At 60.0% G+C, this 56936-nt stretch carries 53 protein-coding genes and 2 pseudogenes (2 of these 55 only partly in view); 14 read left to right on the plus strand and 41 right to left on the minus strand.

Annotated elements, in window-relative coordinates:
- Both NCR40_RS16900 and bcsA read right to left on the minus strand, forming a co-directional pair.
- Positions 1 to 647: the 5' portion of a cellulose biosynthesis cyclic di-GMP-binding regulatory protein BcsB gene (locus NCR40_RS16900; protein ID WP_250510041.1), read on the minus strand. The gene continues 1666 nt to the left of window position 1, outside the view; only the first 647 of its 2313 coding nucleotides appear in the window; it begins with the start codon at positions 645 to 647; its stop codon lies beyond the left edge, outside the window.
- A 13-nt stretch (positions 648 to 660) separates the two neighbouring features.
- On the minus strand, positions 661 to 3033 hold the full coding sequence (bcsA, locus tag NCR40_RS16905; protein WP_250510042.1) for a UDP-forming cellulose synthase catalytic subunit: 2373 nt from the start codon (positions 3031 to 3033) through the stop codon (positions 661 to 663).
- A 237-nt stretch (positions 3034 to 3270) separates the two neighbouring features.
- On the opposite strand from bcsA, the pseudogene NCR40_RS16910 reads away from it, so the two are divergent.
- A pseudogene (locus NCR40_RS16910) lies at positions 3271 to 3465 on the plus strand (VOC family protein); the annotation flags it as partial.
- Positions 3464 to 3685, plus strand: a pseudogene (locus NCR40_RS16915) (MFS transporter); the annotation flags it as partial. The pseudogenes NCR40_RS16910 and NCR40_RS16915, both read left to right, overlap by 2 nt.
- A gap of 103 nt (positions 3686 to 3788) precedes the next feature.
- On the opposite strand, the gene NCR40_RS16920 reads toward NCR40_RS16915, so the two are convergent.
- Positions 3789 to 4163, minus strand: a complete 375-nt coding sequence (locus NCR40_RS16920; protein WP_250510043.1) for a hypothetical protein — start codon at positions 4161 to 4163, stop codon at positions 3789 to 3791.
- A gap of 261 nt (positions 4164 to 4424) precedes the next feature.
- Between NCR40_RS16920 and NCR40_RS16925 the strand changes: the two genes are divergently transcribed.
- Positions 4425 to 6056, plus strand: coding sequence for an ABC transporter substrate-binding protein (locus tag NCR40_RS16925; RefSeq protein WP_250510044.1), 1632 nt, complete (start codon positions 4425 to 4427; stop codon positions 6054 to 6056).
- A 1-nt stretch (position 6057) separates the two neighbouring features.
- Here the strand turns inward: NCR40_RS16925 and NCR40_RS16930 are convergent, their stop codons facing one another.
- From NCR40_RS16930 to NCR40_RS16975, 10 genes are all read right to left on the minus strand, one after another.
- Positions 6058 to 6684, minus strand: a complete 627-nt coding sequence (locus tag NCR40_RS16930) for a DAK2 domain-containing protein (RefSeq protein ID WP_250510045.1) — start codon at positions 6682 to 6684, stop codon at positions 6058 to 6060.
- Positions 6685 to 6696: 12 nt separating this feature from the next.
- The gene (locus NCR40_RS16935; protein WP_250510046.1) at positions 6697 to 7707 is read right to left on the minus strand and encodes a dihydroxyacetone kinase subunit DhaK; all 1011 of its coding nucleotides are present in this window, start codon (positions 7705 to 7707) and stop codon (positions 6697 to 6699) included.
- A gap of 41 nt (positions 7708 to 7748) precedes the next feature.
- Entirely contained in the window at positions 7749 to 8750 is a 1002-nt protein-coding gene (locus NCR40_RS16940; RefSeq protein ID WP_244828172.1) for an ABC transporter permease, read from the minus strand.
- On the minus strand, positions 8747 to 10291 hold the full coding sequence (locus tag NCR40_RS16945) for a sugar ABC transporter ATP-binding protein (RefSeq protein WP_404989422.1): 1545 nt from the start codon (positions 10289 to 10291) through the stop codon (positions 8747 to 8749). Before NCR40_RS16945 ends, NCR40_RS16940 begins: the two co-directional genes overlap by 4 nt.
- Positions 10292 to 10365: 74 nt before the next feature.
- A complete protein-coding gene (locus tag NCR40_RS16950) occupies positions 10366 to 11478 on the minus strand; it encodes a sugar ABC transporter substrate-binding protein (RefSeq protein WP_250467035.1) in 1113 nt (370 codons plus the stop codon).
- A 64-nt stretch (positions 11479 to 11542) separates the two neighbouring features.
- Positions 11543 to 12214 carry an L-fuculose-phosphate aldolase gene (locus tag NCR40_RS16955; RefSeq protein ID WP_250510047.1) on the minus strand — a complete coding sequence of 224 codons (672 nt, stop codon included), beginning with the start codon at positions 12212 to 12214 and terminating at the stop codon, positions 11543 to 11545.
- The gene (mtnA, locus tag NCR40_RS16960; RefSeq protein WP_250510048.1) at positions 12211 to 13290 is read right to left on the minus strand and encodes an S-methyl-5-thioribose-1-phosphate isomerase; all 1080 of its coding nucleotides are present in this window, start codon (positions 13288 to 13290) and stop codon (positions 12211 to 12213) included. Before mtnA ends, NCR40_RS16955 begins: the two co-directional genes overlap by 4 nt.
- 16 nt (positions 13291 to 13306) lie before the next feature.
- Positions 13307 to 14575, minus strand: a complete 1269-nt coding sequence (gene mtnK, locus NCR40_RS16965; RefSeq protein WP_250510049.1) for an S-methyl-5-thioribose kinase — start codon at positions 14573 to 14575, stop codon at positions 13307 to 13309.
- Positions 14576 to 14626: 51 nt separating this feature from the next.
- Complete coding sequence (locus tag NCR40_RS16970) at positions 14627 to 15322, minus strand: GntR family transcriptional regulator (RefSeq protein ID WP_244829674.1); 696 nt, start codon at positions 15320 to 15322, stop codon at positions 14627 to 14629.
- A gap of 213 nt (positions 15323 to 15535) precedes the next feature.
- On the minus strand, positions 15536 to 17704 hold the full coding sequence (locus NCR40_RS16975) for an NHL repeat-containing protein (protein ID WP_502800992.1): 2169 nt from the start codon (positions 17702 to 17704) through the stop codon (positions 15536 to 15538).
- Between the two features lie 131 nt (positions 17705 to 17835).
- Here NCR40_RS16975 and NCR40_RS16980 point away from each other — a divergent pair, with 131 nt between their 5' ends.
- Positions 17836 to 18360 (plus strand): nucleoside deaminase, encoded by a 525-nt coding sequence (locus tag NCR40_RS16980; protein WP_350029305.1) that lies wholly within the window; start codon positions 17836 to 17838, stop codon positions 18358 to 18360.
- On the opposite strand, the gene NCR40_RS16985 is transcribed toward NCR40_RS16980, so the two are convergent.
- From NCR40_RS16985 to NCR40_RS17020, 8 genes are all read right to left on the minus strand, one after another.
- The gene (locus tag NCR40_RS16985; RefSeq protein WP_250510050.1) at positions 18348 to 20177 is read right to left on the minus strand and encodes a serine aminopeptidase domain-containing protein; all 1830 of its coding nucleotides are present in this window, start codon (positions 20175 to 20177) and stop codon (positions 18348 to 18350) included. The genes NCR40_RS16980 and NCR40_RS16985 overlap by 13 nt on opposite strands.
- A 428-nt stretch (positions 20178 to 20605) precedes the next feature.
- Positions 20606 to 21367: an IclR family transcriptional regulator gene (locus NCR40_RS16990; RefSeq protein ID WP_250510051.1), complete on the minus strand. Its 762-nt coding sequence runs from the start codon at positions 21365 to 21367 to the stop codon at positions 20606 to 20608.
- A 14-nt stretch (positions 21368 to 21381) separates the two neighbouring features.
- Entirely contained in the window at positions 21382 to 22122 is a 741-nt protein-coding gene (locus NCR40_RS16995; RefSeq protein ID WP_244829671.1) for an amino acid ABC transporter ATP-binding protein, read from the minus strand.
- Positions 22119 to 22769 (minus strand): amino acid ABC transporter permease, encoded by a 651-nt coding sequence (locus NCR40_RS17000; RefSeq protein WP_244829670.1) that lies wholly within the window; start codon positions 22767 to 22769, stop codon positions 22119 to 22121. Before NCR40_RS17000 ends, NCR40_RS16995 begins: the two co-directional genes overlap by 4 nt.
- Positions 22770 to 22783: 14 nt before the next feature.
- Positions 22784 to 23500, minus strand: a complete 717-nt coding sequence (locus tag NCR40_RS17005) for an amino acid ABC transporter permease (protein ID WP_244829669.1) — start codon at positions 23498 to 23500, stop codon at positions 22784 to 22786.
- Positions 23501 to 23546: 46 nt separating this feature from the next.
- Entirely contained in the window at positions 23547 to 24380 is an 834-nt protein-coding gene (locus NCR40_RS17010; RefSeq protein ID WP_250510052.1) for an ABC transporter substrate-binding protein, read from the minus strand.
- 200 nt (positions 24381 to 24580) lie between these two features.
- Positions 24581 to 25579: a PDR/VanB family oxidoreductase gene (locus tag NCR40_RS17015; protein ID WP_250510053.1), complete on the minus strand. Its 999-nt coding sequence runs from the start codon at positions 25577 to 25579 to the stop codon at positions 24581 to 24583.
- A gap of 78 nt (positions 25580 to 25657) precedes the next feature.
- On the minus strand, positions 25658 to 27202 hold the full coding sequence (locus NCR40_RS17020) for a Rieske 2Fe-2S domain-containing protein (protein WP_250510054.1): 1545 nt from the start codon (positions 27200 to 27202) through the stop codon (positions 25658 to 25660).
- A 234-nt stretch (positions 27203 to 27436) separates the two neighbouring features.
- Here NCR40_RS17020 and NCR40_RS17025 point away from each other — a divergent pair, with 234 nt between their 5' ends.
- Positions 27437 to 28123, plus strand: a complete 687-nt coding sequence (locus tag NCR40_RS17025) for a GntR family transcriptional regulator (protein ID WP_244829665.1) — start codon at positions 27437 to 27439, stop codon at positions 28121 to 28123.
- Between the two features lie 62 nt (positions 28124 to 28185).
- Here the strand turns inward: NCR40_RS17025 and NCR40_RS17030 are convergent, their stop codons facing one another.
- Positions 28186 to 29502 carry an MFS transporter gene (locus NCR40_RS17030; protein WP_244829664.1) on the minus strand — a complete coding sequence of 439 codons (1317 nt, stop codon included), beginning with the start codon at positions 29500 to 29502 and terminating at the stop codon, positions 28186 to 28188.
- 185 nt (positions 29503 to 29687) lie between these two features.
- On the opposite strand from NCR40_RS17030, the gene NCR40_RS17035 reads away from it, so the two are divergent.
- Positions 29688 to 30593 (plus strand): LysR substrate-binding domain-containing protein, encoded by a 906-nt coding sequence (locus tag NCR40_RS17035; RefSeq protein WP_250467058.1) that lies wholly within the window; start codon positions 29688 to 29690, stop codon positions 30591 to 30593.
- A 19-nt stretch (positions 30594 to 30612) separates the two neighbouring features.
- On the opposite strand, the gene NCR40_RS17040 is transcribed toward NCR40_RS17035, so the two are convergent.
- The 3 genes from NCR40_RS17040 to NCR40_RS17050 all read right to left on the minus strand — a co-directional run bounded on the left by NCR40_RS17040 (position 30613) and on the right by NCR40_RS17050 (position 34017).
- Positions 30613 to 30843, minus strand: a complete 231-nt coding sequence (locus NCR40_RS17040) for a hypothetical protein (protein WP_250510055.1) — start codon at positions 30841 to 30843, stop codon at positions 30613 to 30615.
- Positions 30844 to 31774: 931 nt separating this feature from the next.
- Positions 31775 to 33298: a sensor histidine kinase gene (locus NCR40_RS17045; RefSeq protein WP_250510056.1), complete on the minus strand. Its 1524-nt coding sequence runs from the start codon at positions 33296 to 33298 to the stop codon at positions 31775 to 31777.
- 5 nt (positions 33299 to 33303) lie between these two features.
- Positions 33304 to 34017: a response regulator transcription factor gene (locus NCR40_RS17050; protein WP_244829660.1), complete on the minus strand. Its 714-nt coding sequence runs from the start codon at positions 34015 to 34017 to the stop codon at positions 33304 to 33306.
- Between the two features lie 153 nt (positions 34018 to 34170).
- Here NCR40_RS17050 and msrB point away from each other — a divergent pair, with 153 nt between their 5' ends.
- The 3 genes from msrB to msrA are packed head-to-tail and all read left to right on the plus strand — an operon-like array spanning position 34171 to position 37248.
- Positions 34171 to 34668, plus strand: coding sequence for a peptide-methionine (R)-S-oxide reductase MsrB (gene msrB / locus NCR40_RS17055; RefSeq protein WP_250467066.1), 498 nt, complete (start codon positions 34171 to 34173; stop codon positions 34666 to 34668).
- 43 nt (positions 34669 to 34711) lie between these two features.
- Entirely contained in the window at positions 34712 to 36517 is a 1806-nt protein-coding gene (locus NCR40_RS17060; protein WP_250510057.1) for a cytochrome c biogenesis protein DipZ, read from the plus strand.
- A 17-nt stretch (positions 36518 to 36534) separates the two neighbouring features.
- Positions 36535 to 37248, plus strand: a complete 714-nt coding sequence (gene msrA, locus NCR40_RS17065; protein ID WP_250467070.1) for a peptide-methionine (S)-S-oxide reductase MsrA — start codon at positions 36535 to 36537, stop codon at positions 37246 to 37248.
- 5 nt (positions 37249 to 37253) lie between these two features.
- Here the strand turns inward: msrA and NCR40_RS17070 are convergent, their stop codons facing one another.
- Complete coding sequence (locus NCR40_RS17070; RefSeq protein ID WP_250510058.1) at positions 37254 to 38372, minus strand: aminotransferase class I/II-fold pyridoxal phosphate-dependent enzyme; 1119 nt, start codon at positions 38370 to 38372, stop codon at positions 37254 to 37256.
- Positions 38373 to 38468: 96 nt separating this feature from the next.
- On the opposite strand from NCR40_RS17070, the gene NCR40_RS17075 reads away from it, so the two are divergent.
- Complete coding sequence (locus NCR40_RS17075; RefSeq protein ID WP_250510059.1) at positions 38469 to 39362, plus strand: LysR family transcriptional regulator ArgP; 894 nt, start codon at positions 38469 to 38471, stop codon at positions 39360 to 39362.
- Positions 39363 to 39365: 3 nt separating this feature from the next.
- Here NCR40_RS17075 and NCR40_RS17080 read toward each other — a convergent pair whose 3' ends face one another.
- The 3 genes from NCR40_RS17080 to NCR40_RS17090 form a co-directional block, all read right to left on the minus strand.
- A complete protein-coding gene (locus NCR40_RS17080; RefSeq protein WP_250510060.1) occupies positions 39366 to 39743 on the minus strand; it encodes a DUF427 domain-containing protein in 378 nt (125 codons plus the stop codon).
- Between the two features lie 106 nt (positions 39744 to 39849).
- Positions 39850 to 40188, minus strand: a complete 339-nt coding sequence (locus tag NCR40_RS17085; protein WP_244829652.1) for a DUF4148 domain-containing protein — start codon at positions 40186 to 40188, stop codon at positions 39850 to 39852.
- An 82-nt stretch (positions 40189 to 40270) separates the two neighbouring features.
- Complete coding sequence (locus NCR40_RS17090; RefSeq protein ID WP_244829650.1) at positions 40271 to 41164, minus strand: ketopantoate reductase family protein; 894 nt, start codon at positions 41162 to 41164, stop codon at positions 40271 to 40273.
- Positions 41165 to 41638: 474 nt separating this feature from the next.
- On the opposite strand from NCR40_RS17090, the gene NCR40_RS17095 reads away from it, so the two are divergent.
- Both NCR40_RS17095 and NCR40_RS17100 read left to right on the plus strand, forming a co-directional pair.
- Complete coding sequence (locus NCR40_RS17095; RefSeq protein ID WP_250510061.1) at positions 41639 to 42337, plus strand: FadR/GntR family transcriptional regulator; 699 nt, start codon at positions 41639 to 41641, stop codon at positions 42335 to 42337.
- A 149-nt stretch (positions 42338 to 42486) separates the two neighbouring features.
- Entirely contained in the window at positions 42487 to 42960 is a 474-nt protein-coding gene (locus NCR40_RS17100) for a ferritin-like domain-containing protein (protein ID WP_244829647.1), read from the plus strand.
- 59 nt (positions 42961 to 43019) lie between these two features.
- Here the strand turns inward: NCR40_RS17100 and NCR40_RS17105 are convergent, their stop codons facing one another.
- The 9 genes from NCR40_RS17105 to NCR40_RS17145 form a co-directional block, all read right to left on the minus strand.
- Positions 43020 to 43676, minus strand: coding sequence for a peroxiredoxin (locus NCR40_RS17105; protein ID WP_244829646.1), 657 nt, complete (start codon positions 43674 to 43676; stop codon positions 43020 to 43022).
- 257 nt (positions 43677 to 43933) lie between these two features.
- The gene (locus NCR40_RS17110; RefSeq protein WP_244829644.1) at positions 43934 to 45940 is read right to left on the minus strand and encodes an acyl CoA:acetate/3-ketoacid CoA transferase; all 2007 of its coding nucleotides are present in this window, start codon (positions 45938 to 45940) and stop codon (positions 43934 to 43936) included.
- Positions 45941 to 46008: 68 nt separating this feature from the next.
- Positions 46009 to 46845 carry a shikimate dehydrogenase family protein gene (locus NCR40_RS17115; RefSeq protein WP_244829643.1) on the minus strand — a complete coding sequence of 279 codons (837 nt, stop codon included), beginning with the start codon at positions 46843 to 46845 and terminating at the stop codon, positions 46009 to 46011.
- Between the two features lie 80 nt (positions 46846 to 46925).
- A complete protein-coding gene (locus tag NCR40_RS17120; protein WP_250467084.1) occupies positions 46926 to 47660 on the minus strand; it encodes an ABC transporter ATP-binding protein in 735 nt (244 codons plus the stop codon).
- Positions 47661 to 47710: 50 nt separating this feature from the next.
- The gene (locus NCR40_RS17125) at positions 47711 to 49654 is read right to left on the minus strand and encodes a branched-chain amino acid ABC transporter ATP-binding protein/permease (protein ID WP_244829641.1); all 1944 of its coding nucleotides are present in this window, start codon (positions 49652 to 49654) and stop codon (positions 47711 to 47713) included.
- Positions 49655 to 49664: 10 nt separating this feature from the next.
- Complete coding sequence (locus tag NCR40_RS17130; protein ID WP_250467085.1) at positions 49665 to 50537, minus strand: branched-chain amino acid ABC transporter permease; 873 nt, start codon at positions 50535 to 50537, stop codon at positions 49665 to 49667.
- A gap of 90 nt (positions 50538 to 50627) precedes the next feature.
- On the minus strand, positions 50628 to 51848 hold the full coding sequence (locus NCR40_RS17135; RefSeq protein WP_404989441.1) for an ABC transporter substrate-binding protein: 1221 nt from the start codon (positions 51846 to 51848) through the stop codon (positions 50628 to 50630).
- A 345-nt stretch (positions 51849 to 52193) separates the two neighbouring features.
- Positions 52194 to 52949 (minus strand): anti-sigma factor family protein, encoded by a 756-nt coding sequence (locus tag NCR40_RS17140; protein ID WP_250467089.1) that lies wholly within the window; start codon positions 52947 to 52949, stop codon positions 52194 to 52196.
- Positions 52939 to 53592 (minus strand): RNA polymerase sigma factor, encoded by a 654-nt coding sequence (locus tag NCR40_RS17145; protein ID WP_250467091.1) that lies wholly within the window; start codon positions 53590 to 53592, stop codon positions 52939 to 52941. Before NCR40_RS17145 ends, NCR40_RS17140 begins: the two co-directional genes overlap by 11 nt.
- A gap of 298 nt (positions 53593 to 53890) precedes the next feature.
- On the opposite strand from NCR40_RS17145, the gene NCR40_RS17150 reads away from it, so the two are divergent.
- Positions 53891 to 54874, plus strand: coding sequence for a metallophosphoesterase family protein (locus NCR40_RS17150; protein ID WP_250467092.1), 984 nt, complete (start codon positions 53891 to 53893; stop codon positions 54872 to 54874).
- Positions 54871 to 55281 (plus strand): cupredoxin domain-containing protein, encoded by a 411-nt coding sequence (locus tag NCR40_RS17155; protein WP_250493426.1) that lies wholly within the window; start codon positions 54871 to 54873, stop codon positions 55279 to 55281. The genes NCR40_RS17150 and NCR40_RS17155 overlap by 4 nt, the downstream gene beginning before the upstream one ends.
- A gap of 25 nt (positions 55282 to 55306) precedes the next feature.
- On the opposite strand, the gene NCR40_RS17160 is transcribed toward NCR40_RS17155, so the two are convergent.
- From NCR40_RS17160 to NCR40_RS17170, 3 genes are all read right to left on the minus strand, one after another.
- Positions 55307 to 56401, minus strand: a complete 1095-nt coding sequence (locus NCR40_RS17160; RefSeq protein ID WP_244829631.1) for a 4-hydroxyphenylpyruvate dioxygenase family protein — start codon at positions 56399 to 56401, stop codon at positions 55307 to 55309.
- 157 nt (positions 56402 to 56558) lie between these two features.
- Complete coding sequence (locus NCR40_RS17165; protein WP_244829630.1) at positions 56559 to 56807, minus strand: hypothetical protein; 249 nt, start codon at positions 56805 to 56807, stop codon at positions 56559 to 56561.
- Positions 56808 to 56832: 25 nt separating this feature from the next.
- Positions 56833 to 56936, minus strand: the final stretch of a protein-coding gene (locus NCR40_RS17170; protein WP_250510063.1) for a lecithin retinol acyltransferase family protein. The gene runs 400 nt beyond the window's last position; 104 of the gene's 504 nt are visible here — the last part of the coding sequence; the start codon falls outside the window, past its right edge; it ends in the stop codon at positions 56833 to 56835.

The raw sequence follows: 56936 nt of genomic DNA on the forward strand, positions 1-56936 counted from the left end.
GCGTTGACGATCGCGATGGAGCGCTGCGCGTTCTGCTTCGGATCGATCAGATCGTCGAGCGTGGCAAGCTGCGGCGGCGTGCTGGTGAGCGGGCGCAATTCCGTATCGACGGCAAAGGTCGACGCGCTGGTATCGACTTCGGTCCATAGTTCCGGCGCATTCGGTTCTTCGCAGTTCTCGGTCGAATGCTGCGCGACCTGGAAGGTCAAATTGTTATAACCGGCGCGCAGCAGTTCGGCGGGCACGCGAATGTCGGCAGTCAGTTCCGGCTGACGCGGCGAAAGAGGAAACTGTGCGATTGCGCGATCTTTGACGCGCACGACGAGCTGCGAGCGTTCCCCGAGCAAGGACACCGAGTTGGACGCGACCAGATGCAGCGTCGCGCCGCGCACCGCTTCGCGCGCAGACACGGGCACGCTGACCGAACGTGAAGCGGACGCGCCAACGATACGCATCGGGCCCGACAGATTCGCGTAGGTCGCAAGCGACACGGGCGACGATGCCGCCGTCGCGTTGGCGGTGGCGTCGGCATTGGCCGCGAGCGGCGCGGATGCGGCTTTCGGCGCATGCGATGCCGCCTCTGCCGTCGCGCCGAAAATCGCGCACGCCGCCCAGCCGGCAATCATGGTTTTTCGAATGGCAAACATGGTGAAGATCCAGTCAAGACTTCGCTTGCGTGACGACGTCACGCAGATCACGCCGTCGCTGCGACAACCGTTTCGCGACATAGCGCAAGAGCGCGGTGAAAAAGGTCCGGTAGTGCGCGAGCGCGTGCACGGTGCCGAGCCGCACGACGAGGCCGAGACCTCGCCGGATGCCGATGCGTTTGTTGCGGCCGTCGCGGAAGCTGCGCCAGCGGCCGCTGTCGCCATAGACGAGCGACACGCGGTCGCTCAAGCCTTCGACGCTGCGATCGGCGAACTCGACGCCGACCGCGCACGTGCCGTCGCCGCGCTCGAACACGCCGCGCACGATTACCGGCAACTGGCTGTGGCAACCACGCGCGGCATCGAAGGCATCGAGCGTCGCGGGCGAACCGCGAGGAATGGAAGACTCGGCGTCGAATGGCACGATGAGCTTCGCGCCGCCTGCCGAGAGATCGACGATATGGCAGCCGAACGCCGGAGAAAACGAGCGGACGGGTGTTGCCGCATCCGTGTTGGCGGACTTCGGCAGCAGAAGCGTGCCGGCAATGTCGGCGGGTACACGCGGCGCGACGCGGCGCTGACGGCGTTCGTATAGCACGCCGATACACGCATTGAGCAGCACGAGATTCAGCACGCTCCATGCAACCGACGAAGCGATCACGCCGCGCTGCGTGTCGCCGTCGATCAGACGCCATACGCCGACGATGGCGGAAATCAGCACGCCGAGATACATCGCGTAGAACGGCCCGGCGAGTTCGGAAATCTGATCCGCGTCGCTTTGCTCGCCCTTGGGCGTCACGTTGAAGGTGGGCGCGCGCGGATTGAGCAGCACGGCGATCACGCCGCGCAGCGAGAACAACGACAGCAGCATTTCGTAGACTTCGGAGATGAGCGTCCAGCGATACTTGCCGAAGAGATAATCCGTCGTAAGGATCACGCCTGCCATCTGCGGCAGACCGTATGCAAAGAACTCGGGCAGCGTCGCGTTATAGAACTGCAAACCGAACAGCAGATACAGTGCGGGCGCGAGCAGAAACACGACGCGCGCATAGCAGAAGAACCAGAAGAACGCGTTTGAAAAGTAGCAGATGCGCTGCGCGAGCTTGAGCCCTTTCATGCGCAACGGATTGCGAAAGAGAAGAAGCTGGATCATGCCCTGCGCCCAGCGCACGCGCTGAACGACGAAGCTCGCGAAGGTTTCCGGCTGCAATCCGGCGATCAGCGGTTCGTTCAGATAGGCGCTCCGATAGCCGCGTGCGTGCAGCACCAGCGCCGTTTCCGCATCCTCGGTAATCGACGTGCCCGTAATGCCGCCAATCTCCATCAGACACTTGCGGCGCAGCACCGCCGCCGAACCGCAGAAGAACGATGCGTTCCAGAAGTCGAGACCGCGTTGAATCACCGAGTAGAACATCTCGTTCTCGGGCGGCATCTTGCCGAACATGCCGAGGTTCTTTTCGAGCGGATCGGGATTGCTGAAAAAGTGCGGCGTCTGCAACAGGAACAGCTCACTGTCGCGCTGAAAATGACCGACGGTCTTTTCGAGGAAATCGGCGGTCGGCACGTGATCGGCGTCGAAGATCACGATGAGTTCGCCGCTGGTTTTGGCGAGCGCCGCGTTGATGTTGCCCGCCTTAGCGTGCTCGTTGCGCTCGCGGCTCAAGTACTGTGCGCCATGCCGCGCGGCGAGCAGGGAGAGCGTCAAGGCGCGTTCCTGCGCGGCGGCAGCCTTGACCGGATCGGTCTGCGTGCGCTTTTGTTCGGTGCCGCCATCGTCGAGTAAGTAAACGTTCACGCGCTCGCGGTCATAGCGCATGTCGAGTGCGGCGCGCAGCGTGATCTCGAGCATCTCCGGCGGCTCGTTGTACGAAGGCACGTAGACGTCGACGGTCGGCAGCGGGCCGGCCGAGCGGTTCAACGGCACGCCTGGGCGCTCCAGCGCCCGGCTATTGACGAACAGACCGCCCAGCGTCAGCACGATGCCGTAGAGCTCCGCGCCGTACATCATCATCATCAGGATGAAGTCGGCGAAACCGTTATAGCCAAGTGTCGAGGTGGTGCGCCAGCAGACGTAGCGCATCGAAAGGAAAGCGGAACACAAGAGGAAGAAGAGCCGCGTATGTTCGATGAAACGCGAGCGGCGCAGCACGACCATCACGGCGAGCGTGGCGAACGCCAGGCAAAACTGCGCTTCGAGGTCGATGCGAACCATCGCCAGCACGGCGACGACCGCGAAAGCCGCGACGCATGCCACGACGATGACCCAGGTCGGCAAGCCGCCGGGCCGTCGAGGCGGCGGCGCGTGTTCGACACCGACGCTCGGCATCTCGCGCGCGGGCGGCCGCAATGCACGCGGCGTGAAATTCAACCTGGTCGTTACACTCATTAATCTCGCCCGCGTTGATTCGATTCAAGGCACGGGTCCTTAAGACCGTGCGTTGCCCCATTGGCATCGGCGCGTTCCGCCCACACGGAGAAGAACCAAGGAGAACAAGGCGCCTGATTCACTTATCGGCAGGTCGCAAGAAATCCTGAGCAAACGTTTCCTGGGAAAGAGCGGTTTCGGTTTGAAAATGATTTTTATATGAAAGAAGTACCGACATTCGCTTGTGAAAAGCGTGCGCACGGTGGGCACAACGACATCTTTCTCCTGCCATTGCCCGATGGCAAACGCAGCCTGAATCACGTCGCCTTCACCGTTCGCGACATCCACGAAGTCTTTGGCGGCGGCTTGAATATCAGCCGCCGCGGCTGGGCCACGCAGCTTGAGCCGGGACGGCATCCGGTTTCATCGGCGTACTTTTGGTATTTCAAGAATCTATCCGACCAGCATCCGCGCATTCGGCTGCGGACTTGGCGGCGCATGGCTCAAGGTGGCCGCGATCTTCGCGCCGGCGCTCGTCGGCAAGACGCTGCTCGGCGGCCAAATGGACCTCGCCTTCTATGCGCTCGGCGCGGTGCCGTTGCTGGCCGCGCTGGCGGTGCATTTCCTCGGAATCGAAACCAAGGGCCAGGTGCTGGAGCAGTTGGAGGCGTGAGGCGCTCAGGCGGCGGTCATTGGCTTGAGATTCGCCATCGAATTCCAATGCCCGCCAGTCGGTGAAACGAATCAACGGCCGCAGATGGAAGCGGCCGTTGCGTTTAATCGTCGAACCAGCAGTGCTCGTTCGGATCGACGCTCAGAAAATCGATCATATCCCTCAGGAAATCCAGTTCAAGCGCTTCGAACTCGCGCGTGCCTGCTGCGACGTCGTCGGGATTGAGCTTGCCTCGCGCCTTTCGCAGCGCGGCGACAGCTAAAGCGACGGATTGAGTATTCCCGTGCAAGGCGCTGCCGGGAGCGAATGGGAGAGAGGTTTTTGAGTTCATGTTCACGATTACGGCAGGCTCGCGTGAAACGTGAGGCCTGTTTTCTAGAAAGCGCTGATTTTTTACGGCACCCGATGCGGTAAGTCCAACTTGGTGCGCATCGTCGGCTTTACTTGCTTGCGTTCGACGCGACGGTTTCTTCGCCAAAGGTCGCATCCGCTTCAATAGATGAAGCTTCGATGGTGACACAGATAATTCACTCACGTTCTACAACGTAAAACGATAAAAATGTGATCCCTCGTCGGTCGCTATTAGACATTAGTTTTATTATGTTGGACGCTCGGCTATAAATCCGAGCAGCGACACCACTTCCCGATCAGCGCATCACGCAATTACGCTCGACGACTTAGAAGCCAATCCCTTGCTAAAGTACGCCTCATCCACTCATCTCCATCCCAGCGAGGCACAATGGTTAAAGCTCCGACTCGAAGAAGCGCACGCGCCCTGTGCGGTTTTGCCGTCTCCCTTCTCGCCGCGTTCATCGCCACGCCGCAGACCGCATCGGCTCAAAGCAAGACCCTCGTCTTCTGTTCCGAAGGCAGCCCCGCCGGATTCGATGCCGCCCAGTTCACCACCAGCACCGACTTCGACGCCAGCGCGCACGCCGTCTACGACACGTTGGTCGAATTCAAACGCGGCACGCTCGACCTGACGCCGGGCCTTGCCGAAAAGTGGGACGAGTCGCCCGATGCCAAGACCTTCACCTTCCATCTACGACGCGGCGTGAAATTCCAGTCGACATCGTGGTTCAAGCCCACGCGTGATTTCAACGCCGACGATGTGGTCTTCACGTTCAAACGCATGATCGACCCGAACGATCCGTTCCAGAAGGCGCACCCGGTGAGCTTTCCGTATTTGACCGATCTCGGCTACGACAAGAACATCGCATCGGTCGAGAAGCTCGACGACAACACCGTGCGCTTCACACTAAAGACGGCCGATGTTGTTTTCGTGCGCAACATCGCCATGGAGTTCGCGTCCATTCTTTCCGCCGAATATGCCGCGCAATTGCTCAAGGAAGGCCGGCCGGAGGACATGAATCAGAAGCCTGTCGGCACCGGCGCTTTCGTGTTCCGCGATTATCAAAAGGACGCGACCATTCGTTACGACGCGAACCCAAGCTATTGGAATCGCAAGGACGTGCATATCGACAAGCTCGTCTTCTCGATCACGCCCGATGCCGCCGTGCGCGAACAAAAGCTCGCGAGCGGCGAGTGCCAACTCACCTCGTTCGCGCGCCCTGCCGATATCGTCGAGGCGAAAAAAAATCCGAAGCTCACGGTGTTGTCGGGCGTGGGCTTCAACGTTGCCTATGTGGGCTACAACACGACGCACAAGCCGCTCGACAACGTGACGGTGCGCCGCGCGCTGGACATGGCGATCGACAAGCAGGCGATCATCAAGACCGTCTACGAAGGCGCGGCCACGCTGGCCACGAACCCGATGCCGCCCTCGCAATGGTCGTATAACAAGGCGCTGAAAGACGCACCGCACGATCCCGCGAAGGCGCGCGAGTTGTTGAAGCAAGCGGGCTTTCCCGATGGCTTCACCATTACGCTATGGGCCATGCCCGTGCAGCGCGGCTATAACCCGAACGCGCGACTGATGGCGCAACTGATCCAATCGGATTGGGCGAAGATCGGCGTAAAGGCGAATATCGTCAGCTACGAATGGGCCGAATATAACAAGCGCGCAAAGACCAATGGCGAGCACGACGCCATTCTCTACGGCTGGCTAGGCGATAACGGCGACCCCGACAACTGGCTCGGCACCACGCTGGGCTGCGATGCAGTGCATGGCAGCAACATGGCGAAATGGTGCAACAAGCAGTTCGACGATCTCTTGGCTAAGGCGCGCCTCATAACAGATCAAAGCGCGCGCACGAAACTTTATGAAGAAGCGCAAGTCGTCTTCAAGGATCAGGTGCCGTACACACCGCTTGCGCACGCCAATACGTTTCAGCCGATCTCGAAACGCGTGCACGGCTATCTGATCAGTCCGCTTGGAGGCCATCGTTTCGACGGCATCACGCTGGATTGATTCAACTGGCGACCGCTTCGCGCAAGGCCTGCAAAAAGCGCACATAAGCGGTCGCACCAGGGTCAGCGTGGCCGATGCTGCGTTCTTGCACCCACGCCGCGCGACCCTTTTGCGATTGCTTCGAGGCCGTAGCCGTTACCTGCGCTTGCGCAGTCGCGATCATGGCATCGAGCAACTCAGTCGCGCTGCCTTGCGATGCTTCGAGCGTATCGAGACTCGGCACGAGTGCATCGAGCACGGTCTTGTCGCCGACCTGACTCTTGCCACGTTCGATGATGCGCGCAGCCACCGCGCGTCCAATGCCAAGCGCCTCGTCGCGGCTCACCGTGTCCTTGCCGTTCATCGCCTTGCCTGCCGCGAGCAGGCCGCCGCCGACGAGCGCTGCAAACGTAGATGGATTCGCTGTCGAGAACGCCTTGCCCGCAGCGAACAATACGTCGGTAAGCGAGGCGTCATCGTTCAAAGCGGCAAGCGCCTTCACGATGGCAATGGACCCCGATTGGACCGTGATGCCGAGATCGCCGTCGCCCAAAGCGGCGTCGAGGTCGCGTAACTCGTCGGCATGCGCGGGCAGCGCGCTTAGCGCACGCGTCAAGATGGCGCGCAGTTCCTGTTTCGATACGCTCATCGCGCACTCCTCTTACGATGCGGTGCCGTCGCGGAAAAATGGCGAACTCGCGGGCGCTTCGAGCAGCGCTTCGAGTTCGTCGTCGAGCAGCACTACCGTGATCGATGCCCCCGCCATTTCCAGACTCGTTACGTATTCGCCGACATACGAGCGCGCTATTTTCAGGCCCTGATCGGCGATGAGTTGCGAGGAACGGCGATACAGCAAATACAGTTCTTCGAGCGGCGTCGCGCCGAGGCCGTTCACAAGTATCGCGAGCTTCGATCCCTTAGGCGCGCTCAGATCGCCGAGAATCTGACCGATAAGCCGCTCGGCGATGGCATCGGCCGTTTCGAGCTTGCCGCGATGCGTTCCCGGTTCGCCATGAATGCCGATACCGATTTCCATCTCGCCATCGGGCAATGTGAAGGTCGGCTTGCCTGCCGCGGGAAGTATCGTCGGCGAGAGGCCCACGCCCATGGTCCGGCAATGGGCATTCGCCTTGGCGCAAATGCGCGTGACCTCATCGAGCGAATCGCCGCGTTCAGCGGCGGCGCCCGCGCATTTGAACGCGAACAACATGCCCGCGACGCCGCGCCTGTCGGCCGCACGTTCCTTCGGCGCGGATGCTACATCGTCGGTCAACACCACTGTCTTGATGTCGATGCCTTCGGGTTCGGCCAAGTCGGCGGCAAGGTCGAAATTCAGGACGTCGCCGCCATAGTTGCCGTATACGTAAAGCACGCCCGCGCCGCCATCCACTGCCTTGGTCGCTTCGAATATCTGTTCCGCCGAGGGCGATGAAAACACGTTGCCCACGGCCACGCCACTGCAAAGCCCCACGCCGACGTACCCGAGAAAGCCGGGCAAATGTCCCGAGCCGCCGCCTGTCACGATTCCCACTCTGCCTTCCTTGGGCGCGTCCTTGCGCACGAGCGCGCGTTTGTCGTCCGTCGCGCTCTTGATCCACGCGGGATGAGCGATAAGCAAAGCCTCGATGATTTCATCGACGAAGACATCGGGCTGGTTAATGATTTTCTTCATGTTGTGCTCCTCCGGTTTTAGGGTGCGTTGCAAGAACACGTCTAACGCTTGCGCCGCTGACTAAGCGCGTCGAGCAAGACAGCCGCGAAAATGACCCCACCTTGAATGAATTGCGTCCAGAAGGGATTCACGCCGAGTAGCGACAAACCCACGTTGATCACGCCGATCAGCACGACGCCGATAAAGGTGCCCACGATCGAGCCACGTCCACCCGCAAGCGATGTCCCGCCAATCACGATAGCGGCGATCACCTGCAATTCGAGTCCGTTGGCCGCGGACGGCAAGGCGGAATTGAGCCGTCCGGCAAGCACGATCCCAGCGATGGCAGCAGTTACGCCGGCCAGCATGTAGGTGAAAAAAACCACGCGGCGCACGGGAATACCGGCAAGACGCGCAGCTTCCTGATTGCCGCCGACTGCAAAGACCTGATGCCCGAACGTGGTCTTGCGCAAGAGCACATGGCCTATGGCGAAGATCACGAGCATGACGATCATCGGCATGGGCAAGCCCGCGACGGTCTTCGCGCCGAAGGCCGTGAAGGCGGTGGGGAAATCGAACTTCGTGCGGCCATCGGATATGGCGAGCGTGAGGCCGCGCGCCATGGCCATCATCGCGAGCGTGACGATGAAGGGCACGAGGCGCAACCACGACACGGCAAGGCCGTTGAGCGCGCCTGCCGCGGCCCCGACCGCAATTGCGACGCATAACCCTCCAACGCCGAGACCGACGGCGCCTGGGCTCGATCCTGCCATGACCGTGGCCGCGACCATGCCGCTCAACGCAACGAGCGATCCGACCGACAGATCGATCCCCGACGTGATGATGACGAACGTGCCGCCTACCGCCGCAATGCCCACCACCGAGACCTGCACCATGATGTTGGTGAGCGTGCTGGTCGTCAGAAACTCGGGCGATGCAATCGACAAGGCGATGCAGATGATGACGAGTGCGGCAAACAATGGCCCGATGCCGCTCCTCAGTTGGCGAATCACGCGGCGCGAGAGCGCCTCCGAGTCCTCGCGGTTGGCTGCCGTGGAGGTCATGCGCCTGCTCCTGTTGTAGCCCACTGAATGACAGTTTCAGAGTCCGCTTTGTCGCGCCGTAGCTCCGTCACGATGCTGCCGCGATACATCACGAGCACGCGATCCGACATGCCGAGCAACTCCGGCAACTCGGAACTCACCATGACGACCGCTGCGCCCGCACGCGCCATCGACACCATGTGTGCGTAGATTTCGGTCTTCGCACCCACGTCGATGCCGCGTGTGGGTTCATCGAGCATGATGACCACGGGTGCTGTCGCCGTTGCGCGGCCAAGAATGACTTTCTGCTGATTGCCGCCGGAAAGCGTGCCGGTGATCTGCAACACCGAAGACGAGCGAACGCCGAAGCGCGTGCTTGCTTCCTGCGCCAGCTTGCGTTTCTTGGCGCGGCTCACGAAGCCGCCGCTCGCAAGCGCTTTAAGGCTCGACAGTGCGATGTTCTCTTCGATGTTGGCATCGAGCACGAGCCCTTCGAGCTTGCGGTCCTCCGAGGTATAAACGAGGCCGTGACGCACGCCTTGAGTGGGCGAATGATTCGTGACCTTCTTGCCCTTCACGAAAATCTCGCCACCGGTTGCGGGCAGCGCGCCAAAGATCGTCTTGAGCAATTCCGTGCGTCCTGCCCCGGCAATGCCCGCTATGCCCAGGATTTCGCCCGAGCGTACCGTAAAGCTCGCATTGCGCAGCAACGGCGCGCTAGCGAGATTGCGCACTTCGAGCACGACATCGCCATAAGGACGCGGCTCCCACGGATAGAACGATTCGAGATTGCGCGCGACCATTGCCTGCACGAGTTCGGCTTCGGTCCATTGCGACATCGGACGCGCGCCGACCGTCGCGCCATCGCGCATCACGACGGCGGAATCGGCGAGTTCGAACACCTCTTCCAGATGATGCGAAATGAAGATGATGCCCATGCCCGAGGCACGCAGCCGCCGCACCACGGCATAAAGATTGGCGATGTCCTGGCTCTGCAGCGCGGCCGTGGGTTCGTCCATGACGAGGATTCGGGCATCGCGCGCCACGGCTTTTGCTACTTCCACGAGCTGCCTCTTGTTGAGCGGCAGATCGCCGAGGCGCATCCACGGCGGCACGTTGTCGAGTCCCACGCGATCCAGCGCTTCGCGCGCAAGCTGGTTGGCCTCGCGTTGCTTGACGAAGCCGTTCCTTGCAGGCATGCGGCCAAGGAATAAATTTTCCGCGACCGTCATGTCGTTGATCAGCGAGAGCTCCTGATAAATCACGGCCACGCCTGCATCGATCGCCGCGTTGGTGCCGCGCGCAAGCGGTACGCCGTCGATCTCGATCGTGCCTTCGTCCGGCTCATACGCGCCAGACAAGGTCTTCACGAGCGACGATTTGCCCGCGCCATTCTCGCCGACGATAGCGAGCACATGGCCCGTTCGCAGTTCGAGGCTGACGCCGCGCAGCGCCTTGACGCCAGGAAAGCTCTTGACGATGCCTTGCATGCGCAATAGCGGCGCGGACGCTTCGAGCGGCGCCTGCGCTTGCGCTTCCGTTTCGACTGTCATGTCGTGCATTCCGTTAGCGGGCAACGCGCTAGAGCTCAAACGCTTGAACGCTTGAAGTCTTAAGCGTGTGCCCGCGGCTTGCCTTACTGTTTGACTTCCTCTGACCACAGCCCGTACTTCTTGGTCTCATCCGAATCGATATTCGATTTGTCGATGAGTAAAGTCGGCCAGGCATAATTCGCCGGAACGTCCTTCTTGGCGTTGTAGTCCGCGATGAACTGCAGCGACTTGGCGGCCATCTGAATGGGGTTCTGCGAGATGGTCGCGTCCTGCTTGCCCGAGCGAATGGCGGAAAGCGCCTGCGCCGTGCCATCCGCGCCGATCACGAGAATGTGCGCTTTATCGCCGAGCGGCTTATAGCGGCCCGCATTGTCGATAGCCTTTTCCGCACCCACGGTGTTGTCGTCGTTGGCGCCGAATACCGCGTCGATTTGCGGATATTTCTGCAGGATATTGGTCATCGCGTTAAGCGACTTCTCCTGATCGAATGCGCCTTCCTGACGCGCAACCACCTTGATGTCGGGATACTTCGCCATTTCGTCGCTAAAGCCTTTCTCACGGTCGGTGGCGGCGGTCGTGCCGACAAGGCCGATCAAATCCACCACATTCCCTTTAGCCGAACCGTAGCGTTTGGTCAGTTGATCGGCAATCCACTTGGCGCCGGTTTGACCGAGCGCGACGTTATCCGACGCAACGAACGAAGTTACCTTGCCGCCATCCGACCCACGATCGAGCGTGAAGACCGGAATGTTCATCGAGTTGGCTTTCTCGACAGCCGGAATGATGGCCTTGGAGTCGATAGGATTCAGCACGAGGGCAGTCACGCCTTGACTCAGCAAGTTGATGGCGTCGTTGACTTGCTGTTGCGCGTCGCCATTGGCATTGGTCTGGACGAGATCGAAGCCTTGCTCCTTGGCGCCCTTCTCCACGCCGGCCTTGAGCCCGACAAAGAACGCATTGTTAAGCGTTGCAATCGAAAAGCCTATTTTCGCCTTGCCGCCCGCGGCAGCGGCCGGCGCCGGTGCGCTTGCGGGAGCGCTCGCGGCTTCGCTCGAACTCGCGCCCGAACTGCTGGCGGTCGAACTGTTGTCGCTCTTGGAACAACCGCTAAGCGCGGCCGCCGCGCATAAAAAAACCGCGCCGGTCGATTTGCCGAACGTGCCCCATCCGTCGAATCTTGCTGAATTCCAGGCCATAGCTGTCTCCGTTGTAGGATTTATTCATTACGATGCAAACGACTATTTCCTCAAGGCAAGCGCGCTAAGAATCCTTCTTGTCGCGCTTGCCATAAGTCTTGAACTTCTCCAACACTTCATCCATCTGCTCCTCCGAAAGAAGCGGCGGAGCACCCAACTGACAGGCGAGAAGATATTGCTTGGCAAGCACTTCCACTTCATGCGCGAGCCACACGGCGCGCGCAAGATCGGTGCCGAGCGCGATCACACCATGATGCGCGAGCAGACACGCACGCCGGTTCAGAAGCGCGGCTAAAGCGTGATCGGAAAGAGTTTGCGTGCCAAAGCGCGCATAAGGCGCGCAGCGAATGGAATGTCCGCCGGCGGCCGCGACCATGTAGTGCACAGCGGGAATATCGCGTCCATGAATGGCAAGCGCCGTGGCCGCTATGGAATGCGTATGCACGACCGCGTGCATGTCTTGCCGTGCTCGAAGAATGTCGCGATGAATGCGCCATTCCGAAGACGGGCGAGCCGTGCGCAGCACGCTCGCGTCATCACCGACATTTAACGGCAGCCACACCATCATGTCTTCGTGCATTTCACGCGCAGGAACGCCGCTGGGCGTGATGAGAAAGCCGTCGTTGAAGCGCGCGCTGACGTTACCCGAGGTTCCCTGATTGATGCCGAGCCGCTCCATTTCGAGCGAGGTCTCGACAATACCCCGGCGCAGCGCGCCTTCATCCACCGCGCTCATGCGGCATTACCTTCGGCTGCGAAGAAACCACGCAACGAACGTTCGAAAGGCGCTTTCACGATACCGCGCTCCGTGATGAAGCCCGTGACGAGTTCATGCGGCGTGACATCGAATGCGGGATTGCGCGCGTTGATGGCACGCGGCGCAATAGGTTGCCCTGCAAGCGATGTCACCTCTTCTTCACGACGTTCTTCTATCTCGATCTGCGCGCCGGTCGGTGTGCGGAAGTCCAGTGTGGACGAAGGACAAGCCACGTAGAACGGTATGCCGTAGTAATTCGCTGCGATGGCCACGCTCAGTGTGCCGATCTTGTTGGCGAAGTCGCCATTTGCCGCAACCCGGTCCGTGCCGACGATCACGAGGTCCACCAGTCCATGCGACATGATCGACGCGGCCGCGCTATCCACGATCAGCGTTACATCCACGCCCGCCTGCTGCAGTTCGAACACGGTCAGGCGCGCGCCTTGCAAAAGCGGCCGTGTCTCGTCCGCGAACACCTTGAACGCAATGCCTTCGCGATGTGCGGCATAGATCGGCGCGGTGGCCGTGCCTAAGCCTGTGGTGGCAAGCGCACCTGCATTGCAATGCGTGAGCACGCCGCTGCCCGGTTCGATAAGCGGCAGACCATGCATGCCGATACCTTCGCATAGCGCCTGATCTTCCGCATGAATCTGTTTGGCCTCATCCACCAAAGCTTCGTAAAGCGCCTTCGAGTCGCTTGCGTTGCATGCGCGCGCGCATTGCAGCATGCGTCTCAATCCCCAACTCAGATTCACCGCCGTGGGGCGCGCGGTATCGAGCCAGCCCGCGCGCCGTTCAAGCTCGGCACGAAATTGCGTCAAGGGCAAGTCGCGCGCGTCCTGCATGGCGACGCACAATCCGTATGCTGCCGCGACGCCGATGGCGGGCGCACCCCGCACGCGTAATTCGTGAATGGCTCGCCAGACGGCGGCTGCATCGGCGACATGCTCCACCACGATTTTATGCGGCAGGCGCGTCTGATCGAGCAGCAGGAGATCGCCATCGCGCCATTCGATCGTCGGGGCAAGCGTGGGGAACAAGGACTGCGCAACCATGGAAGCTCCGAGTGGACTATGCGTGTGTGATTGTTTCGCGCTGAACCTCGCGCGCAAGCATGACGACCTGTTCGATACTGCCAAGCGTCGCGCGCTTGACCAGCAGGTCTTCCGCGCAACGCAGACAGCGCACTTCGATACGCGCCCTCGCCTGAGCATCTGGAATGCGCGTGATGTCCGCGACCTTCGCCATGCCGACGATGCGCCGAATCATCTTGCAGCCAGCGAAGCCGAGCGTATCCGCTAGCAGCCGACGCATGAAGTGCGTGCGATAACCTTCGACAGATCGCGCTTCTGCGTGACCGCCTATAAAGCCGCGTTCGCTACGGCTTTCGTGCTCGCGCCACAGCTTTAAAAATTGCGCGCTAAAGCCATTCCAGACCTCGGCCACTTGAACGAGCAACCATTCCTGATAGCCGGAAGGATCTCGATCGTCTATACGGCCATGCCAGTCGCGCGAAAAATACGCGAGCAGCAGGTTTGCGAGCACCGCGCCGATATCGAAGCCCATCGGTCCGTAGAACGAGAATTCCGGATCGATCACGAAGGTTTCGTCTTCGTTGACCATGATCGAGCCGGTGTGCAGATCGCCATGCAGCAAGGTCTCGGCGTGATTCATGAACGCCCATTTCATGTCGCCCGCGGCAATGCGCAACGCTTCGCTGGTCCTCAGTCGTTCAAGCGATGACGCAGGCAATGCGGCGCTGTACACGTTCGACGGATGATCTTCGAAAGGAAACGTAAAGACGAGGTCCTCGGTGATTTTGCACAGCTCGGAATTGACCGCCGCGCTCATGGCCTCTTTCTTGATGTCCGGCGCAAGAAACAGATCGGACCCGTGGAAAAGCGTTTGCGCAAGATACGTCGACAGATGCGCGGCGAGCTTCGGATAGACGACGCCATCCATCAGGCCTTGCCGCAAAATGCGATGCGAGGCAAGCCTTTGCATCACCATCAGAAAGCGCTTGCCGTCAGCGTGATACACCTTCGGCACATGCCGCGGACATAGCGCACCGAAGCGGCGTAACGCCGCTACCTCATGCTCCATGCGCTGACACGACAACGGCCACGTCTTGCCGACTAGTCTTAAAAAAGGCGGCGCCTGCTTGACGACGACGCTGCGTTCCGGCGCCTTCGTGTTCGTCACGAAGTACACATAGTTCAGGTTGCCGTCGCCGACTTCGGCCACTTCCAGATCGTGCGGCTCGCCAAGCAGCGCACGTATCTCGGGAATTGCGCCGAGATACGCGGCAAGCTCGCTTGCGGTAAAAGCCTCGAACTCCATCGGTGTCTCCTCCGATGTTGCTTCTGGTGCGCGTCTAAACGCAAGATTGTCTTAGCGACGCTTGCGCACCAGATCGAATTTGAAAATGCTCGTGTTGTAGTAGTCGTTGCTATAGCAGAGCGGTTCCCCGCTCTGATCGAAATCCACTTCGTCCAGCAGGAGAAACAAACCGAAGCCGTCTCCGAGTTCCGGCAGATCGCGCGGCGTGAGGATGGTCGGCTGTATTGACGTATGCGTATGCGACAGACGCCGGCCCGTGCGCGCAAACATGCCAAAAAGCGATTCGCCGACTTCACCGTCCGCTGCATCGAAGAGCGTCTTCGGAATGGTGTCGATGCAATAGGCGGCTACGGCGTCGTCCGCGCGGCGCACGCGTTCGATACGTACGCACGGCGCCCCAAGCTCGATGCCGAGTCTTTCTGCCAAGCTCTCCGATGCCGCAATGGTATCCATCTGTATGCGACTCGTTGAAGGCACGGCGCCGACGCTCTTGATCATGTCGGTTACGGACATCAGATCATCCAGACCACCCTGCAACTTCAGCGAAATTTGTCTGATGAAGGTGCCGCGACCTTGTACCCGAGACAGCAGACCGTGCGAGATCATCTGAGCAACGGCTTCACGCAAACTCGAACGGCCTACCCCGAGCAATTCGCAGAGTTCCAGTTCCGTAGGAATCTGATCGCCTGGCTTGAGCTTGCGCTCACGGATCATAGTCAAAAGCGATTCTTGAATCTTGTCGCTCATTGAGCGCTCTACGCTTAGACGCATGTTGCTCTCTTAGGTAGCATGCAGTCAAATATACATCAGACATCAGATGTTTTTCTTAGGACTTTCCCTTGGATATTTTGTAGGCTAAATAGCTGGCGATAACGATGAAACGGCTATGCGGTTGCAGCAAGGCCATAATCATTTGCTTGCCGCATCTGACTTGTTGGCGCGTTGCACTGCGCCAAGAATTCATGGCTTCCACTGGTACATCAGAATCTTGGCGCGTGCATCGTCTTCCAAAAGAATGTCGTATTCACCATTGGCCCTTAGCGTGGCGCTGATACCCAGTTCCACATCGACATAGCCGCTAGTCCAGCCTACGTTCGCGCCCGGCGACATGCAGCCAACGTGTGCGCCGGTGCGCGCGTCGTACACATACACCTTCTGCGTAAAGAGGCCCGCGACAAAGAGGTAATTGCCCGCTGTCGCAAGTCCCACGGGCGTGATTACGGGGTTGGTCGTCGTGTCCCAAGGGAGCGCGATGAGATAGGTCATGACGCGCGGCCCGCGAGTCCAGTTGTCGTAACGCGCGAGATATGGGCCGGCCTCTTTCCAGCGCGCGGCATCATAGGGAATGGTTTGCGTGAAGCCCGAGATATACATCGTGTCGGTCTCAGGCACGTAAAGCACTCGGCCAATGCGCGTGAAAGGCGCTGGCATCGTATAAGTCTTCGCCGATGCATAGGTGTAAAGCGGATTGCCCAAGGCATCGAAGCCCTGCAGCGGCATTTCTCGTATGCCGCTCGTCGGGGTACCGAACCATACGTTGCCAAGGGAATCGACCCAGATGAAGCTGTTGCCTATCAGACTCCCCGTCGATGGATTGCCTATGAATTCGCTCGTGTCGAGATGGCCATCGCCATTGATGTCGCGCCACATCCATTCGCCATAAGCCGGTTGATTCGCTGGAAAACCGCCTGAAATATAGGACTCGGCGAACATGACCGATGGTATTGCCGTATAACCGTGCGCGGCGTCGAAGCGATGCACATAGAGCTGATGCGAATATGGATCGAGCGTGAATAGATACGGCCGGTTGCCGTTCAGGCGCCGTACCATCGGCTGGCCACGCACCGCGCGTCCGAAGTGAATCGAAGGGTCATCAGGAAAAGTGAAGCGGTCCACGGTATGCGCCGTGTACGTCCATTGCTTGCCGGGCGCCTTGCTCCAGTCCATCGTGAAGACTTTCGAGCCGGTATAGATGGTGTTCGGCGCGCCGGGATCGAAGCTCGCGCCATCGACGAACACGAGACCGTCCAGTTCCCATGTAATAGAACGTGTGACGCCTTTGAAAGCCTGCAGCACCGCGCCCGTTCCCACCGAGGCAGAGTTCAAAGCTCGCGGGCCTTCGCCGTTTTGTCCAACGTACAAATTGCCGGCCTGATCGAAACCGATACCCGTGACCGAGTTGAAGCGCCCTGCTTCGATCGTGCCAGCGGTCGCATGATTCACGCCCTTGAGCGTGCCGACCGCAGTTAGCGCCGCGTTCTTTCGGAAAGGCAAGATCTGCTGGCCCACGCCGTTATCCGCGATATAAAGATCACCCGATGGAGTGACCGCGATATCCGCGGGTATCGTTCCTATGGGGAGTATCGGCACGCCGCCGAGTATCGCGCCTGTCGTCGAATAATGTGCAATGGCGGGGTGTCCGTTGAACGTGCCTGTAATGACCCAAAGCGTGCCGTCTATATCGAGTGCCATGCGTCCCGGTGATGTCACGTTGAACGCGCGATTACGCCTCATCGTGTTGGCATCGAACACGACGATCTGATTGCTCGACGCGTCGGAAACAAAAAGCTCGCTATCGTTAGCGGCCAGGCCGCGAATGCCCGCGTCCGTTCCGGCCGGCACAGTCGCCACAATCAGGAAACTGTTCTTGGTAGCATTCGCGCTGTTGCCGGCGCCGCCCGTAAAAGACGCGCCCTTGGCGATGTTGGCGATCGTGCGTCGCGTAATGCCGAACCACGTATAACCGTTGGGCGGATAATCCGCGCCGACGAGGCCACCGCCTTGATTGCCGATGGACATCGCCGCATAGAGGTATGTGCTGTTCGATGCAATGGCGTCGCCGCCCGCCGCGCCCCAACCATGCGTCGCGCCCGCCACCGCGATTCGGTCGCCATTGCGATACGCCGCGATCTCGGCGCCGCTTTCATCCCACGGACTATTGGTATAGACGGTTCCGTCCGGTGCAACGCGGATGGCTTGTATGTCCTGCTGCATCCACTTGCCATCGCCGAAGCCGAAAGTGTTGCCTATCCAGGACGTGGTGTAATTGAGCGGCGACGTAGCCGCGCGCGCGCCGCTGGCAAGGCTGAACACCATTAGCCATACCGCTAGGAAACATGAAACGTTCATCACTTGCACCCCGGCAAACCGCTGCAAAGCGAAATCGAGTTACGACCCTAATGATATGAAGGAAAAGGCCTGTTTTCTTCTTAACGGCGGTCGGTACGAATGCTTGAATCCGGTTTATTGAGGCGTGTTCAATGTTCAAGAAGGCGAGCAAACAACGGAGAGGTCGAATGATAGATAGCGTGGACAGGAAACATCTCGAACGATGCATCGAACTGGCTAAAGAAGCGCTCGTCCAAGGCGATGAACCCTTTGGTTCCCTACTGGTGGCGAGCGACGGTCACGTGCTCTTTGAGGATCGTAACCGCATCAGCACGGGCGACAAGACCTTGCATCCTGAGTTCGCTATTGCAAAGTGGGCAGCGGAAAATATGAGCGAGCCCGCGCGCAAGAATGCCGTGGTCTACACATCGGGTGAGCATTGTCCGATGTGTTCGGCGGCGCATGCATGGGTGGGGCTTGGGCGAATCGTCTATGCGAGTTCGACTACGCAGTTCACGCGCTGGCGTGAGGAACTCGGTGCTGGGACCGGCCCTGTTCGCGCGTTGCCCATTGAAGAGGTGATCGACGGAGCAATCGTGGATGGCCCCGTCGACGATCTTGCAGAACGCGTGCGTGCACTACATGTCGCTTATATGCAGAAGCATCAAACGCGTTGATCGGTCAGTGCGCTGCTATGGTTTCGCTGTTGCGACACGCCTGGAACTTCGGTCTGCACATTCGTCTGCGTGATGACCGACTCGCACAACGCGATCACTTGCGGAAGACTTGCGGCATTGAACAACGAATGATCGACATCGGCGTAAGTTGCGACACGCACTGAACGAAGCCGCTTGAGTCGGGCGCCCAGCTTGCCGCAATGCGCGGCGAGCAAGTCCAGGCCCGCATCGTAGGCGCCGTAGACCAGCACCGTGTTCACGCCTCTAGCGTCGAGCGCGCGAATGATCGGCATGGGTGTAGTGGCCTGCTCGGGCGGCGTTTTGCTCAGGCTGTCGAGCCTCAATACATCGACGACACGTGAACGCGCACGCGTGAGCATATAGCCGCCGATAAAGCCCATTACGCGAAGCAGATTCTTATCGCCGCGCAAAATGGCTTTCCACTTCTGCGGATCGAGCATGGAGAACGCATAACCCGCCATGGAGTTGCGTGTGGATTCGCGCAACGCTTCGGGCGTTTTGTCCTCGGGACGCTTGAACGTAGGGATATTCACCGAAATCACGCCGGTAATAACGCTCTCGCTGACTGCTGCCTTCAAAGCGTGATACGCACCTGAACAAATGCCGAACGCATAGATCGTCTTGTAGCCTTGCCGGGACAACCAACGCGCGGCGACGCCAGTGTCTTCGGTTGCGACCACGTTATAGATTCTGCCGAAGGGCGTGTCTGACTGCACATCGCCCGAAGGAAGCGGACTGTCGCCACGGCCGCGTGCATCGAACCGCAATGAAGCAATACCACGTGATGCTAGCTCGCGTGCAATCCGCACGGAAAGCCGGCTATCGCCTACGCGTGAACTCGCCGCCGTATTCGTCATGACAAACACTGGGCCACGCGCTGCACCATGACGCGGCTCGCACAGCACGCCTACGAGTCCTTGTTCGTCCATTCGCACGGGACGCTCGACAGCCTCCGGCGTTTCGATGACGAGATCCGGCCACACGTCATGTGCCGCAGCCGATGTATTAACGGGGCCTGCTTCGAGCGCGCCGTTTGCAATCCACTCAGTGGCCGTTGCCAAAGCAGCCTTGGGCAATACCGTGAATGCCGACTCTTGAATGAAGCCGAGCAAATCTTCAAAGGGTTGTGTCTGCGTATCGACGCCAAGCCCACTGAGCGTATCCAGCAGCGGGTCTTTCGAGCTCGTTCGTGCGTGCATCAGCAATACGCGATTGGCGGGCGCATCAGCCGCACTTTTCACTTGCGACGCGAGATCGATCTTTTCCAGTCGGGCTCTAAAGGCATCGTCATAAACCTGACCCAGCACGTTGAGCGGACCAGTCTTGGGTTGCGCTTCGCGAAGGGGCGGTGCGAGCTGGTCGAGCCAGGTCTTGCGCACCGCGCCGAGTTCGCGGATATAGGTGCGTCCGCTCACGACTGGCGCAAGCAAGGCGAGATCGTCGACGGGACGCTTGAGCGCCGCAGCCAAAGCGAACGCGGCACCGACCCGAAAGCCCGCTAGCGTGACGTGTTCGATACCCGTCTGTTCCTTGAGGAAATCGACGGCTGAACCGATGTCATCCACCGCCGAATCGAACAGATCTTGTCCTGCTTCTAGATCGGCTGAATCCCCCGTGCCGAGATAGTCGAAGCGCAAGACCCACAAGCCGCGGGCCGCAAGAGCGTCTGCCAGGTGACGCAGGCCGCTATAAGTCCATACATATTCGTGGCCATAGGTGTTGCAGAGAACGACGCCGCGCGTGCCGGCGCCTGCGTGCAGCCATCCGAATCTTTTGCCGAAAACCACCGGTCTCATTTGTATTTTCCTCGTCTTTGGCGGTGTTCAGACGTAAGCAAGGAGTGCCTTCGAAACCGCCAGCCTGCATGCGTCATTATTATGCTTGGACAACTGCAGGCACAAAGGGAACGGGCAGCAAGTGCTATTCCCATCGACACGGGACTCCAGCTAGTCCTAGTCGGGCGTTGCGCAAAGCTTCTCTCCGGGCTTTGCGCCGCCATGCAGCGAGGGTTACTTGTCACCAATTATATTAAGCCCGCTTAGCACTTGCGATGTGCCGACGCGAATTTTGTTCAAACGGACTATCTATTGGCGATCATTGCATGGGGTGCATGATGTCTTGTCTGGCAAATGCGCTTAACTGCAAACAATCCGCGCGGCATCGCACAGAGCTTTTTAGGGTTTGCTTATATTTTTTTGCCTTTGGCTTTTCGCAAAGCGGCGAGTCATCCCCGCCTATGAGGTTGCGATAAGGCGCGTGCCGAGCGAATGAGGTCGTCAAGCATGAGATCGCGTTTCTCTGGATCGGTGTCGCGACTCGTCATGAAGCAGAGCGCCGCGACGGCCAAACCAGAACGATCGCGAACGGGCGCGGCCATGCAATAGCGAAACGTATGCGACAAGCCTGTCGTGCAGCAGAAGCCCTGCTCCCTTGCGCGTTCCACATCGGCGAGGAAGTCTGTGAAATTTACTCGCTTGCCGTTGTCCAGAACGAAGTCTTCATCAGGAATGAGCGCGCGAATTGCGTCGCCGCTCAAATGACCTAGCAGCAGCCTGCCCGATGCCGTCCAGGGAATGGGGACCTTAACGCCAATATCCGAACTGATATTGAAAGGTCGAGAACTGTTTTCTGAAAGCACGACCGTATATTTGTCGCCTTCGAGCATGCACAGTTGCGCGGTCTCGTCGTGGCTGCGCACGAGCGCGAGAATGGACTGATGCGCGCGGCTGATCAGATCGTTGTGCACCGCGTAATCGGAGCCGTAGTAATGCATCTCCCGGCCAAAGAAGATGCTGCCGTCGGGGCCCGCTTCCAGTAGACCCGCCTCGCTTAAAATTGCGACCAGTTCGTAGATGCTCGAACGCGGCGCGCCAGTCGCTTCGATCAATTCGCGCATCGCGAGCGGCCTGCGAGCTAGATGCAATTGCTTCATGATCGCCACGACCCGATCCACCCCGCGCGCACGCGACGTTTCCACTGTCGACATCGGCCGGGCTCCGCTCAATGATCCAGCACGCGATGCAGAAACTGCCGCGTGCGTTCGTTCTGCGGATTCACGAAGATTTGCTCGGGTGCGCCCTGCTCTGCAATCACGCCCTTGTCCATGAACACCACACGATCCGCCGTCTTGCGCGCAAAACCCATTTCGTGCGTGACCACGACCATCGTCATGCCATCGCGCGCCAGTCCGCGCATGACTTCGGTCACTTCGCCGACGAGTTCCGGATCGAGCGCGGAAGTCGCCTCGTCGAAGAACATGATGCCTGGCTCAACGGCGAGTGCGCGTGCAATGGCCACGCGTTGTTGCTGGCCGCCCGACAATTGACTCGGATAATGCGTCGCACGATCGGCGAGGCCGACACGGTCGAGCGCATCCATGGCGCGCTTCTTGGCATCGGCGGGACTCATTTTGCGCGCCTTGATGAGTGCAAGCGTGACATTGCCGAGCGCGGTCTTGTGCGGGAACAGATTGAACTGCTGAAACACCATGCCCACATGTCCACGAATTTCTTTAGCGCGACGTGCATCGTGCAGCGGCACCTGGTTGACCCAAACTTCGCCCGCATCCGCGGTTTCAAGGCCGCTCATGATACGCAACACGGTGCTCTTGCCGGAGCCCGATGCGCCGATCAAGACGAGCACTTCGCCAAGCCTCACATCGAGATTGATCTCCCGCAGCACTTGCGTGGCACCGAACGACTTGCTCACGCCCGCGAGGTTGATGATCGACGCTTCACTCATGACAGCACGCTCCTTCTACGGTCGTGACGGCGCACCCACTGCGACAGCGGAAAGCACACGATGAAATACAGTATGGCGACGAGGCCATAAATCTCGACTGGCTTGCCCACGCGATCGACGATCGCCTGGCCGCCGTGCATCAACTCCGACATGCCGATCATGCTAACGATCGACGTGTCCTTGATAAGCGAGAGATATTGCCCGACCAGCGGTGGCAAAACGATCCGGCCGGTCTGCGGCAAGACTACGGAGAAGAACGCTTGCGCTTTGGAGAGACCGAGAATCTGCGAGACTTCCCACTGTCCTTTAGGGACCGCCTCGATGCCTGAGCGAAATACTTCGGCGATATACGCGCCTTGATAAACGCTCAAGCCGACGACTCCGGCGGCAAAGACATCGATGGCATAGCCGAAGTAGGACACGCCGAAATAGATGAACATCAGTGTGATGAGCACTGGCGTGCCGCGGAAGAGTTCGGTGTAGAGCCTTGCAATCTTGTCGGTGCCCCAAGGCCCGAAAGAACGAAGCACGGCGGCCAGAAGACCGATCACCGTACCGCCCACGATCGACGCGGCCGACAAGGCCAGCGTCATCAAGAGCCCTTGCAAAAGGATCGACAGGCTCGTCGTCAATAAATCGCTCGACATGTCTCGCTCTCCGATTAAGTGCGCGCGGCAGGACGGCGCAGCATGAACGATCGGCGCGAAGGCTTCCTGATGACGAGCGGCGGGTGAAAGAGCCTCAAGCCAATCTGCCCTGCAGCCCAGGAAAGCAGGTTGCTGAGCACGAGATAGGCAAGAAGCGTGACCGTGAAAGTCTGTACGTAAAGCAGCGTACGCGAATTGATGACGGTCGCCGTACCGCTCAACTCGGGCAGTGCAATCGCGGAAAGCAGCGACGTGCCGAGCAAAAGCTGGATCAGGTTGTTGACGATAGCCGGATAAACAGCGCGTGCCGCTTGCGGCAAGACCACTTGCGTGAAGATCTGCGAGCGCTCTAGTCCGAGAATCGATGCCGCTTCGAGCTGACCCTTGGGCACCGACTGGATGCCCGCCCGAAACACTTCCGCCAGATAAGCGCCTACGTTCACCCCTAGTGCGATCACGCCTGCTGTATAAGCATCGAGCGTAATGCCAAGGGACGGCAAGCCGAAGAACACGATGAATATCTGCAGCAGGACCGGCGTGTTGCGGATGACTTCGATATAAACGCTTGCGATTCCGCGCAGCACGCGGCTCTTGGACCCGCTTGCAAGCGCCGTCAAAAGACCGAGCGCCATTGCCAGAATGAACGCCAGCAGCGTGATTTGCAGCGTGAGCCATGCGGCATGCAGGAAGTCGCTGAAATAGCCAGCAAGCGTCAACCATTCATAGCCCATAATTTTTCCTCACGTTGGACGTCACGCAACCGGCGTCACGGTCAAATTAATATTGCGGGTTGAGCGGGAAACGCGGCTCTTGCCCGAACCATTTTTTATAGAGCTGCGCGTTCTGCTTGGACGCGTTGATCTGGAACAGGAACAGGTTCAGATAGTTGAGCCAGACCTGATCGCCGGCCTTGACGCCGAACGCGTTGTATTCAAGCGGCACGAGGGCTTCGTCAGTGACGGTAAGTTCCTGATCGAGCGATGCCTGGTATGCGAGAAAGTTGTTGTCTTCGATCATCGCGTCAGCCTGGCCTTGCTTGACGGCGAGAATGGCGGCTTGCGAGCTGTCGAATTCCTGAATCTTCACCTGCATGTTGAGTGAGCGCACTTCGTCGCCGTTGGTCGAGCCTTTGACGGTGGCAATCGTGCGGTTGCTCATGTCCTTGATGGATTTGATCCCGCTCGATTTCTTGACCAGCAGCGCTTCACTCGCCACCACGTACGGATTGGTAAAGGCAATTTCCTTGGCCCGTTCGAGATTGCGAGTGAAATTGCAGAACACGACATCCACCTTACTCGTCTGCAGATTTGGAATGCGGTTGGCGCTGGTGGTGTTGACCACTTCGAGCTTTACGCCCATTTGCTTAGCGAGTTCCTTAGCGAGATCGACGTCGTAGCCGTCCGGCTGGCCGTCCTTGTTATAGAAACCGAAGGGCGCAAAGCTCAAGCAATCGCCTACGCGCAAGGTGCCGCGTTGCAAAACGGTCTTAAGCATTGAGCTTGCCGCCCCATCCTGCGCTGGTGCTTCGACTTTCGAACAGGCTGCCAACGCGACAAGGCCGGCAATTGCAACCCAACGAGCAAAGCGCGCGCTTTCTCCAACAAGTTTCATGTGTGCACCTCGCAAGAGGAACATTCGTTTGAGGCCTGTCCGATATATCGGACACGTATCCGACACGGCAGATGGGAGGCAAGTCTTCCACTAAAAAAAACTTGAGGCAAGCGGGTTTACGCGCGGATGGATTAGACGCTCGCAAAGAAAAAGGGCAGACAAATTTCTTTGTCTGCCCTTCGTGGTGGTTCAAGCGCTTGCTAAAGATCCAGCACCAGCACCCTGCTCGTCGCACGCGATACACACGCCGTGAGAAATTCGGTCCTTTCGTCGTCGCCGAGAATGCAGTCGTTGTGTTCGACTTCGCCTTCGAGATAGCGCACTTTGCAGGTGCCGCATAGACCTGCGCAACAAGAGGTTTCAATCGGTACGCCTGCCAGTGCCAACGCGTCTGCAATGCTTTCGTCCTTAGATACCTCGATCTCTTGTCCCGTACTCGCAATGCGCACGGTGAAACTGTCAAGTGCATCGTTGGCGGCTTCATCGTCGAGATTGCGCTCCGGCGCCTTGAAATGCTCGAAGTGCACCGTGCCGGTGGGCCAGTGTCCGGCGGCATCGGCGCATGCCTTCATGAAGCCGCCTGGGCCGCAGTAATACACATGCTCGCCTTCGCGCGGCGCGTCGAGCAACCGGCGCAGATCGAGGCCCGTGGCCGGGTCGCCGCCATCGAAATGCAGGTGCAGCTTTCCGCTTGCGCGCATCGATTCGAACTCGTCGGCAAACGCGGCGCAGCTTGCGTCCCTGGTGCAGTAATGCATCTCGTAGTCGATGCCGGCGTCGTCCAGTTCATGCGCCATCGCCTTGAGCGGCGTGACGCCGATACCGCCTGCGATCAGTAACACGCGACGCGCGCCATCGACGAGACTAAAGTTATTGCGCGGAAGACTCACCTTCACGATGTCCTGTACGCGCAGTTGCTCGTGCAGTGCTTTCGAGCCACCGCGTCCGCGCTCATCGCGCAGAACGGCAATCACATAGCGATGCCGTTCGCGCGGCGCATTGCAGATGGAATACTGACGGATCACGCCGCCTGCAAGATGGATGTCCAGATGCGCGCCAGCCGTGAACGGCGGCAATGCATGTCCCTCAGGGTCGACGAACTCATAGGAGTTGATGCCGCGTCCTTCGAAGCGGACTTGTCGCACCATCAATTGCAGCGTCTGTGCCTGGCGGTCGGTTGATATGGGTTGTGTCGACATGGTTGCGTCTCCTCGATCGATGAGCGGCGGGATTGCGAAAGCGCTCGGCATTGGTCAAAGCGCCTTCGCCATAAGCCGCTATTGCTTCATCGATTGCTCGAGTTCCTCGAGGCTTTGCCGCACGAAGTTAGCGCGCTCATCACCCTTCATCGTCTCGCTCTGCGCGAGAATGGCGACGATCTTCTTGGTGACGGCGCGACGACGCGTGACTTCTTCTTCAACGGTCTTGCCCTCGGGAATTTCGAACACGTTGCCCGAGCAGAAGCTGTTGGGCGAGCCGGCGTTCTCGCGAAACCAATCGGCGAAATTCTGCGCAGATGCCGCCGGGTTCGAACCGCGCACCGCATCGCGCAACATCTTGCGGAAGAGGAAGAGGCCCGCATCGAACTTCGTCGGATTCTCGAGCGCGTGCACGGCAATGGGCCGCTGCGAAATGATCGCTTCGTAATCGCCCGGTGCGTATTGCGCTTCCTTATAAGTCTCGCGCTCGCGATGGTTCGGCGGAATCGGTACGATATCTTCGATCTTGTACTTGCCGAAGCGCTCTGGACGACGCATGGCGACTTGCCCTTCGAGAAAGTCGATCGACTCGTAGCCGACCATTTCCTTCTTGCCCACACCGCGTGTGTCGATGCCCGGACCCATCACGCGCCAGCCGATCATCTTGCTGTTTTGATCGTCGACAGGCACGGTCCAGCGCACGATATGGAAGCGGCTAAAGAGCTTCTTCTTCGAACCGTCCTCCGACGTATAAGCATGCAGACTCAAGTTCGGCAGCACCTGATGCTGCACACGCACGAAGAGACGATCCTTGTTCACGCGGCGCGCGCCCGCGCAAGCGAGGCTTCGGCCTTGCTGCACCGGTTGAAAATGCATATCGGGAGCGACTTCCATCGAGGCCGCGCCGACTTCATCGAACGTCGTGCCCTGGAAGTTGCCATTGACGACGTTCTTGGCCGCATGCAGCGCGGTCGGGTGATAGTTGTCGGCGGCGTTGTCCTGCACTTGCAGCCAGTTGCAATGCTGGAAGTTGCTGTAGGGAACGAGTTCATCGCCGGGCAGCACCGTGTAGTCGCCTTCCCATTCAGGGAATGGCGGCTCGTTCTCGGGCGGCCCCATATAAGCGAACACCAGGCCGTTACGTTCGACGGCTTTATAAGCGCCTTGACGAATCGAACAGGCATACTTCTCGGCCTCTTTTTCTTCGCCCTTAGGGAACGGTACGTGAAGACACGCGCCATCCACATCGAACACCATGCCGTGATAGCAGCACATGATGCCGTGTTCTTGAATGGCACCGTACTCGAGCGATGCGCCGCGATGCACGCAATGCGCGTGCAGCACACCAATCCTTCCGCTGCCGTCACGGAACGCCACGAGCTCTTCGTTGAGGATCTTCAGGTAACGCGGAGTATCGGTCAGTTCGATCGACATGCAGATGGGATGCCAAAACGCGCGCATGTACTCGCCCATCGGCGTGCCGGGACCGGTCTCGGTCAACTCCGGATCGTGGCCCGGCACCTTGCTCGTGTAGTACCCGCCGAAGGGAATCAGCTTCTTGACGGCGGGCGTGGCGCCGCCACTGCTCTTCTGCCCTTCCAGCTTGTCTGATTTGATTGTCATGGAGAGTCTCGTCCTGATGTGGGGATGGATATGGTCCGCTGCTTTTGATAGTTGAAGTCCGAACTCCGGTTACCGAACTCCGTACTCTGTATACAAAGATTAGCGACGGACCGCTGCGTTGTCTCTATGGGTAAACGCGAATGTTGACTAGCATGCGTGGCTTCGTTCGTTGACCGCCGCACTGGCGGGCTGTAACCTTGTCGTATTCTGTATCCAGAGATTGAGCTCGACATCATGCCCGCCAAACTTCTCAAGCTTCAGGCCCGCACGGACTACGTGGACGAGGTCTACAAGGTCTTGCTCGATGCCATCAGTTCCGGCTCGCTCGCGCCTGGTACGCGCATCACGCAGGAAGAGATCGCCGAGCAACTCGCCGTATCGCGTTCACCCGTGCTGCAGGCGCTGCGGCTCCTAAAAAAAGATGGGCTCGTGCAGGACGCACCCGGTCGCGGTCTGCTCGTCACCCCGCTCGATCCCGCGTGGATCAGCCATCTCTACGAGATTCGCGGTGCACTGGATTCGCTTGCCGCACGCCTCGCGGCGGAACGTGGAGCGAAGCTCGACAAGTCGCTGATCGCGAACGGCCGGCGCGCGTCGAAAAGCGACGATGTCAAGGCGATGATCGATGCGGACATGGCGTTTCATGGCGCCATCTACGAAGCCTCGGGCAATCCGCTGATCGCCGATACCGCGCAGATGCATTGGGTACATCTGCGTCGCGTGATGGGCGCGGTCTTGCAGGCATCGGGACAGCGCAAGTCGATCTGGGATGAGCACGCCGCCATTGCGGCGGCAATCGCGGAAGGCGACGCGCAACGCGCATCCGAACTCACGGATCTCCATACCGCGAACGCGCGCAAGAATCTGGTCGAGCGTCTGGGTCTTGTACTGAATGAACAGAGGCAGGCGGAAGCAACGTGAACATGAATCGGCATCGCGCGAGAAAGCCCTGCATTTGCAGGGCTTTTCGTGTTGAACTGCTTTCATCGGTCCGTGCGACGGCGGCTATTCACCAACGCAGCCGGTATCGTAAAGACCATGAGGGCGCCTATCACGCAACTTACCGCAAGACCGAGCACACCATTGCCGGTCGAACCCGAATGCGTTTGGATGATGCCAATCAGCCACGGGCTCACGACACCCGAGATGCTGCCCACCGAATTGGCAAGCGCGAGCCCTGCGGCTGCCGCACCGCCGCTGAGAATCGCAGGCGGCAAGACCCAGAACTGCGAGATGGTCGTGACCACGCCCATGGTCGCAATTGTGAGCGCGATCATGCCGAAGAAGGTCGAGTGCGCATACACCACGCTGAAATACAGACCGATTGCGCCGACAATGCCCGCGCCCGCCAGATGCCAGCGACGCTCTCCGAGCTTGTCCGAGCTATGACCGACTGCCAGCATGGCGATGGCGCCGGCCGCATATGGAATTGCCGTCAGGAGACCGATGTTGAGCGGATCGGAAACGCCGCTTGCCTTGACGAGCGTCGGCAGCCAGAAGCTCACGCCGTAGAGGCCCATCGTGAAGAAGAAGTAAGTCACGCTCAGCAGCAGCACCTTGGGATGCAAGAGGCCATCCTTCACGGAATGCAGTGCATGTGCGGGCTTCTCATCGCGAAGATTCGCTTCGAGCATGGCCTTTTGCGAGTCACTGAGCCACTTTGCATCGGCGACTTTATCGTCGAGATAAAAGAACGCGATGATGCCAAAGAGCGCGGTCGGAATGCCTTCGAGCAGAAAGAGCCATTGCCATCCCGCGATACCGTGCATGCCGCCCATATGACTCATGATCCAGCCCGACAGCGGTCCGCCAACGACGCCCGACATCGGAATGCCAGTCATGAAGAGCGCGGTCACCTTGCTGCGCCGCGAGGCCGGAAACCAGTACGTGAGGTAGAGCAGGATGGCTGGAATGAAGCCAGCTTCGGCCACACCGAGCAAAAAGCGCATGATGTAGAAGCTCGTCGGGCTGGTCACGAACATCATGCCGGCGGAGATGACGCCCCACGTCACCATGATGCGCGCAATCCAGCGTCGAGCGCCTACGCGCAAGAGGATCAGATTACTTGGTACTTCGAACAGAAGATAGCCGATAAAGAATACGCCCGCCCCGGCTCCATAGACCGCTTCGCTGAAATGCAGATCATTGAGCATCTGCAGCTTGGCAAAGCTCACGTTGATGCGATCGAGATAAGCGCAGAGATAACACACGAAAAGAAATGGCAGCAGGCGCCATGTCACCTTTGCATAGGTGGACGATTCGTCGCCCGCCAGGTACGCAACCGGACTATGGGAACTCATTGTTGTGTCTCCGTTGTGGGGCAGGTGCGGCGTCGCATGAATCGCGTGCCTCTTGCCGGTGTCGTGGCCTTGAACGACCGTTATGGATATGTCTCGACGGCTTCCATGTTCGTGGCGCGCACAACGAAAGACAAACGATGCCTGTTCATAGAACCATGACACGCATTCATGCATAAGGAATTGCCATGAGGCGCATCCCCAACTTCGTTCTCTTGCGCGCATTCGAGGCGGCCGCGCGGCTGGAGAGCTTCACGCTTGCCGCAAGCGAACTGCACCTCACGCAATCGGCCATTAGCCATCAGGTGAAGGAGCTGGAGCAGTACTTCGGCAGGCCGCTTTTTCATCGACGCAACCGGCGGGTCGAGACGACCTCCGAAGGACGCCGGCTTCATGAGAGCCTTGGACGCGTGTTCGATGTGATCGAGGCCGCGTGTGGTGAGGTCGCGCTCGAACCCCAGGCGCAAGTGCTAGCCGTGCACTGCGCGCCGAGCTTCGCGGCGAAGTGGCTCGCGCCCCGTCTGCCCGAGTTCATGAGCGAGCATCCGATGGTGACCATTCGCCTGTCATCGGATGCGGAGCCGGCCGATCTCGCGCGCGTGCGTGAAGTCGATGTCGCGATCTCCTATGGCTTCGCGCATGAGCGTCCCGGTGTGATCACGCGCGCGCTCGGAGCGGAGCGCATCGTGCCGCTTTGTTCGCCTGCGCTCGTGCGCGACGACGTGCCCGTTGCCGAGCAGATCCGCAAGCTGACGCTCATCGACTCGCAACTCAGCCGCGTGACCTGGCCGGGATGGTTTGCATTGAACGAACTGGAAATGCCGCGCGGGCCGAGACCATCGTTCGACCGTGCCGCACTCGCGATATCGGCGGCGGCGGATGGCATGGGTGTCGCGCTGGAAACGACACGGCTCGCCGAACGCGAGCTTGCGCGTGGCGATTTGATTGAACTCGGGGCAGGCATCTTCGCGCCGCTTGCAAGAGAAACGCACTTCCTTTCCTATCGCGTGACCGAGCGCAATGTCGAAAAGGTGAAATGCTTTCGCGACTGGGTGCTGATGAAAGCAGGCCTCGACGAAACCGTCGAAGCCTGAGTGAATCGAGCCGCTTGTTTCAGGCTGCGATAGCCTGCTTCTCGCCTTTTTCCTCGATTGCTCGCGCATGTTCGAAAACGCGCTCGCGTTCACGCGCAACCAGCGCCCGTTTGCGCGCGAGAGTTTGTCGCTGATACTTCGGGTCGCCCATCAAGGTGACGTACTCGCTGTATCGATGCCTGAGATAACGCTGGAAAAACTCAGCGCCGGGCAGGCCGCAATCGAGCGCCATGAGCACGCCGTAGTCCATATCCCTTAGATCGGCCAGGGCGCTTATGGCCGTTTCAAGCGCGGCGTAGCGTTCTGCGAGCGGTAAGCCTTTACCGCATAACGCGTGAAAGCGTTGATAGGGAAATACACAGCCATGCGACGCGCAGCGCCGCAAAGCTCTCGCAAGCCGTAGACTCAGTTCGGTTTCCACATGCCCTCCCTGTCTGTTGCGCGGATCGCAAGCGCAAGATTTCGCCGCCATTATTCGAGCGATCGAGAATGGCGAACCTTTGCCTGAAAATCATTCTTTAAGCCAAGAAAACGCGCGGCATTCACTTCGGGCCGAATTTTTTCGCGATTAGAACGGCGAAAAAATACCATGCAGGCATTTGCACTGGCTTACGGAAATAAGCTTGACACGCAATATCCCATAGTGTGCGTGCCCGTTACCAAAGATCGAGATGGAAAGCACAACGTTGTCGATTACCAATGCGCCTGAAGAAAACCAGGCGCAAAAAAGACTTAATAAGGTAACGGGTGACCGCTTTGACACTCGGAGCGCTAGTTTAAACATGCAGATGCAGTACATGCTAGCAAACATATTGTCGAATACCAAGAAAACTTTTGCCGAGGAAAGTACTAATGGCTTACACGAAAATGTCATCCGGAATGTTTTGCTTGCTGCATCTTAGACGCGTGCGCCAAGGTTCATGATTATGCGGGGAATAAGACGAAGGCCGGGGGTCTGCTTTAGAAACTCACCGGACTAAAAACGTCACCAATGTCAACCGCCGCAGGCGATCTTAAGGATGGTTTAAGGGTTCCGGGCTAAAACCATCACGAAACACGTTCAGTCAAGCAAGGTCCACGCGGATGGTCAAACCGGGCAACGCTCAAAGCGCTTTGCTTCAGGCTTAAGAGCGTAGGTGATGACCGTCCCATTTGGCCCGGCAGCGATGCCGGGCTCTTTTTTAAGCGTTTTTATTCGATGGGTCGGGCAACTGCGGAGCATGCTCGCCGCTCCTGGCACTGCTTGCGGGAAGCTCGAAGCTAAACGCCGCGCCCGCTTGATCCAAATCGATGAGTCGAATCTGGCTGCCATGCAACTGAAGCATGCGCTGCACGATCAGCAAGCCAAATCCGCCGCGATGCCTGCCTCCCGAAGCGAAAGCGCGCTGAAAGAGCACGCCGCGCACGTTGGCTGGAATGCCGGGACCTGTATCGCTTACCGTGACTTCCACGTGGCCGTTTGAATGTGCAAGCCTAACCGTGACCGTACCGCCTTCCGGCGTGTGATGAATCGCGTTGTCGAGCAAATTCGTGAGGATTCGCTCGATCATGCCAAGATCAGCCGATACATTGGGCAGGCGCGGCTCGATATGCGCATCGAGTCGCACTTTGCGCGCATCGGCGGGCAGTTCGAATTTCTCGAACACATCTTGCAGCAGATCGGCGAGCGAGAACGACTCCGCTTCGGGATGCACCATGCCGTGTTCAAGCCGCGCTAGTTCAAAAAGCGATTGCGCGAGATGCCCGACCTTCGCGCTTTGCGCAAGTGCGATCGACAGATAACGGCGGCGGTCCGTGTCGGCAAGAACATCGGCCTTGAGCGAAAGCGTTTCCAAGTAGCCATGCAAGGAAGAAAGCGGCGTGCGCAAGTCATGTGAAATATTGACGACGAGTTCGCGTCTTTCACGATCCTGCCGCTGCAATTCGCGCCATTGCTCGCCAATGCGCGCGGCCATTTGGGCAAAGGCGCTTTCGAGCACCACGATTTCGTCCCGCTCGTTCTCGCGTGCCGCCACGTGCGACAGTACAGGCGATGGCTCGGCCGATGCCCCGCTTGCGTCGAACCTGCGCATGGCATCGGTTAAGCGGCGCAACGGACGCGTAATGAGCCCGAAAGCGATCACGCCCGCAACGAGTCCGAGCAAGGTCACGAGTCCCATGGACAGAAGCGTGGTGCGCAAGACCGCGCTCGCCGAGGCTTTCGCCGCAAGCTCGTCGTGCTCTTCGCCAAGCAAAACCACATAGACATAACCGAAAGGCGGCTTGCCGGGCGTGGCAAGCGGCGCGGCGCTAAAGACTTTGCGCTTGTCGATGCTGCGTGGATCGTCGCCCAGAATAGGGAGCGGCGCGCCATTGATCAGACGATGCACGGGCGCAAGATCGACACGATCGCGCTTCAGATGACCGGGAGGCGCATCGTCGGCACGAACGCGGCCTTCGTTGTCGAGCAGATAGACTTCGACGCTCGGGTTCACCACCATCAACTGGCTAAAGAGACGGCGGACGGCGGGCGCGTCGATATCGCCTGCGTCCATCAGCGCGCCATCGTGGGCAATATGCGCTGCGAGCCCGCGCGACAGGCTCTGAATGACTTCCTTCTCGCGCAAATCGCTTGCGCGAATCTGCAACCATGCCGATGCGCCGCAGCATGCAAGCAGCAGCACGCAAAACACAGCGAAAAGCCGTTGCGACAGGGTGAGCTTCATGAACTTCACGATGCGCTGTCCGTCGCGAGTTTGTATCCGCGTCCCCAGACGGTCACGATCCGGGCAGGCTCGGTGGCATCTTTTTCGACCTTGGCGCGCAAGCGGTTGATATGCGTATTGACCGTGTGCTCATAGCCTTCATGCGCATAACCCCAAACCGCATTGAGCAGATCCATGCGGGAAAATACTTTACCGGGATGCTGGGCGAAGTAATAAAGCAAATCGAATTCGCGTGGTGTCAGTTCTATGCGCAGCTCATCTACCCACGCTTCGCGTGCAAGCGGATCGATAGCGATACCCGCGACCTCGAGACGGCCTGTATCCAGGCGCGAATTCTTGGCGACTGCATCCACGCGACGCAAAAGCGCCTTCACTCGCGCCACCAGTTCAAGCACCGAAAAAGGCTTGGCAAGATAATCGTCCGCACCGAGTTCGAGACCGAGAATGCGATGCACCTCGCTGGAACGCGCGCTAGTAATGATGATCGGGGTATAGCGCGTCATGGCGCGCGCACGCCGGCAAATTTCGAGGCCATCCACGCCGGGCAGCATCAGATCGAGAATCAACGCATCCCACCCGCCTTGTTCGAGCAAGCGCAAGCCCTCGGCGCCATCCGCGGAATGCACGACCTCATAGCGCTCGTCGCGCAGATGCAGGCTCAGCACATCGGCGATATGCATGTCGTCTTCCACGATCAAAATGCGTTTAGGCTGGTCCATGAGGAAATGCAAAAGAATTAAAGCGCTAGCCCGGATATTGTGCAGAAAAGCGGCGCGGCCAAGTATCACATTTAATTTAACTTTCGGTGAGGACTCGGTAAGCCGCGCACGCCTAAGATGGGGCTCATCTGATCGAGCGAAGGAAAAGACATCATGCTAAACCGCCGCCGCTTTCTGCTGACAGGCACCGCTGCCGCAGCCGCGTTTGCGTTGACGGGCCGTCTGCGTGCGCTGGCCGCGCCTTCGCCGCAAGAAAAGTTCGAAATCTCGCATAGCGACGACGAATGGCGTCGCATGCTCGATTCCATGCAATACGACGTCCTGCGTCGCGAAGGCACCGAGCGGCCCTACACGAGTCCGTTGAATGGCGAGCATCGGGCCGGCACTTTCTCGTGCGCGGGTTGTGCCCTTGCGGTGTTCTCTTCAAGCACCAAATTCGAAAGTCACACCGGATGGCCGAGCTTCTGGGCGCCGCTCGATCACGCTATTGCCACGCGCCAGGACGGCTCGTTCGGCGTCTTGCGCACCGAAGTGCATTGCCGCCGCTGCGGTGGACATCTGGGCCACGTGTTCGACGATGGACCTAAGCCGACCGGTCTGCGCTATTGCATGAACGGCGTCGCGATGAAGTTCACCGCTGGCGCTGCTTGATTGGCCACCTCAACGCTTATTAACTTTCTAAAAAGACACGACCATGCTGCTCATCGTTCTTGCCTATCTCGGCGGCGCGCTGACGATACTCAGTCCGTGCATCCTGCCTGTCCTTCCCTTCGTGTTTTCTCGCGCGGATCAGCCGTTTGCTAAAAGCGGCTTGCCGTTGCTGCTCGGCATGGGCATCACGTTCGCGTTGGTGGCGACGCTCGCCGCGCTTGGCGGCGGCTGGGCCACGCAAGCAAATCAATATGGACGCTGGGCCGCCATCGCACTTCTCGCCGTGTTCGGACTTGCTTTACTGTTGCCGCGCCTGGCCGATCGCATCATGCATCCGCTCGTCAGCGCCGGTAACCGACTGACGGCTTTCGCCCAGCGCGGCGATGGCAAGGCGAGCTTCGGCGGCTCGTTCCTGCTTGGCATCGCAACGGGTCTTCTGTGGGCACCGTGCGCAGGTCCCATTCTCGGACTCGTGTTGACGGGTGCCGCATTGAACGGCGCAAGCGTAGGCACCACGCTGCTCCTGCTCGCTTATGCCGCGGGCGCCGCGACTTCGCTTGCCGTGGCGCTGCTCATCGGTGGCCGCGTATTCGCCGCGATGAAGCGCTCGCTCGGCGCGGGCGAATGGATACGGCGCGGCATCGGCGTCGCGATGCTTGCAGGCGTCGCCGCTATCGCATTGGGCCTCGATACGGGCGTGCTTGCAAGGGTATCGACAGTAGCGACCGCGGGCATCGAACAAAAGCTGGTCGACCGGTTTTCGCCTCGCAATAACGCCATGAAAGCCGCTAATACCACTGCCGATGCCGATGCACCGCGCATGATGCGCGCGAGCGCGGCGCCTTCGACTGCGCCGACGGCTTCGTTGCCCGTGGAAGGCACGCTGCCCTCACTCGATGGCGCGGTGCAATGGCTCAACACGCCGCCGCTCACGAAGGACGCGCTGCGCGGCAAGGTCGTGCTCGTCGACGTGTGGACGTATTCATGCATCAATTGCCTGCGTACCTTGCCTTATGTGAAGGAGTGGGCAAAAAAGTATCGTGACCAAGGGCTCGTGGTGATCGGTGTGCATGCGCCTGAGTTCGCATTCGAACGAAATGTCGACAACGTGAAGAAAGCCGTGCATGACCTGGGTGTGGACTATCCGGTAGCCATTGACAATAATTTTGCGATCTGGCGCGCGCTCAACAACGAATATTGGCCGGCGCATTATTTCGTGGATACCGAGGGCAAGATCCGCTATCACCACTTCGGCGAGGGCGACTATGCGCATTCGGAAGAGGTGATCCGCCAGTTGCTGGCGGAAGCGGGTCACGGTAATGCGCCCGTGGCGAAGCAGCCCGACACCAACGAAGATATCGCGGCACAAGGCGCGATGATGCAAGCCGATAACGCGGACGTGCGCTCACCCGAAACTTATATTGGCTATGCGCGCGCCGAGCAGTTCATGTCGCCTGGCGGCCAGACGCAGGATCGTGTGCATGACTATGCCCCGCCCAAGGCGCTCGATGTGAACGACTGGGGTGTTGCCGGCCCGTGGAAGATCGGCTCCGAGCACGCGACGCTCGCGGGCAAGTCGGGACGAATCGTTTATCGCTTCCATGCGCGCGATCTGCATCTCGTGCTCGGGCCTTCGCCGGATGGCAAGCCCGTACGCTTTCGCGTCAGTATCGACGGCGCGCCTCCCGGTGCTTCGCATGGTAGCGATGTCGCAGCCGATGGAAGTGGTACCGTGACGCAAGAGCGCCTTTATCAACTCGTGCGGCAAGCGGGGCCTGTCAAGGACCGCACGTTTAGCATCGAATTTCTGGATTCGGGTGTCGAGGCTTATGCCTTCACCTTTGGTTGATTCATCGAGGAGCCATCATGGCGAATAAATTCAGCAAGACAGGCAAGGCCCTTAGCGTGGCTGCGCTGGCTGCAGGTGCTTTCGCGTTGCAGCAAACCGCGCATTCGAGTGAAGACGCCAAGGTCATTCCTGCACCCGCGCATGACGAGAGCGTAGGCGCCACCCACACGGAGACGGCGGTATTTGCCGGCGGTTGCTTCTGGGGCGTGCAAGGCGTGTTTCAGCACGTGCGTGGCGTTAAGGAAGTCGTCTCGGGCTATACGGGCGGCAATGCCGATACCGCTCAATACGAGCGCGTAAGCGAAGGCGATACGGGCCATGCGGAGTCGGTGCGCATAACCTACGATCCTGCCGAAGTGACTTATGGCCGGCTCTTGCAGATTTTCTTTTCGGTCGCGCATAACCCGACCGAGTTGAATTATCAGGGACCGGATCACGGCACGCAATATCGCTCGGCAGTCTTTCCGCAAAATACGACTCAGCGCGATGTCGCTACCGCATATATCGCGCAACTCGATGCGGCGCATGTTTATTCCGGCAAGATCGTGACTCATGTCGAGAATTACAAAGGCTTTTATCCGGCCGAGGCTTACCACCAGAATTACTTGACCGAACATCCGGAAAGCACGTATATAGCGATTAACGATCTGCCTAAGGTGGGAAATCTCAAGCAATTATTCCCGCAGGCTTATAGAAACGACGCGGTGCTCGTGGCGGTCGCATCGAAATAAACGTCTTAGCACGGTGCGCGCGTTTCGAGCCAGGCGTTGACGTAATCGAGAACGGCAGGCATATTCCGCCTGCCGAAGCCAATGCGAAAATGTGCGTCGCCGTAATCGAGCAAGGTCGAAGGAAGCAGCAGCACGCCCGTGTCCTGCAGCAACTCGGCGCAAAAACTGCTGGCGCGCTCCTGACTGAGCCGCACGAAGCCGATCGTGCCCGCACGCGGCCGATGCCATTCGAAATTCATGGCGTGGCGTGCCATGAATTTATCAAGCACCCGTAGATTTTCACGGACGATAGAGATATTCCGCTCGATGAGCGTGTCCGAATGACGCGCGGCGATGGTTGCAAGATACTCGCTCGGCGCGCTGTTACTAATCGTCAGATAGTCCTTGAAGGCGCTCATGCGTTGCAGCACTTGGGCGCTTTGCGTTGCAATCCAGCCGATGCGCAAGCCCGCCAGTCCATGCGTCTTCGATAACGCACCGAGCGTGATTGCACGCTCGTAGACATCGCATGCGGCGGGAAGGCGGTCGGCACAGTCATGTTCGAGGCCGCGATAGACCTCATCGCTGAAGAGCCACAGTCCGTGCTTGCGCGCAAACGAAACGGTAGCGTCGAACACCTCGCGCGATGGCAGATACCCGGTCGGATTGTTCGGCGAGCAAAGGACGATGGCGCGCGTTTGCGGCTTCAGCAGCGCTTCGAGATCGGCCGGATCGAGCGCCCAGCCGCCCGCTTCGTTTGCTCGCCACGGCGATACGCTTACGCCCAGCGCTTCAACCACCGAGTAATGCGATTGATAGCCGGGCATGTGCACGATGACATGATCGCCCGCCTCAAGCATCGTGTTCATGAACGAAAAGATCGCTTCCTGAGCGCCCGTATGCACGATGATCCCGCTTGCATCCATGCACTCATACATGGCCGCCAGCTCGGTTCGCAAGTCCGGTGCGCCCGGATATTCCGTGTAGCCGAGCCAGGTATCGAACAAGCCGTCGCTTGCTTGCGGTTCGAGCGCGAGCAGGTCACGCACCGACATCGATTCGGGATCGGAACTGCACAGCAAATGCCGTGCGGTGAATTCGTGCTGTGCGAAGTAACGTTCCAGCTTGAAAGGTGTGGGATTCATGGCGTGGGCTTGATCATGGTCGACGAAAGCCGTAGTCTCTCGCAGTAAAAGCCCATGAAGCCAGCTAATCTTTCTAAGTTCGATTAAGGAACGCTAATGCTCGACTACGCCTCGCTCGATGCCTTGCTCGCGGTCGTTCGCACCGGTTCGTTCGAGCGCGCGGCAGCGTTATTGAGCGTCACGCCTTCGGCTGTCTCGCAGCGCGTGAAGTTGCTGGAAGAACGCGTGGGCAGCCTGCTCGTGCGACGCGGACAGCCGTGCGAGGCAACCTCCTCAGGCGCGCTATTGTGCCGCCATACCGAACGCGTGCAATTGCTCGAAGCCGAACTGGGCGGTCGCATGCCCACACTACCCGGCACGACGAGCGGGAGCCGCGCCAGGCTGCGCATCGCGGTGAACGACGACAGCATGAGCACATGGTTCATCGACGCCACCGCTGACTTCTGCATCGAACATGCGCTGTTGCTCGATGTGGTCGTGGACGATCAGGATCACACCGCAGAGCGTATCCGTGCGGGCGATGTACAAGGCGCCGTCACCACGCAAGCCGATGCCGCACCGGGCTGGCGGTCGGTCAAGCTTGGTCGCATGCGTTATCGGGCTGTGTGTTCGCCCGGTTATTTCAAGCGCTATTTCGCGGAAGGACTGACACGCGAGGCATTGCGTCGCGCGCCGTGTGTGAATTTCAACGAGAAGGACGAATTGCAAAAGCGCTTTGTTCGCCGCGTTGTTCGTGCCGATATTGCACCGCCCGCGCATTTCGTTCCGCACGGCGAAGGTTTCCTGCGCGCGTGCACGTCGGGACTTGCATGGGGCATGTGCCCGCAGCAGCTGGTCGAGTCGCGGCTCGAAAGTGGCGAACTGGTCGAGCTATCGCCGGGGACGCGACTCGATATCGATCTTTACTGGCAAAGCTGGCGCTTGGCCTTAGGCTGGCTCGACGACTTCACCGCCGAGCTACGCGCCCGGGCGAAGTCGTCGCTGAGTTGAGTCTTAAGTGCCCTGCTTTTCGATGGAATCGACACGGTCGGGATAGAACGCGAGATGGTCCTTGATACCGGCGACGGCGTCGTAGGGTTGCTCGTAGGTCCAAACGGCGTTGACGCCTTTTTCGCCCAGGCTCGTGATGCTGTAGTAGCTGCAAACGCCTTTGTAAGGACAGTACGTCTCGTGTGAAGTGCGCGTGAGTTGCGACATGTCGGCGTCATCGCGCGGCAGATAAAGCACCTCGCCATATGAAGCTTCGCGCAAAGATAGCGCTTTGCTGGTATCGACGATTACGCGGCCGCCCGCCTTCACAACGACATGCGCGGGACTGGGCTGGACAGTAATCGGATGATCGGGACCGGGAATCTTGACGGTACGTTCCATGGCTTCTTCCTGCCGTTTTCGAGGAGAAAGCCATGGTAGCGCGGTTGTATGAACCGCGCAGAAACGGACGGCGGTAGCGCCGTTAGAGCGCTACCGCGAGCATCGCTTAGTGGCCGAAATAGGTCGGCTTGGAGCCGTCGTTATTTACGGGCGGCATGGCGCGCGAGCCGGTGGATGCGCGGTAATAATCCGAGCCGCCATAAGCGCTATCGTTGGCCGACGCTGCACCATTCTGGCGCGCGGCGCGGCCTTCGGCGGCCTGTACATCGGCCGGATACGTCGTGCGGTCGCCTGCCGCGGGGTTATAGCCCGCCGCTTCGACCTGCTGCAGGTCTTGCTTGACTTGCGAGCGCGTCACGGCCGAATTGGTGTCCGATTGAGCGAAAGAGAGAACCGGCGCCACCACAACGGCAGCAACGGCCACGACTTTGATAATCGACTTCATGGTGAACCTCCGGGAGTTGTAGCGCTGACAGTTCTGCGCCCGCTACATTTGAGCATCAGGCGTGCCTGGCTCCCTTCGGCATTCAATCTGCCTTGCTCTCCACGAGCTTCACCAAGACATGCAGCATGCGATTAGCCGGCGTCGCCACACCGAGCGCATCGCCACGTCGCACGATCAACCCGTTCAGATGGTCGATTTCGCTGCGCTTGCCGCGCATCACGTCCTGAGCCGTCGACGAAAATTGGTTCGGCATGGTCTCCGCAATACGGCGCACGGCCGCATCCACATCGCCAGGTAAGGTCACGCCTTCGGCACGAGCGACGGCCGTGCATTCATCGACGATATCGCGCATGACGCGCGTCACGCCCTCGCCCTTCACAATGCGTCCATAAGGCAATTGCGAAAGCGCTGAAAGCGCATTGTAGGTGCAGTTCAAGACGAGTTTGACCCACAGCGCGCCGCGCACGTTGTCGGAGATGTCGGTGGGCACGCCAGCGGCCACGAAGGCGTGCGCGACTTCTTCGCTCGTACTTGATGGCTCGATCACCAGTTCACCACGCCCGTGGTGCTTCATATGTCCTGGCCCTGCCATTTCGGACGCGACATAGACCACGGCCGCCGCCACTTCTTGCGGCACATACTCACGCAAGCGCTCGGCGTTCTCGACGCCGTTTTGCAACGACAAAACCAGCGCATCGCGTTCGAGATGCGGTTTGAGTAACGCGGCGGCGCTTTCGGTATCGGTGGACTTCACGCAGAACAGCACGAGCTTCGCTCCTCGCACTGCGCTCGCTTCGGTGCTTGCCGCAATCTGCACACGTTCATCGAAGGTTTGTGTTTCGAGACGCAGACCATCGCGCGTAATGGCCTCGACGTGCTGCGGCCGCGCGATCAGCACGACCTCATGACCCGCGCGCGCGAGCATGCCGCCGTAATAGCAGCCCACTGCGCCTGCGCCCATGACGGCTACTTTCATGTCCTTTCCTCGCTCTGTTGCGTTGTCGTTGACCGGTGACGCCGAGCAAATGCAGCGTCTATCGGTTCGGAAAATAACACATCGGCAAGCGTTGGCGTTCCATGTCGATACATGGCGGCAAGCCACTCGAATGCTTCGCAGACCGCATCGAGCTTGCCGACACGCTGTTCCTCGCAAACGCTTGCGCGAAAAACACTGTGTGCGGACGCACTATAGTCAGTCGTTTTCGTGATGAACCATATTGTTAAAACGTATGTGCGGGAGATACGCTCCGTCAAGCGGATCGACGATGCTGTTCATAAAAGGACGACCGCTACGGGATGGCTGATAACGGGGAGACCAGGTTGCGGCGAAGAAGCCGTGATCACCCAACGAAGAGTGGTACCGAGAGCAGAAACAAAAAGCAAAGCGGCAAGCCGCTCGGCGACGGGCGAGGCGCGGCAGAGGCTTGGGCGTTTTCACGAGAACAAAAACATGAATCATGGATATGAAACATCGCTCGTCAAGCGCGTGGTGAATCAGCTTGTCGCGAGCATCGTCAGCGGGGAATACAAGGACAACGTATTGCCTCCGCAAGTGATTCTTTCGAAGAAGCACGGGGTAAGCCGGACCATCATGCGCGAGGCGCTCAGCATTCTGATCTCGCGACGCATGCTCGATGTGCGGCCCAAGACCGGCACGCGTATCAAGCCCGCGAAAGAATGGCTCGTGTTCGATGAAGAAGTCGCCGACTGGCGTTTGCGCGCCATGCCCGATCAGGAATGCATGCGCCGTCTGATCGAGTTTCGCGCACTCGTCGATCCGCCCGCTGCCGCGCTCGCCGCCATACGCGCGAACCGGCATCAGCGTATTGGCATCAACGCGGCCTTTCAGCGGCTCGTCCATGCAGGCCCTTCGGAAAGCCTGCAATCTTCCGCTGAGGAAGCGTTGCAAGCCGCCATCATCGAAGCGAGCGGCGACGAACTGCTGCAGCAAATGGGTTGCGTGGTGCGCGTCGGCATCCGTGCGATGAAGGCAACCGTTCGCACGCAGACTGTCTCCACCGATGCGCAACTCGGCGATTATGGCAAGGTCGTGCGTGCCATCGAGACCGTCGATGGCGACGGCGCGCGCTCCGCCATGTCGCAGGTGCTTTCGCGTGCGGCGTCGGTCTGGCTGGAAGAGACCGTCTGAGGCACTGCAGGAACTTCGAAAGCCGTTGCCTTCCCGTGGACCGTATCTTGCGCGCGATTCGTGCGGCGTACATACGGCGTCGGCGTGACTACAATGGGTGAATGCCCTTTTCACGCTGAGCGTTCCATACTGGAAACACGGAGGCAAACATGGCGGAACTCGATAAGGAAGCAGTCGTCGGCGTGCTCAACCGGATTCTCGAATCCGAACTGGCGGGCGTCGTGCGATACACCCACTACTCCTTCCTGGTCTTCGGCTTCGGCCGGATACCGATCGTCTCGTGGCTGCGCGAACAGGCGGACGAATCGTTACTGCATGCGCATCAGGCGGGCGAATGGATCACCACGCTCGGGGCCTATCCGTCGCTTGAAATCGGTCCGTTGCTCGACAACCATACGTTCGATATCGCGACCATTTTGCGCGAATCGCTGCAATCGGAAAAACTCGCGTTGGATCTGTATCGCGATCTGCTGAAGATCGTGGAAGGTCGGTCGGTCGCGCTCGAAGAATATGCGCGACAGATGATTCAAACCGAGGAACTGCATGCCGGGGAAGTGGACAAGATGTTGCGCCGTCCCGGTGAAGTGGATACCGCGCCCGAACGGAGAACGGGACACGCATAAAAGAAAACGCGCCGGCCGCATCCACATGCATGCAGCCAGCGCGGTGTCGGCTCGTGTGCTTATTTCGGCTGCGCGACCGTGCGCAGATATGGCTTGAGCGTCTTGAAGCCTTCCGGATACTTTTTCTTGGCGTCATCGTCCGACACGGAAGTCGGGATGATCACGTCTTCGCCCGGTTTCCAGTTCACCGGCGTGGCGACCGTGTGCTTCGCGTTGAGTTGCAGTGCGTCGAGCAGGCGCAGCACTTCGTCGAAGTTGCGTCCCGCGCTCATCGGGTACGTAAAGGTTGCCTTGATCTTCTTGTCCGGACCGATTAGAAACACCGCGCGAATGGTCGCGTTATCGACCGCGGTGCGCGGGCCACCGCCGCTCGCGTTTGGATGAATCATGTCGTAAAGCTTCGCGACATTCAGGTCCGCGTCGCCGATCATCGGATAGTTGACGGCCGTGCCCTGCGTTTCCTCGATGTCCTTCGCCCATTGCGAATGGTTCGTTACCGGGTCGATGGAAAGGCCGATGACCTTGGTGTTGCGCTTGTCGAACTCGGGCTTGAGCTTTGCCATGTAGCCGAGCTCGGTAGTGCAGACAGGCGTGAAGTCCTTCGGATGCGAGAACAGAATGGCCCACTTGTCACCAATCCATTCATGGAAATGAATCGTGCCTTGGGTGGTTTCCGCGGTGAAATCGGGGGCTTCGTCGCCAATGCGGATGGACATGTTTGATCTCCGTGTTGAAGTAATTCGAAGCGCGTCCCGCTCGTCGTAATGACCGTGACGAAACGGCTTTCGATACGAATGCGCAATTCACTCGATGATTATAGTGTGCTTGCGATTCTCCTCGCGCGGCGGCCGATGGTCGCTCATCGACGTTTTCAAGCTTTGGTTATCTGTGCGCGAGCAAAGGCGTCCCAATCGAACGGCGAACGTGCGTTCCTTAAGTGTTTATCACGAGACGATATAAGCTAATAACCGCTTCAAGCCTGGCGGCTCTCGTGATCGCGCGCTTCCTCGGCGCTTTCGTAGATATAAGGCGCGACGCCGCGACGCTTGAGCGCATCGCCGAGTTTCATGCGCAGGAAACTGCTCGTGGTATAGCGCGTGACGCCGTCGTAGTGGTCGCCCACGAGTTTCGTCACCATCTCCGAATAGGCATCGAGCATATCGGGGCGAATCGAGAAATTGTCGTAGTTGACAATGGCATGTGGGCGCACCTTTGCGTTCGCTAGTTGCTTGGCAACTTCGCGGCGAATAGCTTCGACATCGCCAAGATTCTTCACTTCGTGCCCTTCGAAATTGATGAAGAACAGGTTCTTGCGCGCGTCGTAGCTGAAGCGCTCCGCGAGGTTCAAACCGAGCAGCGTGTCGCGCAATCCCATGGGCGTATCGCGGAAAATGCGTTCGTCCATGAGGCGCGGCGGCGCGTCGATCACCGGCGTAAAACCCATCTGCGCGACGATGTCCCGCTCGATATCTACACCGGGCGCCACTTCGATCAGCGCGAGCCCGTCTTGCGTCAATTCGAACACGCAGCGCTCGGTGATATACAGCACCGTCTGCCCGCGCTCGAACGCATACCGGCCGCTGAACGTGCGATGCTCCACGGCATCGACGAACTTGCGGCAATCGCCTTCGCGGCGAATCACGAGCTTGCCGTCTTCCAAGCCGACATCGAGCTTGCCTGCGTTGAACGTGCCGACGAACACGACTTTCTTCGCCGCCTGGCTGATATTGATGAAGCCGCCCGCGCCCGCGAGTTTCGGCCCGAACTTGCTCACGTTCAGATTGCCGTCGCGGTCCGCCTGCGCAAGGCCGAGGAAGGCGATATCGAGTCCGCCGCCATCGTAGAAGTCGAATTGATACGGCTGATCGATGATTGCCTGCGTATTGGTCGCCGCGCCGAAATTGAGCCCGCCCGCGGGAATGCCGCCGATGACGCCGGGTTCGGTCGTCATCGTGAAGAGGTCGATGACCTGCTCTTCGTTCGCCACGCTTGCAATGCCCTCCGGCATGCCGATGCCGAGATTCACCACGCTATTGGCCATCAATTCGAACGCGGCGCGCCGCGCGATGATCTTGCGCTCGGTCAGCGTCATGGGTGCAACCGAACTTGCCGCAACCCGCAGTTCGCTCGAATAAGCCGCGCTATAGGGCTCGCCGAAGGTCTGCCAGTGATTGTCGGAGCTCGCCACCACCACGCAATCGACCATGACGCCGGGAATCTTCACCTGCCGCGAGTTGAGGGTATTGGACTCCGCGAGCCGCTCGACCTGTGCGATCACGATACCGCCAGAGTTGCGCGCGGCCATCGCAATGCTGAGCGCTTCGAGCGTGAGCGCTTCCTTTTCCATCGTGACGTTGCCGTTGAGATCGGCGGTGGTGCCGCGCACGATGGCGACATCGATCGGGAAGGTCTTGTAATACAGATACTCCGCGCCGTCGATCGACATGACGCGCACGATATCTTCCGTGGTGCGCGCGTTGAGCTTGCCGCCGCCATTGCGCGGATCGACGAAAGTGCCGAGGCCGACCGTGGAGAGTTGCCCCGGCCGATGCGCGGCAATATCGCGAAAGAGCTGTGAAATCACGCCCTGCGGCAGATTGTAAGCTTCGATGCGGTTATCGATGGCGAGCTTCTGCAACCCCGGCACGAGTCCCCAGTGACCGCCGATCACGCGCTTGACGAGCCCTTCGTGCGCGAGATGATTGAGGCCCTTGCCACGGCCATCGCCCTGACCTGCCGCATACACGAGCGTGAGATCGGCAACCGGTTCGCTGCCCTCGGCGTGATCTTCGAGAAAGCGCGCTTCGAGCGCAATCGCCACTTCCTCCGCGAAGCCGATACCGACAAAGCCGCTCGTCGCGATGGTGTCGCCCGCATGAATCAGGCGCACGGCCTCGCGCGCGGTGACGATCTTGCCGCGCTCGACAAGCCGCGTGGACGAGGGAAACGGATGGCGTGTCGGTGCGCTGCTGGCGGTCATGGCGTCTCCTCGCTTGAGTCTTTCCCGGCGCGCGTCAGTGTTCGCGCGCGCGCGCTCGTCTTCTGCGTCTAAGCGTACTTGATCTGGGCTACGGCACGCAATTCGTCGGCGGTCGCCGTGCCATAGCCGAAGAATTCCAGGTACGCCGGGATCATCTCGAACAGCATGTCGGTGCCGACCTGCACCGAGCAGCCCTTGTCCTTGGCCGCGCGCAAGAGCGGCGTGTACTCCGACTTCATCACCACTTCGCCGACAAAGGTCGTGGGCGCGATGCGGTCGATATCGAACGGCAACGGATCGCTCTCTTTCATGCCGAGCGGCGTTGCATTGACGATGACATCGAAGCCTGCGGGATCTCTCGTGTCCGTACGCACGATGAGTTCCGGATAGTGATCGCGCAAACGCCCGGCGAGCCCTTCGACCGAAGCGGTGTTGGTGTCGAAGATGGCGAGTTCCGCCACGCCCGCCGCCGCGAGAGAAGCCGCAATCGGCGAGCCCACGCCGCCGCTGCCCAGCACCAGAACGCGCGCGCCCTTCAACGCGCGGCCCTTGCGCTCGACGCCGCGCACGAAGCCGGCGCCATCGAACTGGTCGCCGAGCAGCGTGCCGTCTTCGCGTTTGAGGATGGCGTTGCATGCGCCCGCAATGCGCGCGGTGGGGCTCACTTCGTCCATCAAGCCGACGGTCGTGATCTTGTGCGGCATGGTGACGAGCGCGCCGCGCAGGTTGGTCAGCTTGAACAACTGCGGCACGAAAGCGACGTAATCTTCCGGTTTCACGCCCATGGGGACGACCACGGCATCGATGCCCTGTTTGTCGAACCAGGGGTTGTAGATCATCGGCGCCTTGAACGCTTCGGTCGGAAAGCCGAGATGGGCAATTACGGTGGTCTTGCCGCTGATCATGGCGACGCTCCTTCGAAGATGAGCGCGCAACGGTGCGCGCGACGCCTCCATGATAGTGCGACTTGCCCGCCCGCGGTTCTTTAATGGCTCGCGCCGAGATAGGCCGCCTTGACCGAAGGATCGTTCTTCAATTGCTCGGCGGGGCCGTGCGTGGCGACGCGGCCGTTCTCGAGCACGTAGCCGTAGTCCGCCACGTTGAGCGCGGCGGCGGCGAACTGTTCGACGAGCAGCATGGTCACGCCCTCGTCTTTCAGGCGCGCGATGATGCGGAAGACTTCATCGACGAGAATGGGCGCAAGGCCCATCGAAGGTTCATCGAGCAACACGAGGTCGGGGTTCAGCATGATGGCGCGGGCCATCGCGAGCATTTGCTGTTCCCCGCCCGAAAGCGTGCCCGCCAGCTGATTGCGGCGCTCCTTCAGGCGCGGAAACAGTTCGATGGCGCGTTCGAGATCGGCGGCCACGTCGCCTTTCGGACGCGCCCAAGTCAAGCGCGGAAACGCGCCGAGCAGCAGATTGTCCGTGACCGACATGGTTGCGAAAACGCGTCTTCCCTCCGGCGAATGAGCAAGGCCGAGGCGCGCGATCTTGTGCGAATCCATGGCGTCGATGCGCTTCGCGTCGCTGCCGATGCCCATGGTGATCTCGCCTTCCGTCGGCCGGATCATACCGGAGATGGCGCGCATGGTCGTCGTCTTGCCCGCGCCGTTCGAGCCTATCAGCGTGACGACTTTCGCCTTCGGGACATCCAGGCTGATGCCGTGCAGCACCTTGACCTTGCCGTAGCCTGCGTGGAGATTCTTGATTGTCAGCATCGCGTGTCGCTTCGTCGGATGATCGGGTTGGCGTGATTGGCGCGTTGCGTTCATACGGCTTCTGCCGCTTGTCCGCCGAGGTAAGCCTCGATCACCTTCTCGTTGGCCTGTATCTCGGCGGGCTTGCCCTCCGCGATCTTCTGCCCGAAATCCAGCACCGAAACCGTGTCGCAAACACTCATGACCACATCCATATGATGCTCGATGAGCACCACGGTAATGCCGTGATGCCGCACCTTGCGAATGATCGCGACCAGTTCGCGGATATCCGGCGCGGTCAGGCCCGCAGCGGGTTCGTCGAGCAGCAGCAGTTGTGGATCGAGCGCGAGCGCGCGGGCTATTTCAAGCAGACGCTGCTTGCCGTATGGAAGATTGCGCGCTTCCTCGGCCGCTGCATGTTCGAGTCCGACGAAGCGCAGCATATTGAACGCCCGTTCGCGCGCCGCGCGTTCTTCACGCTTGTAGCGCGCACTCATCAAACCCACATCCGCGAAGTTCGAACGGAAGGTGTGATGCAGGCCGACGAGCACATTCTCCAGCGCCGTCATCTCGCCGAAGAGCTGCACGTTCTGAAAGGTCCGCGCGATGCCCGACAGCGCGATCTTCGACGACGTGCGTCCCGCGAGCGACTCGCCCCGATACTCGATTGCACCTGCGGTCGGCACGTAGATGCCCGTGAGCACGTTCATCATCGTGCTCTTGCCCGAACCGTTCGGACCGATCAGGCCATGGATGGTGCCGCGCCTGACGGTCATGTTCACATCGTTGAGCGCCTTGAGACCGCTGAATTGCATGAGCACGCCGCGCACGTCGAGAATGGTGCTTGCTCCTTCGGTCGTGACGGCGGCGACGGCGTCGTCCTGCTGGGTCTGCATCGCCAGTTCCTGCGTGTCGACCTTCGTCACGCGCACGCGGCCCAAATTGAGCGTCTTGCGCACGAAGCCGACAATGCCATCTTGCAGGTAATACACGACGAGCAGAATCATCAGGCCGAAGATGGTGAGACGCCAGTCGGTGAGCGCTTCTATCCAGAAGGAAAACGCCGCAAGACCGGCTGTGCCGATGACGGGAATCGCCACGCGTTGCAGCGTCGTGGTTTTGCGAGCCAGGGCGAGCGCCGCGCCCGCAACGACGAGCACCGCAAGCGCGGTTGCCACGACGCGGAAGTTGGAGATGTCGTCGAGCAGCTTCGGCAACAGCACGATCACCGTCGAACCGATGATCGCGCCCGTGCGTGTCTTGCGCCCGCCCATGATGATGGCGAGCAGGAACAGAATGGTCAGCTCGAAGTTATACGTGTTCGGCGAGATGTACTGCTCGGAGTACGAGTAGAGACAGCCCGCGAGCCCCGCGAATCCCGCGCTGATGACGAACGCATAGACCTTGTGCCGATACACCGACACGCCCATGCAATCCGACGCAATGGGGCTATCGCGCAAGGCTTCGAAGGCGCGCCCGAGATGCGACTTGAGCACGCGATGCACCACGATCAGCGACACCACCAACAGTGCCGCCACGAGCCAGTAGTACTGGATTTCGTCGAGCTTGTGACCGGCAATGGTCGGCTTGGGAATCTTGAGACCCATCGGACCATTGGTGAGGAAGTCCATCTCGTTGATAAGAATTTGGATGATGGTGCCGAACGCGAGCGTCACCATGGCGAGGTACGGACCCGACACGCGCAACGCGGGCAACGCCAATATTGCGCCGAAAGCCGCCGTCACCACGATGGCAAGCGGCGCGGTCAGATAGAACGGCAAGCCGAGCTTGATGAAAAGCACGCCTGCCGTATAAGCGCCCACGCCGAAGAGCCCCGCATGGCCAAGCGACACTTGCCCCGTGTAACCCACCACGATATCGAGCCCGAACAGAAGGATCGCGTAGATCATGATGGTTTCGACGAGGTGGATGTAATACGGATTGCCCGATACCACCGGAAAGATCGCGACTGCGGCGAGTCCTGCGAGCGCCGCGACTATGTTCTTTGCTTTCATGTAGGCGGCCTCAGACTTTCTTGATCGCGGTCTTGCCGAAGAGGCCCGCAGGCTTCACCGCAAGCACGATCAGCAACAGCACGAGTCCCGGCACGTCCTTGTAGCCGGTCGAGATATAGAAGCCCGTCGTCGTCTCCGCTATACCCAGGATCATTCCGCCGACGATGATGCCCATGCCGCTCGACAAGCCGCCGATGATCGCGACAGCGAACGCCTTGAGGCCGAGCACCGCGCCCATGGTCGCGCCGGTAAGTGTGAGCGGCGCGATCAGCACGCCTGCGAACGCCGCCGTCAGCGACGACAACGCATACGAGAACGTGATGACGAGCCCCGTGTTGATGCCCATCAGCGCGGCCGCATCGCGATCGTTCGCGGTGGCGACCACGGCCTTGCCGAAGATCGTCTTGCGGTTGAAGAACTCCACCGCGAGCATCATCACGAGCGCGCCGCCGACCACGAGCAGTTCCATCGGCAACACGTTTGCGCCAAACACCTTGAGCGGCGCTTCGGGCAAGGGCGACGGAAAGCGCAGATCGTCGCGGCCCCATACGTTTTCCGCGACGTTCTTGAAGATGATGCCGAGCGCGATGGTCGACATGATCCAGCCGAACTCCGACTTGATCTTGATGGCGGGCCGCACGCCGATGCGCTCCACGAACGCGCCCTGCACGAGCCCGAAAAGACACACGAGCGGGATCATGAGCCAGTAGTTCACGCCCGCCGAAACGAGCGTGAGGCCGACGAGCGCGCCGAGCATGAGAGCATCGCCCTGGCCGAAGTTCAGCGTGCCGGAAGTGGCGAACGTCAGTTGATAGCCGAAGGCGATGACGGCGTAGATCATGCCGAGCGCGATGCCGCTATATATGAGCTGGAGAAGGATCATCGTCGGGCGTCAGGGCGGCGGGGGATGCTCGATTGAAAAAGAGCCCGATCTGCGACCGGGCCCTGGAGAGACAACAGCGGCGGCACGGCGTTAGTTCGACGCCGTCGTCTGCTTGGTGCGAAGCGTGCTGCCGCCCTTCTTGTCCGCGTCGTAGGCGTAGATCACGCGGCCGGCCTTCACTTCGCCGATCACCGGAACGTTCGAACTGATCGCTTCGTGATCGGTCTTGGTGAAGGGCTTGTCGTAGACCATGACCACGCCTTCGACCTTCGTCGTGAGGTTTTCCAGCGCTTCTTTCACCTTCGGACCATCGGTCGAGCCGGCTTGCTTGATGGCCGCCGCGAGCAGATAGATCGAGTCGTAGCCTTGCGCCGCCGACACCGGCGAATCGATACGATCGCTCTTCGGCTTGAACTCCTTCACGTAAGCGTCGATGAAGGTCTTGCGCTTGGGTGTGTTGGCTTCCTGGATGAAGGTCTGCGGCATGCGCGCGCCTTCGCCGTTGTTACCCGCGTTGTCGATGTAATTGGCCATCGAAAGCGTCCAACTGCCGATGAGCGGCACCTTCCAGCCGAGCTTGGCCATGCCGTTCGCGATCTGCGCGAGTTCCGGCCCGATACCGTAAGTCAGCACCGCTTCCGCGCCCGCTTCCTTCGCCTTGAGCAACTGGGCCGTCATATCGACGTCCTTGATGTTGAACTTCTCGACCGCGACGGGCTTCACGCCCTTGGCCGACAGCGCCTTTTCCAGATCCTCGCGGCCGAGCTGACCGTAGTTGGTCGAATCCGCGAGAATGGCGACCTTCTTGAAGCCGCGCTTGGTGATGGCTTCCTCGACGATCATCGGCGCCTGGATGCGGTCGGCGGCGGCGTTGCGGAATACGTAGTTGTCGGGCTGATCGTCGAATTGCTTCGTCACGACCGTGCCCGTCGCCACGTTGTTGAAGACCGGAATCTTCGCTTCCTGGAAGAAGCGTTGCGAGGCGAGCGCCACGCCCGTGTTGATATAGCCCACGACCGCGACCACTTTCTCCTTGTTGATGAGTTCCTGCGCGATCTGCACGCCGCGTTCATTCTTCGCTTCGTCGTCGCGTTCCACGAGCACGATCTGCCGTCCCAGCACGCCGCCCGACTTGTTGATCTCGGCAGTGGCGAGACGCACGCCGTCGCGCATGGAGACGCCCATCGAGGACGAACCGCCGGTAAAGGGACCGTCGACGCCGATCTTGATCGGATCCGCGGCCTGCGCGAGGCTCGCGCTCAATGCAAAGACGCCGAACGCGAGCGCACCTGCGATGCGCTTCATCTGCATGCCCATATCTGTCTCCGTCGCTTGAATCGTTATGTGATGAGGTCGGCTTTGCGCATGCCCTCGCCGCTCGTTCGTTTCGGTGCATCGCTCGAACGGCAATTTACGAATGCGGTGATCGATATTAGAAAATTGTAAGGATCAGACCATATTCGGACATACCCGAACAGCACGAGCGTTAGCGCACTCCCGACGCGACGTAATGTGCGACGGGATGGAATAAACCCTTAGTCAGGTAGATTGCAGATGCGTAAGCGCATCAGCGCGTGCCGCAAAAAAAACGCGCGGCTTCCCTAAGGAACGCCGCGCGCAACTTGCGCACGATTGCTCGTTTGATCGCGGCCCGGCTTAACGTGGCGAGCCTGCCTCGATAGCCTGCACGAACTGACGCATGACCGAGCCGGAGGCATCGGTGACGGCCCAGAAGGTCATGCCGTCGCGATTCCAGCGTGCGAGCGCATAACCGTCGTCGGATTGCGTGACGGCCGCCGCCCCTTCCTTCGTATCGAGCGAAGCGCCGCCCTTGTTCGAGGGAAACACGTACACGTCGATCGGATGCTTCAGATAGCGATACACCACCACCGCCACCGGCCGATGATTGACGTAATCGAGCCTGCCGCCGACCAGCGCGAACCCCGGCCCGGCCGGATCGATGACGGGCGGCGCATAGTCGATACGTCCGTTGAACCACGGCTTCACCGTATGCTTGTCGCTCGACAGCACGTCGATAGGCCGGTCCGACATCAGTGAACGCACGTGACTCGCGACGATCTCCTGTGCGAGCGGATCGCCCGCACCACTCACGCCATGCGGCACGGCCTGAAACCACAGCATGGCGCCGAGCACGAGCGCGGCCAACGTGCCGCCCGCGAACGCGCCGCCGAAGAACGGCACGGGCGTGGCGAACCATCGCCATGAACGGGCCGAGCGTTCGCCCTGCTCGTCCTGCTGGTTTCGTTCGCGCGCGCGTTCCCGCACCTTGACGTCTTCCGCTTCGGCCCGGATGCGCGAGAGCACCTGAGCACGCAAATGCGCGGGCGCGCGATGAGTCAGCGAGCCGTCGATGAGCCTCGTTGCGAGCGAGGCGGTGTCGTTATTGTCCATTGCCCGACTCCTCAAGACCCGGCCCCGTGCGACGCACGAGCCGCATGCCCGGTTTGTCCTGCGCGGCGTGCACGGCGAGCGCCAGCAACTTGCGGCCGCGCGCGAGCCGTGACATCACCGTTCCTATCGGCACGCCCGTCACGGCGGCCACTTCCTTGTAACTCATGTCTTCCAGCTCTCTCAGGACCAGCACTTCACGAAACGGAATGGGCAAGGTTTCGAGTGCGCGATGCACGATATGCACCTCGTCCTTGCGTACCGCAAGCGTTTCCGGGTCTATGCCCGCTTCCTCGGACCAGCCGGGCAGCGCTTGCTCCCCGGCGATTTCTTCGTCGTAGGGCGTCGCGTCGGCGAGCTGCACGCGGCGGCGCCATTCCGTGAACCACGTATTTCGCACGATGGCAAAGAGCCATGCCCGCGCGTTCGCTTCCTCGCCCTCCTCGAAGCCGCTGAAGAAACGAAAGGCGCGCAGATAGGCTTCCTGCACGACATCGTCGGCGTCGCTCGGACTGCCGGACAGCCAGCGCGCGAGGTTGTACGCGGCATCGAGATGCGGCATGAATGTCGCCTCGAAACGCGCGTCCACGCCCGCCGCCTGTGTTCGGCTTTCCGCGGACTTATCTGCTTTCGACCTGGGCCACATCGCGCGGGTCTCCTTGGGAACAGGGTTCGACGTTTTCGTTACCTTGCAACGCCCTCGTCACATGTACTCGCCCTGGGCGCGCTTTATTCCCGGCGAAGCGGCGTAATCGAAAAAATAAAATCGACGAGACGAATCGGGAATATCGCGACGCTCTCGCCGGTTCGATGGACGGATGCCGCGCAGCTTCAGCACTCGAACATGAACGCGCCGGCTTCACGCCCATGCATCGTGCCGCCATGCGCGTGAGCTTCAGGAAACCATGAAACGCGGCCGCATTGTTCGTATTCAAGGAGTGCGCATGACACACGACCCGAAAGACCTGCCCGACGCGCAGGAACTCGACGACCACGGCAAGCGCCGGCGCACTGCATTGTCCTGCATGGCCTGGGCCGGCGCGGGCGTGCTGTGGACGGTGAGCGGCGGCGTGCCGGTGTCGAGCATCATTTCATCGGCGCAGGCGGCTGAGAAGAAGACGAGTTCGTTCAGCTTCGTGCAGATCAGCGACAGTCACATTGGCTTCAGCAAGGACCCGAACACGGAACCGACGAGCACGCTGGAAGAAGCGATCAATCGCGTAAGCGCCATGCCGAAGCAGCCCGCGTTCATGATTCATACCGGCGACGTCACGCATCTGTCGAAGCCCGCCGAATTCGATACCGCCGACCAAATCATCCGCAAGGCGGGCATGCAGGTGCACTACGTGCCGGGCGAGCATGACGTGCTGGTCGAGGACGGCAACCCGTTCTTCTCGCGTCTTCCAGCGCAATACGGCAGGAGCGGCGACCGGCACTGGTACAGCTTCGACGAAAGCGGCGTGCATTTCATCGGCCTGACCAATGTCATCGACCTCAAGGGCGGCGGTCTCGGCTTTCTCGGCGATGCGCAACTCGCCTGGCTCAAGGCCGATCTGCAAGGACGATCGAGCAGCACGCCGATCGTCGTGTTCGCGCATATCCCGCTGTGGGCGCTTTATCCGCAATGGGGCTGGGGCACCGACGACAGCGCACAAGCGCTCGCGCTCTTCAAACGCTTCGGGTCCGTCACGGTGCTCAACGGCCATGTGCATCAGGTAGCGCAAAAAGTGGAAGGCGACATGCGCTTCTATTCGGCTATGTCCACCGCGTTTCCGCAGCCTGCGCCCGGCGCCGCATCGGGGCCCGGACCGATGAAAGTCGGCGCGGACAAGCTGCGCTCCATGCTCGGTCTGCGCGAAGTCACGCATGTGCAGGGCCGCGAATATCTCGCCGTCGTCGATACCCCGCTTGCAGGAGATAAGGCATGAACGTCGCCACGCTCGCGAGCTATGTCTCGCCTTCCAGATTGCGTCCTCTTGCCGGACGCGTCGCGCGTCAGGCCGCGCTTGCGCTCGTCGTCAAGGGACTCGTCGGCATCATTCCCTCGGCGTGCGCGGAGGAACCCGCGCAGCAGATGGTGGCGATGAATACGCCGACCATCAGCATCGACAATTTCGCTTTCAGCCAGCCGAGCGTCACCGTGCCGGTCGGCACCAAGGTGACGTGGGTGAATCATGACGACATGCTGCATACGGTCGCGGACGAAGCGAAGTCATTCAAGTCAGACCCGCTCGACAGCGGCCAAAGCTACTCGCATGTGTTCGACAAGCCCGGCACTTACAAGTACTTCTGCTCGCTGCATCCGCATATGACGGGGACGATCGTCGTGCAATGAGCGCGCGGGCACATTCGCCTGACGCTCAACCACGTGCCTTCGCGATGGCGCTCAGATTGCCTTCGCCGAAGCCGTGATGCCCGCGACGCTCGACGATCTCGAAGAACATGTCGCCCGGCTCGCGCTCGGCGAAGGTTTGCAGGAAGAGTTGCGGCGTGCCGTCCGGCAGAATCTCGCCGTCCACGAGAATGCCGCGCGCACGCAGCTTGTCGATATCGAGTCCGTGTCCGGGCAGGCGTTCGTCGATCTGATCGTAGTAACGCGGCGGCGGATTCAGAAAGCGCATGCCGCGCGCCATGAGGGCATCGACGGAAGCGAAGATGTCTTGCGATGCCAGCGCGATATGCTGCACGCCTTCACCTTCGTGATCGGGCAGATACTGCTGCATAAGATCCGTGCGATACGTGCCTTCCTCGTACACCGGAATGCGGATGTTGCCGCACGGCGAAACCGTGACCGCGGAGTCCTGCGACACATGCCAGTCCGGATGCACCTGATGAATCTCCGAGAAGTGCAGCACTTCGCGGTAGAAATCGAGCCATTCGCGGATGCGGCCCGCGCCAACCGTCTGCGTGAAGTGATCCACTTCGAAGAGACCGGTGCCGCCTGGCTCGGCCTTCGCGCCGGCAATGGGCCGGAAATCGATGTCGTAGATCGTGGACACGCCGCTATCCTTGCCTGGCCAGTGATCGACGAAATAAATGTGCGAGTCGCCAATACCCTGAATGGCCGGAATGGCCAGCTCGTTCGGGCCGATCTTCTCGCCTTCGAAATCCCAGGCGCCGAATTCGACCGCGCGCTCGTGAGCGAGCGCCGCGTCCACCACGCGAATGCCGATGGCGGCAATGCCCACACCATGCGATTCGGCGAAGCGCGACGCGAAGGAATCCGGCTCTGCGTTCAGAAGGAAATTCATGCTGCCCTGACGAAACAGCGTGACCGCCTTGCTGACATGCTGCGCGACCGGCACGAAGCCCAGCCGCTCGAATAAAGCGGCGAGGCCCTGCGGGTCTGGGCTGGAAAACTCGACGAACTCCAGCCCCGCGATGCCGAGCGGATTGTCGCCGACTTCGGAATCGGGCATCGCGCGGGCGGGGGAAGTGGAGTCGGGCTGGGTCATCGGCAAAGTCCTCAATGGTCGGGCGGGTTCTCGGACGTGAAACTACCACAGCGATGGCTGCCTGTGCTCACGGCCGATAAACCTGCCGCTAGAGTAGCGGCAGCGCGATCATCGTGTCAAAGCCGGGACTTCGCGCGGCTCGGGCGCTTTCGCTGTATCAGGCGGCAAGCCGTTGCGGGCTCATCGACGGGCGTCTTGCTTGCGGGGGAAACACGTTCCAGGTGCCGTCGTCGTGCCGGAAGAAGATGATCGCGAGCGGTCCGTTCGCGTGCCACGCCTCGATGCAGACGTAGCGCGAGCCCGTGACCTGCGAGCGACACAGCCGCACGACGCGTGCCGGATGCGCCGCGCTCGGGGCGAGCCATTTGTCGACGGCCCAGTGCAGCGAGTTTTGAATGGTGTGCATGATGGTCTCCTTCTGGTCATGCCGTTCAGGCGACGAGAGCGGCGTTCAGGCGGCGTTGCCGATCGGCAGCGACATAGGCGCGAAACAATCCCGTCATCGCGCGCCACGCCACGCGCGGATGGGCGAAGC

The organism is Caballeronia sp. GACF4 (assembly GCF_023631025.1).
Taxonomy (GTDB): domain Bacteria; phylum Pseudomonadota; class Gammaproteobacteria; order Burkholderiales; family Burkholderiaceae; genus Caballeronia.

Coding starts and splice junctions, on each gene's coding strand:
- bcsA (WP_250510042.1), bottom strand. CDS start 3,033: ATGAGTGTAACGACCAGGTTGAATTTCACGCCGCGTGCATTGCGGCCG.
- NCR40_RS16925 (WP_250510044.1), top strand. CDS start 4,425: ATGGTTAAAGCTCCGACTCGAAGAAGCGCACGCGCCCTGTGCGGTTTT.
- NCR40_RS16930 (WP_250510045.1), bottom strand. CDS start 6,684: ATGAGCGTATCGAAACAGGAACTGCGCGCCATCTTGACGCGTGCGCTA.
- NCR40_RS16935 (WP_250510046.1), bottom strand. CDS start 7,707: ATGAAGAAAATCATTAACCAGCCCGATGTCTTCGTCGATGAAATCATC.
- NCR40_RS16940 (WP_244828172.1), bottom strand. CDS start 8,750: ATGACCTCCACGGCAGCCAACCGCGAGGACTCGGAGGCGCTCTCGCGC.
- NCR40_RS16945 (WP_404989422.1), bottom strand. CDS start 10,291: ATGCACGACATGACAGTCGAAACGGAAGCGCAAGCGCAGGCGCCGCTC.
- NCR40_RS16950 (WP_250467035.1), bottom strand. CDS start 11,478: ATGGCCTGGAATTCAGCAAGATTCGACGGATGGGGCACGTTCGGCAAA.
- NCR40_RS16955 (WP_250510047.1), bottom strand. CDS start 12,214: ATGAGCGCGGTGGATGAAGGCGCGCTGCGCCGGGGTATTGTCGAGACC.
- mtnA (WP_250510048.1), bottom strand. CDS start 13,290: ATGGTTGCGCAGTCCTTGTTCCCCACGCTTGCCCCGACGATCGAATGG.
- mtnK (WP_250510049.1), bottom strand. CDS start 14,575: ATGGAGTTCGAGGCTTTTACCGCAAGCGAGCTTGCCGCGTATCTCGGC.
- NCR40_RS16970 (WP_244829674.1), bottom strand. CDS start 15,322: ATGAGCGACAAGATTCAAGAATCGCTTTTGACTATGATCCGTGAGCGC.
- NCR40_RS16975 (WP_502800992.1), bottom strand. CDS start 17,704: ATGAACGTTTCATGTTTCCTAGCGGTATGGCTAATGGTGTTCAGCCTT.
- NCR40_RS16980 (WP_350029305.1), top strand. CDS start 17,836: ATGTTCAAGAAGGCGAGCAAACAACGGAGAGGTCGAATGATAGATAGC.
- NCR40_RS16985 (WP_250510050.1), bottom strand. CDS start 20,177: ATGAGACCGGTGGTTTTCGGCAAAAGATTCGGATGGCTGCACGCAGGC.
- NCR40_RS16990 (WP_250510051.1), bottom strand. CDS start 21,367: ATGTCGACAGTGGAAACGTCGCGTGCGCGCGGGGTGGATCGGGTCGTG.
- NCR40_RS16995 (WP_244829671.1), bottom strand. CDS start 22,122: ATGAGTGAAGCGTCGATCATCAACCTCGCGGGCGTGAGCAAGTCGTTC.
- NCR40_RS17000 (WP_244829670.1), bottom strand. CDS start 22,769: ATGTCGAGCGATTTATTGACGACGAGCCTGTCGATCCTTTTGCAAGGG.
- NCR40_RS17005 (WP_244829669.1), bottom strand. CDS start 23,500: ATGGGCTATGAATGGTTGACGCTTGCTGGCTATTTCAGCGACTTCCTG.
- NCR40_RS17010 (WP_250510052.1), bottom strand. CDS start 24,380: ATGAAACTTGTTGGAGAAAGCGCGCGCTTTGCTCGTTGGGTTGCAATT.
- NCR40_RS17015 (WP_250510053.1), bottom strand. CDS start 25,579: ATGTCGACACAACCCATATCAACCGACCGCCAGGCACAGACGCTGCAA.
- NCR40_RS17020 (WP_250510054.1), bottom strand. CDS start 27,202: ATGACAATCAAATCAGACAAGCTGGAAGGGCAGAAGAGCAGTGGCGGC.
- NCR40_RS17025 (WP_244829665.1), top strand. CDS start 27,437: ATGCCCGCCAAACTTCTCAAGCTTCAGGCCCGCACGGACTACGTGGAC.
- NCR40_RS17030 (WP_244829664.1), bottom strand. CDS start 29,502: ATGAGTTCCCATAGTCCGGTTGCGTACCTGGCGGGCGACGAATCGTCC.
- NCR40_RS17035 (WP_250467058.1), top strand. CDS start 29,688: ATGAGGCGCATCCCCAACTTCGTTCTCTTGCGCGCATTCGAGGCGGCC.
- NCR40_RS17040 (WP_250510055.1), bottom strand. CDS start 30,843: ATGGACTACGGCGTGCTCATGGCGCTCGATTGCGGCCTGCCCGGCGCT.
- NCR40_RS17045 (WP_250510056.1), bottom strand. CDS start 33,298: ATGAAGCTCACCCTGTCGCAACGGCTTTTCGCTGTGTTTTGCGTGCTG.
- NCR40_RS17050 (WP_244829660.1), bottom strand. CDS start 34,017: ATGGACCAGCCTAAACGCATTTTGATCGTGGAAGACGACATGCATATC.
- msrB (WP_250467066.1), top strand. CDS start 34,171: ATGCTAAACCGCCGCCGCTTTCTGCTGACAGGCACCGCTGCCGCAGCC.
- NCR40_RS17060 (WP_250510057.1), top strand. CDS start 34,712: ATGCTGCTCATCGTTCTTGCCTATCTCGGCGGCGCGCTGACGATACTC.
- msrA (WP_250467070.1), top strand. CDS start 36,535: ATGGCGAATAAATTCAGCAAGACAGGCAAGGCCCTTAGCGTGGCTGCG.
- NCR40_RS17070 (WP_250510058.1), bottom strand. CDS start 38,372: ATGAATCCCACACCTTTCAAGCTGGAACGTTACTTCGCACAGCACGAA.
- NCR40_RS17075 (WP_250510059.1), top strand. CDS start 38,469: ATGCTCGACTACGCCTCGCTCGATGCCTTGCTCGCGGTCGTTCGCACC.
- NCR40_RS17080 (WP_250510060.1), bottom strand. CDS start 39,743: ATGGAACGTACCGTCAAGATTCCCGGTCCCGATCATCCGATTACTGTC.
- NCR40_RS17085 (WP_244829652.1), bottom strand. CDS start 40,188: ATGAAGTCGATTATCAAAGTCGTGGCCGTTGCTGCCGTTGTGGTGGCG.
- NCR40_RS17090 (WP_244829650.1), bottom strand. CDS start 41,164: ATGAAAGTAGCCGTCATGGGCGCAGGCGCAGTGGGCTGCTATTACGGC.
- NCR40_RS17095 (WP_250510061.1), top strand. CDS start 41,639: ATGAATCATGGATATGAAACATCGCTCGTCAAGCGCGTGGTGAATCAG.
- NCR40_RS17100 (WP_244829647.1), top strand. CDS start 42,487: ATGGCGGAACTCGATAAGGAAGCAGTCGTCGGCGTGCTCAACCGGATT.
- NCR40_RS17105 (WP_244829646.1), bottom strand. CDS start 43,676: ATGTCCATCCGCATTGGCGACGAAGCCCCCGATTTCACCGCGGAAACC.
- NCR40_RS17110 (WP_244829644.1), bottom strand. CDS start 45,940: ATGACCGCCAGCAGCGCACCGACACGCCATCCGTTTCCCTCGTCCACG.
- NCR40_RS17115 (WP_244829643.1), bottom strand. CDS start 46,845: ATGATCAGCGGCAAGACCACCGTAATTGCCCATCTCGGCTTTCCGACC.
- NCR40_RS17120 (WP_250467084.1), bottom strand. CDS start 47,660: ATGCTGACAATCAAGAATCTCCACGCAGGCTACGGCAAGGTCAAGGTG.
- NCR40_RS17125 (WP_244829641.1), bottom strand. CDS start 49,654: ATGAAAGCAAAGAACATAGTCGCGGCGCTCGCAGGACTCGCCGCAGTC.
- NCR40_RS17130 (WP_250467085.1), bottom strand. CDS start 50,537: ATGATCCTTCTCCAGCTCATATATAGCGGCATCGCGCTCGGCATGATC.
- NCR40_RS17135 (WP_404989441.1), bottom strand. CDS start 51,848: ATGCAGATGAAGCGCATCGCAGGTGCGCTCGCGTTCGGCGTCTTTGCA.
- NCR40_RS17140 (WP_250467089.1), bottom strand. CDS start 52,949: ATGGACAATAACGACACCGCCTCGCTCGCAACGAGGCTCATCGACGGC.
- NCR40_RS17145 (WP_250467091.1), bottom strand. CDS start 53,592: ATGTGGCCCAGGTCGAAAGCAGATAAGTCCGCGGAAAGCCGAACACAG.
- NCR40_RS17150 (WP_250467092.1), top strand. CDS start 53,891: ATGACACACGACCCGAAAGACCTGCCCGACGCGCAGGAACTCGACGAC.
- NCR40_RS17155 (WP_250493426.1), top strand. CDS start 54,871: ATGAACGTCGCCACGCTCGCGAGCTATGTCTCGCCTTCCAGATTGCGT.
- NCR40_RS17160 (WP_244829631.1), bottom strand. CDS start 56,401: ATGACCCAGCCCGACTCCACTTCCCCCGCCCGCGCGATGCCCGATTCC.
- NCR40_RS17165 (WP_244829630.1), bottom strand. CDS start 56,807: ATGCACACCATTCAAAACTCGCTGCACTGGGCCGTCGACAAATGGCTC.